Raw genomic sequence first — 55,226 nt, forward strand, 5'->3', positions numbered from 1 at the left:
GGCCGCGACGACGGGATCACCCCACAAGCCCGCAGCCGTAATTCGCTCGCGGACCGGCGCGCGAATCTTTACCGTTGATCTCGGCCGCAAGTCAAGGGGCGCACCGGAATCTCCGGACCGCGTTCCCCGCGTCGGTTGCGGCACGCCATTCAGGTTGGCGCGGACCTTATAAGTCTGCCGGGGTTCGATTCCCCTCCCAGTGGTGCGACCTGCCCGGTCGCATGCGGTGCCGCGGCTCTGCGGGCTCTCCGTCCGACGACGGAGGACGCCCCCGCCGCGCTGCCGTGACCGGGCAGGCCGCATCCGCGCCGACGATCAACCGGGGGAAGGAGTTCCACGATGCACACCACCGTGATGGAGTGGCAGCGCACGCTGCTGTACCGCGACGGCACGCTCGACAAGGTGCTCGAGCCGGGCCGGCACCGCTACGACCAGCGCCGGTGCACGCTGGTCCCGGTCGATATGCGACCGCGCCAGCTGCAGGTGACCGGCCAGGAACTCCTCACCCGCGACGGCCTGTCGCTGCGGGCCAGCTTCGCCGCGCGCTGGGTGGTCGTCGACCCGGTCGCCTACACCACCGGCGCCCAGTACCCGGAGTCGGTGCTGTACGCCGCCGTGCAGGAGGCCGCCCGCGACAAGGTCGCCGCGCACACCCTCGACGAGCTGATCGCCGACCGCGGCCTGCTCACGGGCGCCGAGGAGGTGGCCGCCGCGGTCGCGGAGATCGGCATCGAGGTCTCGAACCTGCGCGCCCGCGACCTGATGCTGCCGGGCGAGCTGCGCAAGGCCGCCCTGGAGACGGTGCTGGCCAAGGAACGTGGCCGCGCCGACCTGGAGCGGGCCCGCGCCGAGGCGGCCGCCCTCCGCTCGCTGGCCAACACCGCCCGCCTGCTCGACGAGCACCCGGCCCTGCTGCGCCTGCGCACCCTGCAGCTAGCGGCAACCCCGGGCACCCAGGTGATCCTGGACCCGCGCGACCGGGCGTGAGGTGCGCCCGGCGGCACTGGCGTGCCGCCGGGCGACCGGGTGATTGAAATGCGTTCGAGCATGGGAGCCGGCGAGCCCGATCCTGGAATCAGACGGTCTTCAACCCCCTTCGTGCCCTTCGGTGAGATGTGGACCCGCCCCGAGTCGGCGCCGTACTCGATCAGAACGGTGGTGTCGAGGTTCCTGCGGTGGACTGCACTGGTTCGTGGGTCCTTTCCGGGTCGCTCTTGGTCAGATCGCGCGGCCGCGCGGAATACCTGGTTGCTCGCGGCCATTACTGTTGATCGTTATGAAGGAGCAGGGGCGCAAGGTGATCGCCACGAACCGCAAGGCGCGGCACAACTACTCGATCGTGGAGACCTACGAGGCCGGGGTCGCGCTGGTCGGTACCGAGGTCAAGAGCCTGCGCGAGGGCAAGGCGTCGCTGGTCGACGCCTTCGCCACCATCGACGACGGCGAGGTCTGGCTGCGCGGGCTGCACATCCCGGAATACGGGCACGGCAGCTGGACCAACCACGCGCCGCGACGTAGCCGCAAACTGCTGCTGCACCGCCGCGAGATCGACAAGCTCGTCGGTAAGACGAAGGAGAGCTCGCTGACCCTGGTGCCGCTGTCGATGTACTTCGCCGACGGCAAGGTGAAGGTGGAACTGGCGCTGGCCAAGGGCAAGCAGGACTACGACAAGCGCCAGGACCTGGCCCGGCGCACCGCGGAGCGGGAGGTGACGCGCGAGCTCGGCAGGCGGATCAAGGGCATGCGGTGACATGGGCCTGACTCGCATCGGGCGGGACACCGATTGACGTCGGTCCTGCTGGCGTTGCTCGCTGCCCTCGGCTACGGGGTCAGCGACTTCGTCGGAGGGGTGGCCTCGCGCCGGGTCGCCGCCCTGCGCATCGTCGTCGTGTCCTATCCGCTGTCGGTGTTGCTGGTGCTGGGGCTGGCGCCGTTCGTCGGCGGGAACGTCGACACGGTGTCGATGGCGTGGGGCGCCGCCTCCGGGGTGGCCGCCGGACTGGCCGTGTGGTGGTTCTACGCCGCACTCGCGCAGGGGCCGATGGCGGTGGTCTCGCCGGTGACCGCGGTGCTGGTGGCCGGGATTCCGGTGCTTGTCGGGCTGGCCGGTGGCGAGCATCCCAGCCCGCCCGCGCTGGTCGGGATCGGCTGTGCGCTGGTGGCGGTCGTGCTGGTCAGCCGGGAATCCCCGGACAAGGTGACCGAGGAGATCACCGGCGGCCGCGCGCTGCGCTTCACCCGGCACGTGGCGCTGCTGACCGTCGGATCCGGTGTGGCGTTCGGGCTGACGTTCACGTTCCTGCACGAGACCGGTTCCGCCGCCGGGCTCTGGCCGCTGGTGGCCTCGCGGCTCGCGGCGACGCTCGTCGTATGGACGGCGGCCCTGGTCACCGGCCAGTTCCGGGCACCACACGGCGAACCGCTGCGGCTGGCCTGCTACGTCAGCGTGCTGGATGTGATCGCCAACGTCGCCATGCTGTACGCCTTCCACGGCTCGCTGCTGTCGCTGGTGAGCGTGATCGGCTCGCTGTATCCGGCGGCAACGGTGCTGCTGGCGATGGTGCTGCTGGGAGAGCGGGTGGGACCGCTGCAGCAGATCGGGATGGCATTGGCGCTGGGCTCGGTGGCGTTGATCGCCGTGGCCTGAATGCCGGTGCGCCGGAAAGAGTGTCGAGCGCGGGCGGCGCGCTGGTGCGGGTGGGGTGGGAATGAACGGGTGGGGGAGGGTGTTATTATGGACAGCCCGGCCGCCAGCCGGGGTCATCTGGATCGATGAGTACGGGGCTGAACGGTTTCGACTGCGTACGTCGATTCAGGGGAAGCGTGTCGGTGCAGGCAGGAGACCACCGTAAGCGTCGCTGTAACCAAATAAGCGCCGAGTCTAATCAGCGCGACTACGCTCTCGCTGCCTAAGCAGTAGAGCGTGTCTGTCAGCCCGGGTTCGCCCTCGACCCGGTCCCTGGCATCAGCTAGAGGGCTTTACCGTCCGCCTCGGTCGCGGAGTCGGACGGGACATCGAACAGCGACTGGGATCGTCATCTCGGCTTGTTCGCGTGACCGGGAGATCCGAGCAGAGGCACAGCGAACTGCACACGGAGAAGCCCTGAAGAAGCGGCGGAGGACCCGGGTTCGATTCCCGGCAGCTCCACTGAGAAGGCCCGGTCCCCAGGACCGGGCCTTCGTCGTTGGTTGGACAGCGAAACAGTCCGAATATCGGTCAGGCGGTGAGGCCGGGCAGCGGTGGTAGAGCGGGCAATTGGGGGACACCGCTGCCGCTCGGGGGGAGGAGCGGGATGCCCGGGCCCCGATTGTCGTAGTCGTCGTAATCGTTGTCGTAGTCGTGATAGTGACGGTGTTCTTCGTCGTGGTAGTGGTAGTGGTTTTCCTCGTGGGGGCGGTGGCGGTCGCGATCCGGTCGCCTGGGCGGTTTCGGCCGGTGCTGATCGAAGTCCGGTAGCCCGGGGAAGAGGGAGTCGGGTTTCTTCGGTTTCGAGGTCCCCGGGTTGGACCGTTCGGGGTGATTCTTGCGATCCGGCTTGGGGCGGCGATCGGCGGCATCGATACCGTCGGCCGGTTCGAGGACGGCCGGGGTGGCGGATGCCGGGGCGTCGAATGCTGTCAGCGGCAGGAGGGCCAGTGCGGATGCGACGACGGTACGCGTCAGTGTTCGCGGGGCGACACGTCGGTTCATTCGGTTCCTCACTCGGGTATGGCATCGGGCGAAGGTCCGAGATCGGCACGCCCGATTTATATCGCCAGACACCGTACCATTATATAACGGTACATAGAGTGTGGGTGTATCTTCGATCGGAGACATGCCACGGCCGGTGTTGTTGCGACCGGTTCGGTTCCGCTTCGTCGAGGACCGAGCTTTCGTCGTACGGCCGGGTTACTTGCCTGCGGACAGCGAGGGGTAGGGGTCGGAGCCGGGGAGGCAGGCGCCGGGGACGCCCTCGTGGCACGGGTGGGTGGAGAAGGTGATGAGGGCGGGGAGGAGGGTGCCGCCGGAGCCGGTGGCGCCGGTGTCGATCGGCATTGCCGCGGCATCGCTCGGTTGGGCCGCTTCCAAGGGGATACCCGCGTGGGCGAACGCGGAGCCCGTCGCGGCGGTGAGGGCGGCGGCGCAGGCCAGGGTGGCCATCGCGGAACGAACAGTGGACTTCATCTGAGTCTTCACTCCTCTGCAGGGCTGCGAAGGTCCGGAGTCGCGAATCCCCAACTCGCTCCGAACGATTCGGTGTCGAACGAATACTGTCGGGTGCGGCGAAGGATGGCGAGCCCATAGTTTCGGGGGAACCGGACTGCTTGGTCCGCCGGGGTCGAACCCGTCCCGGAGGTCTACCCGCGGATCGGGGCCTCCGGGGCGAAGACGTAGCGCCGGAACCACAGTGGGAGCTGGCGTTGCAGGGTGCGGTCGCCGTGGACGTGTACTTCCGGGTGGCGTAGGAGCCGGCCCCAGGAGAGGTCGCCGAGCCACCAGCGTGTCAGGGCCATGGTCGGTGCGGTCAGCCACAGGTCGACGGGGGCTCCGGTGTCGTCTCGGCAGAGGTCGACGCCGGTGCGGGACAGGTGTAGCCAGAAATTGCGGTCGTGCTCCGCGCGATCGGTGAATTCGATCGCGAGCACGACGATGCGTTCGGGCAGGGCCGCGGTGTCGACGCGGCGGCGGATGTCCCAGGTCAACGCGGCGGTATCGAGATCGTCTTCGGACAGGGACGCGCGGTCGGCGACGGCGGCCCACAGCGCCAGCTCCCGCATCACCGGGAACAGCGCGGCGCCGGATTCGGTGAGCCGGTATTCGCCGTCGGCGGACTCGACGATCCCGGCGGCGCGCAGACCGCGCAGGCGCGCCGACAGTGTCGCGCGGGGGATGCGCGGTATGCCGCGGCGGATGTCGGTGAAGGTGCTCGCGCCGAGCAGCAGTTCCCGGACCACGAGCAGAGTCCAGCGCTCGCCCAGTACCTGCAGTGCCCGCGCCACCGCGCAGAACTGGCCGTATCCGCTCATGGGCCGATGGTAGGCGGGGACGGGGTTCCCGATTGGTTCAAATTTCGAACTGGACCCGGCCCGGTCGCGGGCCGAGCATCGAGAAACCGAGACACGAAAGGGGACAACATGGATGGGGTGCGCCCGGACATCCTGGCCTGCATCGGCAACACCTCATTGGTGGCCCTGCGAAATATACTGCCGGAGAACGGTTCCCGTGTCCTGCTCAAGATGGAGAGCGAGAACCCCACCGGCAGCATGAAAGATCGGATGGCCCTTGCCATGATCCGGGCCGCGGAGGCCGACGGCCGACTCGAGCCGGGCGGCTCCGTCGTCGAATACACGGGCGGTAGCACCGGCGTATCGCTGGCGCTGATCTGTGCGGTGCAGGGGTACCGGCTCGATATCGTCACCTCGGATGCCTTCGCCCGGGACAAGCTCGAGCACATGCGCCGTCTCGGCGCCACGCTGCACATCGTGCCCAGCGATGCCGGACGCATGACCGAGCGGCTGACCCGCGACATGGTCGAGGCCACCCGCCTCATCGCGGCGCGGACCGGCGGCGTCTGGATCGATCAGTTGAACAACAGCGACCAGATCCAGGGCTATGGCACGCTGGGCGAAGAGATCTGGACACAGGCTGGAGGGCGGATCGACGGCTTCGTGCAGAGCGTCGGGACCGCCGGATGCCTCCGCGGTGTCGCGGCGGTACTCCGAGACCGCAGCCCCGGCGTCGAGATCGTTGCGGTGGAACCCGCCGAATCCCCGGTGCTGTCCGGCGGGCGGACCGGTGCGCACCGGATCGACGGAATCGGCGCGGGATTCGTGGTACCGCTGTGGCACAACGGCATTGCCGATCAGATCGATCACGTCTCCACGGACGAGGCCCGGGCCATGGTCGAGCGGCTGGCCCGAGAGGAAGGGCTGTTCGCTGGGACGTCCACGGGAGCCAATGTCATTGCCGCCCTTCGTCTTGCCGAACGACTGGGGCCCCGCGCGACCGTCGTCACTGTCCTGTGCGATACCGGCATGAAGTACCTCAGCAGGCCGTGAACACCGGGCCCCGTTGATTTCTCGGGCGCTGCGGGAGTCAGGTGGTGACGGTGGTGAGGCGTAGGTGGTGTTCGATGTCGGCGGGGGTGCCGGTGTAGTGGAGGGTGCGCAGGCCCAGGTGGGCGGCGGCTCGGCAGTTGTCGGCGCGGTCGTCGACGAACAGGACACGGCCGGGATCGCGAACTCCGGTGGCGGCGAGTGCGTTTCGGTACGTGTCGAGGTGGGGTTTGTTCATGCCCAGCCGGGCCGAGTAGAGGGCGTCGGTCATCAGGGGGCGCCAGTCGGAGGCGTCGAGGGCATCGCTGACCGGATGGGGTGCGTTGGACAGCAACACCATCGGGAGATCGGCTCGACGGGCCCGGTGCAGGAGTGCGACGACGCGGTCGTCGGTGCGGGTCCACAGCGTGGTGTCCACGGCGCGCAGCCGGGTGAGCAGTTCGGGGGTCGGGCGGCGGCCGAGTACCTCGGTCCAGAAGTCCGCGTCGCCGGACTCGCCGGAATCGTAGGATTCGCGGGCGCTCCAGAACGCGGTCTGGAAGCGCTCGAGCCGATGCGGATGCCATCGGGCGAGGTCGGCGAGCCCGATCCACTGTGGAAGGGTGGGCTGCAGCCCGATGACGCCGTTGTAGTCGAAAATGACCGCGTCGAGTTCCGCGGGCTGGTGCGAGAGTGCGATTACCACCGGTTCTCCAGTGCTCGAGAGGACAGGACGGCCACGCCCGCGGCGAGCAGGGCGGGCAGCATGAGGGCGACGGGCAGGGTCGTCACCGAGGCGACGGCGCCGATGAGCGCCGGGCCGGCGAGCAGACCGAGGTAGCCGGTCACGGCGACGGCGGCGACCGCGCGCGGACCACCCGCACCGGCCGCGCTGAACAGGGACGGAATCGTGACCGACAGGCCGAGGCCGAATACGGCCCAGCCGGTCAGCGCGAACGGCACATCGCCCGCCGACAGGCCCGCGAAAAGCCCGGCCGCGGCCGCAATCGCGCCTGTCCGAACGACTTTCGGCGCTCCGAAGCGTGCGATGAGCCGATCGCCGACGAGGCGGCCACCCGCCATAGCGGCGCTGTAGGCGGCGTAGGCCGCGGCGGCCGTCGCGACAGATGCGTGTAGTCCGGTGAGATGGACCGCGGCCCAATCGGCGGCGGCGCCCTCGCCGAGCAGGCATGCCGCAGCCAGCAAGCCCAACAGCCATACCCGAAATCGGGTGAGCCTCGGAACATGGCCTAGCGCAACCGTTTCCACCGGACCGACATCCCCGATCGACCCGACACAGCGGGTAGCCGGTGCCGCGGCGACCGCGGCCACGATCACCACTGCCGCGGTCACACCGAAAACAAAAGTGTGCGAGATATCCGCGGCGACAGCGGCAATCACCGCCCCACCCAGCGCGCCGAGACTGTAGGCCGCGTGCAGGCCGGACATGATCGGGCGGCCGTAGGCATCCTGGCACCGAACCGCCGCGGCGTTCAACCCGACGTCCAGCACGCCGTGCGCGGCACCGAACAGCAGCGCCGCGGCGGCGAGCGCGATCGGCATCCGGCAGGTACCGAGCAGCGCGAGGCTGGCGGCGAGGCTGACCGCGCCGCTGGTCAACAGGTGGGGAAACCGAGTGGGTTCGGCGAGCCGGCCACCCGCGTGGAGACCGGCGACCATGCCGACGGCGGCGGCGAGCAGAACCGCGGCGAGGCCCGCGGTGTCCAACCCGGCGGACTGCTGGACCGCCGGAATCCGGGTTCCCCAGACGGCCATCACGACGCCGAGTCCGGCGAAGTAGCCCGTCAGCAAACTGCGGCTCCGCACGACGGCGTCGGGTAGATTGCGCGCGCGTTCGGAGGGCGGCGCGATGGTGCGTGTCATGACAACTCCATCGGTGCCGCAGCCGATTTCGCCGTCGACAACGACGCGAAACAGGCTGCGATCAGGTATGACGATTCCCGCCCCTGTCCACGACGAAAGAGGCGCACAGACTTGTGGGATCGGAGGAATGTTCCGTGGGTCGAAGGCTGACGGTGCTGAGCGGCGCTGCACCAACAAGCCGGAAAGCTACCAGGCGGGCTACCCAGCTACCACCCGGGAACGGGGCTTGGTGATCCGCTCCACAAAGTGGGTTGCGCAGGTCTGACCGAAGACGCGGCCGGGCCGATCGCCGAGGTCGGGCGGCGGTCTTCGAGGACCACCAGCGTGGGCTAGGGGGTGAGCGGGATTTGGCTGCGCCGCTGCGCTACTCGTGCCGTCAGTCGAAGAACTGGAGGGCTCCGAGGACGATGATGGCGGTCAAGAGTGGCCAGAAGATCATCGACTGGATGGAGTACCAGACGACTCCCGGCAGCCGTTGTCGACGGTCAGGTCCGATTGCGCCGTTCACTCCGCCGCTGACCGATGCACGCGAATAGACCTGTGTTGTGCGGCCTGCGAACACCGGCACCATCGTGTCCGCGGGCCAAGGCGGTGTGGAGCCGGGGCGCATCGGCCATGGTGCCGGCCCCGCCGGTGGGCATACGCGCAGATGGTGTAGTCCGGGCGGTACAGGAATGAACGTGGTGCCCCAGCGGGTCTGCTGGCGTACCGTCAGCCCATTCAGCTTCATCTCGGGACGGGTGAACAGACCACGTAGCCACCGCGGCTGGCACGACGCCTTGACCAGGATTCCGGTTTCGCCCGGCTCGAGATCGAATCGCGGCATCGGGGAATTCTCTTCCACGCCATCCGGAATCAGAAAGTTGAACGGCAGCAACGTATCCCGGAACGGCGGCATCGGAGTCTGCGGAACGGACCAGTCCGGCTGCAGATAGTCGGTCATCTGCAATACGCGATACGGCATTCCGGCCTTCCAGCCTGGCTCTTTCTTCTGGAAGATCGACTTCGGTGGTTGTCTGTAGGGTCGGAATCCCACCGGGGGTGCAGGCTGTGGACCATTTTGTGGCCCAGGGTGATTCAGCGGATACGAATCGGCGGCCGTCATGCCATCGACGCCTGGTATTCGACCTCACCGGCGGCCCAGATCGTCTTGACCACGTCGTCGGCCAGTGCGCCGACACTGAGGATTTCCGATGCCAGCTGCGCAAGCACTGTAGACATCTTGGTGGCCGCCCCCGAGATTCCGAAGACCGCGCGAGCGATCAGAGCGGGAGACGCGGTACCCGCTGACGCTACGAGGATGGCGGCGATCTCGACGAGCATTCCGGCGAGGGTGTTCAGAATCTCGGTGATGATGCCGCGAACGCCATCGACCAGGTCACTGATCTTCTCGTTGATCTTGCCCAAGGATTCGGCAGTACCAGCATGTTGGACGATTGCGGCGTTGATCGAATCCGCTTTCGTGCGATAGGCATTGCCGGTCTTACCGACCCACTCAGCGGTTCCGGTGCCCACCTCACTCACCCAGCCCTCGGCCACCTTGCCGAGTTCCTTGGAGATGTTCTCCCAGGACTTGGAATACGCCTTCACCATGTCCGGGTTACCGGCCAGCGAGTCCAGCGTCTTGCGCAGGGGCTCGACGTGCTCGAGCATCCACCCCATCAGCAGTCCACCCACGAAGTTGAAGGGGTCGAGCTTGGCGAGGTGAATACCCTTCTGGATGTTCAACCCGATCTTCGCGACATCCACCATCGCGGACGTGGCAGCCCAGGCCTTCAACCCCGCCTGGTACATATCGTTGCCGGATTCGGCACCCGCGAAGCCGTCGACCGCCTCGAACCCGTCCCCGATCGGTGTGCCCTTGAAGACGCCCGCCTCGCCGTCCTGCCGCTCGCCGTTTTCCTCCTTGCCCATCTCCGGCAGGCCGAGGTTGCTGAGGACGGTGGCGTCCTCCTGGTAGTAGGTGTTGCGGTAGTCGGTGGCGTCATCGATCAGGTCGTTGTCCGGCCGGGCCTCGTCATCGAAGTTGGTCGGCAGCCCCGCGACGCCCAAACCGGCGTTGGCCACCGAGGATTCGTTCAGCCACTTGCCGACGTCGTTCTGCTCGGCCATCGGTTACGCCCCCTGTCCCTGTTGCGCGCCGATTCCGCTCAGGGCGTCGGCCGAGGCGGTTTCCTTCTGTTCGAACGCGTCGGCCGCCTGATTCAGCTTGGTCGGCATCGTGCCCGCCTGCTCGCCTACCTTCTGCAATCCGTCGACGATCCGGTCGTGCAGCCGGGTGAGGATCGAGGTCGCGTACGGCTGGATGAGCATGCCGTATCCGTCGTCCACGTGGGACAGGTAGGTCGCGGCCTCGAGGGCCTTGTTCAGGCTGTCCACCTGCGCGGACACCTTGCCCGAGTGGTCGCGCACCTGGTCCGGGTCAACGTTCAGCATCGTCCAGTCCCCATCCTCATCACTACATTGCGCGGGCGGTGGCGATCAACCGCGATCTCGCCCTACCGACTATGACGGCCTCGAAACCGAATCGGTTCCATCGGATTTCGGACCGCCTCCGAGACCGTCAGCTCACTCCAACCAGGACTTGCGCTGGTAGTACAGGTCGTCGTCGTTCGGCTCCTCCGGAATGAACACGTCGTCCCGATTGGGCTTGCGGCTGCCGGGCTGCGGAGCGGGAGGCGGCGGCGAGGCGGGTGGCGCGGCATCGTAGGCAGCGGCCGGGCTCGACGATCCGTCGTACGACGGAGGCGGTGGCGTGTCAGGCGGTGCATAGGCCGGCGGCGCGTCCTGCGAAGCGGGAGCGAAGCCCGGCTCCGGCCCGGCGTCCGGGAACCGCTCCGCGTACTGGCCGACGATGACCTCGGCCGCGCTGTCGCCGCCGACCATAGTGTGGACGAGATCGGTGACCTGGTTGCGCAACCTCGCCTGCGCTCGCCGCGTGCAGGCCATCAACTCGGCGGCGACCGCGGCCGGATCCATTCCACGGGTGCCGGCCGCGAGGTGGATGCCGGTGGTGACGCCGCTGGAGTCGACCGTGACGCTGATCCGATTGTCGGACGAGGTCTCGGTCACGCTGATCGCCGACATCTGTCCCTGCAGGCTCTGGAACTGCTGAGCCTTGCGTTCCAGGTTCTCCGCCCAGCGCGCCAGATCCTCGGCCGCGCCCTCCAGGCCACCACTCATTCTCGTCCTCGCCACCGACGCAATTCGACGGGGACGAAACCGGCCTCCGCCCCCCATTACCGCCGCCAAACCTAACTCATCGGCTGGATCAGAGCACAGTGCGGGCGACCGGAGTCGGGCTCGCCGCCCGCACGGCGCATACGATCAGCGGATGTCCATGGAGGAGAGTCGCCGGCTGAATCGGGAAGTCGTTGCCGAGTTCCGGGCCAACGGCGGAAAGCTCGGCGGCCCGTACGCGGATGTCGATGTGCTGCTGCTGACGACCACGTCGGCGGATACCGGCGAGCAGCGTGTACTGCCGCTCGGCTACGGCAGGGACGGCGAGCGGCTGATCGTCTTCGCGGCCGACGACGGGCGGGAGAACGGGCCGAACTGGTACCACGATCTGCTGGCTCATCCACGCGCCGAGGTGGAGGTGGGCAGCGAACGGTGGGCCGTGACCGCTTCGGTGGCTACCGGAGAGGAGCGGAACATGCTGTGGGACAAGCAGTTCGAGCGCTGGGCGTTTATGGCGGACCTGCAAGCCAAGGTAGCCTGGGAGATTCCGGTCGTGATTCTCACGGCGGTAACGCCCCTGCGGTGATGGGCACCGGTGATCATGGGTGGCGGGGGGTCGGGCATGTCCGCCCTGGTTTCATGGTGGTCTCCGGAGCGATCGGCAGCGCCGCGTTGCATGCGCACCACTCGGCACAGGTGCTGATCGCTCGGGGCGGCGTGATTGTGCTGCGCGACCGTTCTGGACGCGAAATCGCTTGTCGCGCTGCTATTGTGCCGCCGGACGTTCCGCATGCGGTGGTGTGCGGGACGGCCGATGGTGTGCTCGCGCATATCGATCCCGAATCGGTGGCGGGTGCTGCGCTCGCCGATTCGTCGGGACGCAGCGATGCGGTGGCGGATTGGGTGACGGCGGCGGCGCGGCTCCCCGGCGGCGCGACCGTGCCGGATCTGCTCGCACTCGCGACAACCGGCGGCGATCCCGTCGATCGGCACCCGGCGGTGTCGCAACTGCTTCGGATGCTGCCGGAACGGTTGCAGGCCGGGCGAATTCGCTTCGCCGATCTGGCTCGCGAGGTCCACCTCTCACCGAGTCGTCTGGCCCATGTGTTCTCGGCCGAGATCGGACTGCCGTTCCGGCCCTATCTGCGCTGGCTGCGGGTGCAGCGCGCCGCGGAGCTGCTGGCTGCCGGTTGCTCGCTCACCGACGTCGCCCACGGCGCCGGTTTCGCCGACAGCGCGCACCTGACCCGGGTGTGCCGCAGCATGTTCGGTGTGCCGCCCTCGGGCTACCGCGGCATTCGCTGGGTGTCGGAGCCCGAGCTGATCGATCTGCTGTTCCCCTGATCGCTGGTTCGGCGTGCGGTTCCAGGACAGCAGGTTTGTTCAAGGTCGGCGGTGCTCCCGGGTGCGAGGCTCGAGGCGAAGTACCGCCGAAGTCTTGGAGGAACCGTGGCTCCCATGCCGTCCACCGTCCGTGCCGCATTCGAGGACGAGCTGCAATTCGCCCGTGCCGCAACAGATACCGATCAGGCTTGGCATCACCTCGAGCGCGCCCACGTGCTGTCGCAGATGTGGGTCCGGCCGCACGTGTACTCCCATTGGCTCATGCTCCGGCTGGCCGTGCGCTGCCGGGACCGCACCGAAGCCGTCGGCCAGATCATCCGGGTGCTGGCGAGCACGCTCGGCTGGATTCGCCGGCCGCCGGAGGGCAACACCGGCCGCACCGCGGTAGGCCTCCTGACGGTCATGCCCATACCGGACGATCTGGCCCGCATCCTGCAGGCGGGGCGGGCGGAGGCCGTGCGCGCGTAATGCCCTGGGCGACTACAGATCCACGGCCACCGACCGCAGCTTGGTGAGGGTTTCCTCGTCCGGCCATTCCCGGGCCTCGTAGCGGGCCGGGGTCATGCCGGGCACCGGGGACAAGTCGGCGATGTCGACGGCCGCGTCGAACGGCACGGTGAACAGATGGACCGGTTCGTCGGCTTCGTCGACGCCGTAGATGCCGAGGTAATCCGCTTCGGGCAGGAGCCATTCCACGCCCTCGCCCCATACGGCGATCGTGCAGGGGCCGTCGCCGTTGTCGAGGTAGTTCAGCGTGCCCACGTAAGCGGGCTCGAGATCGTAAGGGCCGTAGTCGAAGTCGCGCTCGAAGGTCTCGTTGAGCCATTGGGTCTGCAGGTTGTATTCGCTCACCGCCAGGCCGCTGCGTGCCCGTGCCGCGGCGGCGCTCTGCGGATGCGATCCGGCCCGGTCGAACGGCACCACCCGGTCGTGGTCGTCGAGGGTGTATCCCTGCGGGGACAGCGAGCGTGTCGCGTCGCCGTAGTGCTCCTCCACCATTTCGTAGACCTGCCCGAGGATTTCCGGATCGTCGGGCGCCACGATCAGGGTGTCGAAGTCCGGCATGAAGGCGACCGGGCGCCGCTCGGCGGTGCGATGGGTGGCGAGCCACCCGGCCAGAAGCGGCCAGGACGCGACATAGCCGTCGCCGTCGTCGACGTAGCGGACGACGGCCCCGGGCTCGTCCGCGGGCGGGGCGATCGCGGCCAGATTCTCGTGAGCGGCCGCGAACACCTCCTCGGCCGTGACGCCCCACTCCCGCACCGTTTCCTCGAGAATGATCGAGCGCGAACGAGGCTGGTCGAAGGCGATCAGCTCGTGCACGAACGGAAAGACCGCCCGCGAGATCGGACGCATATCGGATGGGGTGTCGAGCCCGAATGTGGCCGGCCGCAACACCGGACGCAGCTGTGCCCGCGCCTCGGGCCAGGACGGGAGTTCGCCCCCGGACTCCTGCGCCGCGGCGACGAACCAGGCGATCGCATCGCCGAGTTCGGACTCCGGCAGCCCGCGCGTGTCCTGGAACAGGTTGCCCAGGTAGAGGTGGGTGCCGTCGCCGAGCTGGAGCGCGAATTCCTCCGGATCGTAGTGGGCGTTTCCATCACCGGAGTCGCGCACGTGCCGCAGCACGGCGTCGGCGAAGGCGGCGGGTTCGTCGTCGAGAGAATTCACGCGGCGAGCCTAGTCACGTGCGCTGCGACGGTGCAGTGCAAGACTTTTCGCCAGTGGCAAGACCACCGCGCCGCCCGAGGCGATGCCCTCCCGGCACCCCACCACAAACTGAAACGTGTTCCTGTTAGGGTGGGCACCGGCTGCCGTGGAGAGGGGAGTCTTGTCATGCCGTACGTGACATCGGCCGGGGCGAAGGTCCACTTCACCGATACCGGCGGGGACGGTCCCGCGGTCGTGCTGGGCCACGGCTTCTTCCTCGATCAGGAGATGTTCGCCGCGCAGGCCGCCGCTCTCGCTCCCCGGTATCGGGTCATCTCGATCGATGCCCGCGGGCACGGACTGACCGAAGACGCCGGTGAGCCGTTCAGCTATTGGGATCTCGCGCGCGACGCCTGGGCGGTGGTCGACGAGCTGGGCATCGAGCGCGCCGTGGTGGGCGGAATGTCGCAGGGCGGATTCATCGCGTTGCGGATGGCGCTGCTGTGTCCAGGTCGCGTCGACGGACTGATCCTGATCGGGACCTCCGCGGACGCCTACAGCCCGAAGCAGAAGGTCGGGTACCGCGAGATCATGGACACCTGGATGAGCGCGGCGCCGCTGGCGCCGATCGCGAAAACCATGGCATCGGTCATGATCGGCGGCACCACCGACGACAAGAAGCCCTGGCTGGACAAGTGGTTCGCGAGCGATCGCGGCCGGATCCGCCTGGCGGCCGACTGTCTCATCGATCGCGAGTCGATCACCGAGATGATCGGCCGAATCGACTGCCCGGCAACGCTCGTGCAGGGCGTCGGCGATCAAGCATTCAGCCATGAGGAGATGGTGGCGCTGGCCGATCAGCTCGGCGGCCCGGCCCGGCTGCACACCATCGCCGGTGCCACCCACGCCGTCAACATCACCCACCCGCGCGAGGTGAACGAGATCCTGTCCGGGTTCCTCTCCGAAATCTACTGACTTTCTGTCGTATTCGAGCCCGGCAGCAGCCCGATGAGCATCCGCGGCGCTCCGCCGTGTCCGGTTGCCACGAACTCTTCGATCCGGATGGTGTACACGGTGCCGGTTCGCGCGTCACGCAGCCGCATCGTGGGATTCGGGCGACGCGCGGCGACGCGCTCGGCGGTCCACAGGCGCCGGAAGTCCGGTCGGCTGCTCAGTCCATCTATCAACCGGCGCAACGGTTCTGGGTCGCGTATGTCGGCGGCGTAATGCCGCAGCTGAGCGACGGCCAGGCTCGCTTCCCGCTCCCACTCCTCGACCACGAGACGGGCAAACGGGTTGGTGAACAGCCAGTGCACCGTGTTTCCGGACGCGCGGGCCTCGGGGAAGGCGCGGTCGAAGGCGTCGTTGGCCGCCAAGATGTTTCCGCAGTGATCCACGGCGGCCGCCGGGTGCGGTGCGAGCGCATCGAGGGTCGGCTGCAGCACGGTGGGCTCGGTCGCGGTCTCCGGATTCGGCACGGATTGGCCCGCCAGCCGGAACAGATGAGCTCGCTCGTCATGGTCCAGGCCGAAGACGTTGCTCAGCGCATCCAGCACGCCCGCGCTCGGGCTGCGGGCATCGCCCTGCTCGATCTTGGCGATGTACCCGACGCTGGAATGAATCGCCGTGGCAAGGTGCTGTCGGCTCATCCCGGACGGTGCCGACTCGGTCGGTAGTGCGCGACGGCCACGGACGAATTCGGCCAGTGTGGGTAGTTGCAGGTCGCTCATCAATCCTCCGAATCGTCGCGCCCCGAGCGCTTCTCGCAGCGATGCGGACTGCTCAGTGGTACCACTCGCGAGTGGTACCACCGGCCAGGGGGTCGTTTCGGCTGGGTTCGCGGGAGCTCTTGTTCCGGCCGTGGCTCGCTGATGGAGTGTGGTCGCTGGTCGGAACCGAATCTGAGTCAGGAGGGGAGGATTCGGCTCCGCGCCGGCGAGTGCTGCACGTCACAGTAATTGCAGTTTCTGAAAAATTGCAGTTTGTGCTAAATTTTTTCCATGATCAAGGGGAAAGGGGCCGCGGAGCCGGGGCTGCGGGAGCAGAAGAAGCGGCGGACCCTGCTCGATCTCTGCATGGCGGCGCGGCGGCTCACCCTGGAGCGCGGGCTCGACGCCACCACCGCCGAGGACGTGGCGAAGGCGGTCGGGGTGTCGCCCCGCACCTTCTTCAACTACTACGAGACCAAGCTGGACGCGGTGGTCGGCCCGGTGGGGGAGATCGGTACCCCGGATTCGCGGGAGCGGTTCGTAGCCGGTGGTCCGACCGGCGTGCTGATCGACGATCTCACCTGGCTGTACTCCTCCGGGTACGAACCGGATGACGAAGTGCGGGAAAGTATTTCGCTGGTCGCGGAGATCATCAAACAGGAACCTCGGGTGCTGGCCGGCTTCTTCGCCGCCGGCGTGCGGCACGAGGCGGCCGTCGGGGAGTTGCTCTCGGCCCGGATGGGAGCGCAGGCATCCTCCGAATTCGCTGCCATCGCAGCACAGCTCATGTCCGCGTGCACGACTCGCGCGGCACTGTCACTGGCCGACAATCCCGGTCGTTCGCTGGCAGACGCCCTTCATGCCCAAATAGCCCTTGCCGCTCGCCTTTTCGACGCGGGAGACAGCAGAAGGAGAAGCACCGATGACCACGACGGCTGAAGCGCCGCCACCCCCCATCGTCCTCACCCAGAAGCGGATCTGGCTCATCTTCTCCGCGCTGATCGCGGGCATGTTCCTGGCCAGCCTGGACCAGACCATCGTGGGCACCGCCATGCCGACCATCGTCGGCCAGCTCGGCGGCGTCTCCGAAATGGCCTGGACCGTAACGGCATACCTGTTGGCCACCACCATCGTGATGCCGATCTACGGCAAATTCGGTGATCTGTTCGGGCGGCGCTGGCTGTTCCTGTTCGCGATCGGCGTGTTCACCGCCGCGTCGGTGGGCGCCGCGGTATCCACCGGGTTCTGGGAGTTCATCGTCTTCCGCGGGCTGCAGGGCGTCGGTGGCGGTGGTCTGATGATCCTCGCGCAGGCCATCATCGCCGACGTGGTCCCGGCGAAGGATCGCGGTAAGTTCATGGCCCCGATGGGTGCCGTCTTCGGTGTCACCTCGGTGGCCGGTCCGCTGCTCGGTGGGCTGTTCGCCGATCACCTCGGCTGGCGCTGGTGCTTCTGGATCAATGTCCCGATCGGGCTGGCGGCGATGGCAATCGCGTTCCGCTACTTGAACATTCCGAGTCATCGCCCGAAGACCCGGCCCGACTATCTCGGGGTCGTGCTGATGTCGGGGGCGACGGCGCTGCTCATCCTGATCACCGACTGGGGCGGCAAGCGCTACGACTGGGATTCGCCGACGATCCTGACCATGGTGGCGGCGCTGGCGCTGGTCGTGGCCGCGTTCGTCGCGGTGGAGGCGCGGGCGGAGGAGCCCATGCTGCCGCTGTGGCTGTTCCGCAACCGCAGCTTCGTGCTGACCTCGGCGATCGCCCTGGTGCTGGGCCTGGTCATGTTCGCGGCGCTCGCGTTCATCCCGACCTACCTGCAAATGGCCACGGGCACATCGGCTTCGGTCTCGGGCCTGCTGCTGATCCCGATGATGATCGGCATGATGGCCACCCTGATCACCTCCATGGCCGCGATCACCCGCACCGGCCGCTACCGGGTCTATCCGCCGCTGGGCGCGCTCATCATGGCGGGCGGCATGCTGTGGATGACCACGCTGAACGCGCACACCTCGGTGTGGGTGGTGTCGGCCATGCTGATGGTGATCGGCGCCGGGCTCGGCCTGATCATGCAGATCATCGTGCTGGTGGTGCAGAATGCCGTGGCACCGGACCAGATCGGCACCGCGACGAGCGCCAACAACTACTTCCGGGAAATGGGTGGTGCGATCGGCGTCGCGATCTTCGGCTCGATCTTCACCCACCGGCTCACCGACGGGCTGACCGATGTGTTCACCGAGCACGGGCCGGAGGCGGTCCAGGCGGGCCTGCAGCCGGGTGCGCTGGTGCCGTCGGTGGTCAAGAATCTGCCCGATGGCCTGCACGATGCGATCGTCGGGGCGTATTCCGACGCGCTCGTTCCCGGGTTCTGGTACCTGATTCCCGGTGCGGCACTTGCGTTCCTGCTCGCGCTGTTCATCCCGCACCTGACGCTCTCGGACGAGGCGGGCATGGTCGCCCGCGGCGAGGCGGTACTGGAGGAGGACGGCCAGGAGGTGCAGGCCGCCGAGCGCTGAGCGTCATGGACAACGCCGCCTACGGGTAGCGACATGATGGCCCGGTCCGTTGTGGACCGGGCCATCGACTTTTTTCTCGGCCGTCCCCGTCAAGCTGGCGGCGCATTTGCGTCATGGACTCTGTAGCCGAGTACGAAGACCGGCCGATTCGTGCCGGAAATCCTTGTAGGAAGCGCTTCTTCGGCTCTCGTTCACTTGACCGGATTTGATGGCTGTGCGTACGGTTCCCGCAGATCACGAATCGGAAACGACGTGGTCTGGAAGTAATTGCACAATTCCTGGGCGACATGCCGGCCCCTGCCGTCCGACAACCTCCGAGGAGCCTGCACAACGTGAGTATCCGGAAGCTGTCCGCAGCTGGGGCCGTGACGATTGCGCCGCTCGCGGCGCTGGCACTGTTCCCCGCGAGCGCGAGCGCGCACGGCTACGTGTCGTCGCCGCTGAGCCGTCAGGCGCAGTGCGCGAAGCACGAAGTCTCCTGTGGCGACATCACTTACGAGCCGCAGAGCGTGGAAGCGCCCAAGGGATCGCAGGACTGCAGCGGCGGCAATTCCAAGTATGCCGAACTCGACGACGACAACAAGGGCTGGAAGCCGCAGTCCGTCGGTAAGAGCGTCGATTTCACCTGGACCAACACCGCCCAGCACAAGACCGAGAACTGGGACTATTACATCGGCGGCACCAAAGTATCGACCGTCGACGGTAAGAACGAATTGCCCGGGGACACCGTGACCCACACGGTGGACCTGAGTAAATTCACCGGTAAGCAGAAATTGCTGGCCGTCTGGAATATCGCCGACACGGTCAACGCCTTCTATTCCTGCGTGGACCTGCAGATCGGCGGCGAGGGCGCGGCGGCCCCGTCTACATCTCCCTCGGCGCCCAGTGCCTCCAGTACTACATCGGCGCCTGCGCCCAGCGCCTCCGGTACGGCACCCGCGCCGAGCGCCTCGAGCACGGCTCCCGCGCCGAGTTCGTCGGCGACGACGTCGGCTCCGGCCTCGAGCGGTTCGCCCACGAAACCGGCTGCGGCGCCGATCGATTGGCAGATTCCGGCGGTTCCGGGCGGGTCTGCGACGGTTGCGCCCGCGCCGGGTGGCTCGACCACGACGTCGGCTCCCACTCCCGGTGGCTCGACCACCGCTGCACCGGGTGGTTCGTCCACGGCTGCTCCGGGTGGCTCGACGACCGCCGCTCCGGCTCCGAGTGCCTCGGGCACATCCGCCGCTCCGGCTCCGAGTAGCTCGGCAACGCCTGCTGCTCCGGCACCGGGTGGTTCGGGGACGTCTGCTGCTCCGGCTCCCGGTGGTTCGGGGACGTCTGCTGCTCCGGCTCCCGGTGGTTCGGGGACGTCTGCTGCTCCGGCACCGGGTGGTTCGGCAACGTCTGCTGCTCCAGCTCCCGGCGGGTCGACAACGCCAGCCGCCCCGGCTCCTGGCGGTTCGATGACAGCCGAATGGCACCTCGGTGCTCGGTTCGAAGCCGGGGACACGGTGACGTTCAACGGCATTCAGTACCAATGCCTGCAGGCGCACACCGTGGACGACGCAGCTTGGACTCCGGAGGCTGCGTCGGCCCTGTGGGCGAAGCGCTGATCCTGCGCCCGGCGAGATCGCGGTAACCGCCGGTCTCCAGGACGTACGAAGGCCCGGTCCGAACGGACCGGGCCTTCGCTGTGCCTCACGTTCAGGGGCCTTGCCCCATACGTCGTGCGCTCAGCGCGGGGCCATGCGGATGGCGCCGTCGAGGCGGATGGTTTCGCCGTTGAGCATGGGGTTTTCGACGATGTGGCGGGCCAGCGCCGCGTATTCGGTGGGGTGGCCCAGCCGCGACGGATGCGGGACCTGGGCGCCCAGCGAGTCGATGGCCTCCTCGGGGAGGGTGGCGAACAGCGGGGTGTGGAACAGGCCCGGGGCGATGGTGTTCACGCGGATCTTCAGGCCGGACAGATCGCGGGCGATCGGCAGCGTCATGCCGACGATGCCGCCCTTGGAGGCGGAGTAGGCGGCCTGGCCGATCTGGCCGTCGTAGGCGGCGACGGAGGCGGTGTTGATGATGACGCCGCGCTCCTCGCCGACCGGCTCGGTGGCCGAGATGCGTTCGGCGGCAAGGCGGATCACGTTGAACGTGCCGATCAGGTTGACGTTCACCACCTTGGTGAAGTCGGCGAGCGGGAAGGCGCCCTTCTTGCTCACGGTCTTGATCGCATTGCCGATGCCGGCGCAGTTCACCGCGATCCGCAGGTCGCCCAGGGACTGGGCGGCATCGAGGGCGGCCGTGACCTGCGCCTCGTCGGTGACGTCGGCGGGTGCGAACACCGCGCCCTCGCCGAGTTCCTTGGCGACGGATTCGCCGTTGGAGGACGGCAGGTCGACGATGACCACCTTGGCGCCCTGGGCGTGCAGTTCCTGCACGGTCGCCAGGCCCAGCCCGGAGGCGCCGCCGGTCACCACGGCCACGGTGTTGCTGATCTGCATGAGACCTTCCCTTCTTGTTCTGCGGCTGTGCTGTGCCACCGCGTTGCGGCTGCCGTGCTGTGTGATCGGCTGCACTGTTCCGCGTTGCGGGTGCTGTTCCGCGTTGCGTCAGACTAGCGGCGAGGCTTGCGCTAAGTAAATAGCGGTTCGCCCAAGGCTCGACTCCGGCAGCACGAGCGATCCTGCCGGTGATACTTCGTTTGCACAGCTCAACCCCGTTGTCGCATGGCAGACCTCAGCGCTTGCGCTCCATCATGTTCTGCCAAGTTCGCCGAAGTTGTCGATCTGGCGAAAACAAGAACATGTTACAGTTCCGCTCGTGTCGGCGCCAAACCGCGCGATGTCGGGGCGCCGCGACACAGCAAGGGGCGGCCCGGAAGACCGGACCGCCCCACATACACACTCCGCTCAGGCGTACAGCTCCACGAACCGATCCAGCGAACGGTCGATATCGCCCTTCAGCGCCCTGGCCACGCCCGAGCCGATCGGCCCGAACAGCGGGCGCCCGCCCAGATCGATATCGACGGTGACCTCCGATCCGTCGCCCTTCGGCGCGATCAGCAGCTCCAGTCCGAACTTGGTGCCGCCCTTGCCGGAGCCGCTGAGCGCCAGGCGTTTCGGCGGCTCGGCCGCGCGCACGGTCCACCGCACGCGGTTGCGCAGGCCCTTCACCGACGCGATACCGACCAGTTCGGTGCCGACCGTCAGGTCCTCCGGAACGCTGCCGCGCCAGGCCTCGTGCATGAGCAGCCATTGGTGCAGTTCGCGCAGATCGGCCGCGTGCGACCATGCCTCGTCGGGAGAGATCGGCACGTCGACCGATACCTTCAGTTTTGCCACGCGTGCATGCTAACGAGGAGTGCCGGACACCGCCGATGTCGTCCCCGGGCGCGGCCGTCGTCGGTCGATAGGTAACAAGGGGCTACCGAATCGGCGCGGGCGGAATATCCTCATCAGTAACTGGTCGAAGGTTGTATCGAGGTCGTCGTGGCGTATACCGATCCGCTCTCCACGCAACGCGCGCAGATCTCGGGTTTCGCGGCGGAGCTGGACGCCGCCGGATTCACCGGCGCCGCGGAGATCGGCAGCGGCGGCTTCGGAGTCGTCTACCGGTGTTTCCAGCCGACGCTGGAGCGCACCGTGGCGATCAAGGTGCTGACCGCCGACCTGGAGTCGGAGAACCTCGAGCGGTTCGTGCGCGAACAGCTCGCGATGGGCAAGCTGTCCGGCCACCCGAACATCGTCAGCGTTTTCGAGGTGGGGTCCACCGCGACCGGTCGCCCGTTCATCGTCATGCCCTACCACGCGCACGGGTCACTGGACGGCCGCATCCAGGACTACGGCCCGCTGAGCTGGCAGGACGCCGTGCACGTCGGGGTGAAGATCGCCGGGGCGCTGGAGACCGCGCATCGGCGCGGCATGCTGCACCGGGATGTGAAGCCGGGCAATATCCTGCTCGACGAGTACGGCGAACCCCAGCTGGCCGATTTCGGAATCGCCCGGCTGGCAGGCGGATTCGTGACGACCGCGGGCACGATCACCGGATCCCCGGCCTTCACCGCTCCGGAGGTGCTGCAGGGTCACGCGCCCGACGCGACCGCCGACGTCTACGGCCTGGCCTCGACGCTGTTCTGCGCCGCCACCGGTCACGCGGTGTTCGAGCGGCGCAGCGGCGAACAGCTGGTCGCGCAGTTCCTGCGCATCACCAAGCAGCCGGTGCCGGATCTGGGCGAGGCGGGGCTGCCCCCGGACGTGACCGCGGCGATCGAACTCGCGATGTCCCGCGATCGCAACGAAAGACCCGCCACCGCGGCGGAATTCGGTGCGGTGCTGCGCGATGTCCAACAGCGGCACGGGCTGGCGGCCGACGATATCCCGATTCCCCTGCCCGCCGCCGAACCGCCCGCGTATCGCTCCACCGCGACGCCCACCGGCTCAGGCGCCCGGCGCACGTCGGGGTCGCGGGTGTGCACGCCTACCCCGCCGGTCGCGGCCACCCGGCTGCGGCCCCCGGAGCCGACCCGGGAACTGGTCGCGCGTGATCGCCTGATCGAGGCGCTGCGCGACGGCCGCGGGCGGCGCCTGGCCGTCATCCACGGCCCGGCCGGATTCGGTAAGACGACGCTGGCCGCGCAGTGGTTTGCGCTGCTGAGCGCCGAGCCGACCGCGGTGGCCTGGCTGACCGTCGACCACGACGACAACAATGTCGTCTGGTTCCTGTCGCACCTGATCGAGGCGATCCGCGTGGTGCGCCCGGCGCTGGCACGCGAGCTGGGAGAGCTGCTCGAGGAACACTGCGACGAGGCCGAACGATACGTGCTGACCTCGCTGATCAACGATATCGACGGCCGCGCCGAGGATCTGGTGGTCGTGATCGACGACTGGCACCGCGTCACCGATCCGGACACCACCAATGCGTTGCGCTTTCTCGTCGAAAGCTGCAGTCCCACCCTGCATCTCGTGGTGACCAGCAGGCACCGCACCGGCCTCCCGATGAGCTCCATGCGCGCTCGCGACGAGCTCGTCGAAATCGACACCGCCGCCCTGCGTTTCGGGATCGATGAGGCCCAGACCTTCCTGGTGGAGCTGGGCGGGCTGGACCTGGACCGCGGCGACGTCGAGGATCTCACCGAGTCGACCGAGGGATGGGTCGCGGCGCTGCAGCTGGCCGCGCTGTCGCTGCGCGGCAGCGACGATCCCGGCGCGCTGGTCGGGCACCTGACCGGCCGACACCACGCCATCAGCGAATTTCTCGCCGAGAACGTCCTGGACACACTGGAACCCGGGACGCTGGGGTTCATGGTGTCGACCTCGATCACCGAACGCACCTGCGGCGAGCTCGCCACCGCGCTGACCGGGGTGGCCGACGGGCAGGCGCTGCTGGAGCAGATCGAGCAGCAGGATCTGTTCCTGCGCAGGCTCGACGACGGCCAGTGGTTCCGATATCACCACCTGTTCCAGGATTTCCTGCGGCAGCGGCTGGAACACGGTCCGCCCGAACGGATCACCGACCTGCATCGGGCCGCCTCGGCCTGGTTCGCCGAGCGTCGGTATGTCAGCGAGGCGGTGGATCACGCACTGCTGGCGGGTGACGATCAGCGGGCCGTGGAGATCGTCGAGCAGGACGGCATGACGCTGCTCGAGTACGGCCAGATGGCCAGCCTCATCGGCCTGGTCGGCAAGCTTCCGGCCACGATCATCGAGACGCATCCGCGGCTGCAGCTGGATCTGGCGTGGGCCAATATCCTGCTGCATCGCGCCGATCCGGCCGAGCGGGCGCTGCGACTGGCCGAGGAGCACCTCGACCGCGGCGGGCTCGACGAGACGAGCACCGCGAACCTGCGCGCCGAGGCGGGCGTGGTGCATGCGGTGGTGACAGTGCGGGCCGATGTGCTGGGCGGGGTCGAGGACATGCTGGCGCCGTGCTTCCGCCGCGCCGACCAGTTGTCGCCGTACGTGGTCGCGATCGCCGCGAACGTCGCGACCTTCGCCGCCGGATACCGCTGCGACTTCGACGAGGCCGTGCGCATCCAGGAGTGGTCCGCACCGTACATGCGGCGAAACAAGGGCAATTACAACAACATTCACGGCCAGTGCTTCCTCGGGCTGGCGGCCGGGCTGCGCCTGGATATCGTGCGGGCCGAGCAGCATTTCCGCGCGGCGCTGAAGGCCGCGAAGCAGACCGGCGGCACGCACTCCTACGGGGCGCGGCTGGCCGGATCGCTGCTGGGTGAGCTGCTCTACGAGCGCGGCGAACTCGCCGAGGCCGAGCGGCTGCTCGACGAGGGGTACAAGCTGGGCCCGGAGGCGGGCGTGGTGGACTTCAAGCTGGCCCGCTACGTGGTGGGGGCGCGGATCAAGGCGCTGCGCGGCGACCGCGCCGCCGCGATCCGGCGGCTCAACGAGGGGGCACGCGTCGCGCGCTCGATGGCGTTGCCGCGCTTGGGCGCCGAGGTCGAGAACGAACGGCTGCGCCTCGGGCTGCCACCGCATCCGGAGTTCGGGCTGCTCCCGGTGGTGGATTACGGGCGCCGCCGCACGCCGGTCGACGCGATCGACGAATTCACCGTGCTGTACGAGGAATTCACCGCGATCCGCCTGCTGCTCGCCCGCGCCGAACCCGAGCAGACCGAGCTGGCCTGCGGCTGGGCGGGGGAGTGGGTCGACCGGCTCGAACGACTCGACCGCCCGCGCGAACTGCTGAAGGCTCGCCGCCTGCTGATCGCCTGCCTGGCCGCCGCCGGGCGCACGGATGCCGCAAAGGCATTGCTGGCCAGGGTCTGCGCGCAGTGCGCGGAACTCGGCTCGGTGCGCTACGTCCTCGACGGCGGACCGTACGTGGTGCAGACACTGGCGGCGCTGCGCGAGGACCAGCTGTCCGGTCGCTGGAACCCACAGTGGCCGGACGTCCCCGCCGCGTTCCTCACCGCCCTGGTCGAAGCCGAAGCAGCCCAGACAATCTGAGCACCACACCCAGGCGCGCAATCCCCCCGACCTTCCCGCACCCCTTGCGTGTTCCCGCACCCCTTGCAGGTCCATGCAAGGGGTGCGGGAACACGCAAGAGGTGCGGGGATTGTTCCGGGCTCGGCGACGGTGGGTGTGAGTGGCTGGGCGGTGTCGGCGCCGTGACTTCGCGCTCGCGCTGCGGTATCGGGGGAGGTGCGGCATGGTGGGGCCGTGCAGAGCATTGTCCTGGAGCAAGTCGGGGTGTCCCATGGCGGGCGCACGTTGTTCGCCGGTATCGACCTGACGGTCTCGAGCGGCGGCTGCACGGCGGTGGTGGGGCCGAGCGGGGTCGGGAAGACCACGCTGTTGCGGCTGTTCAACCGGCTCGCCGAACCGTCCAGCGGCCGCATACTTCTCGACGGCGTGCCCATTGCCGAGCTCGACGTGCTCGCGCTGCGGCGGCGGGTGGGCCTGGTGCCACAGCATCCGGTGCTGCTGGCCGAGGTCGTCGTCGACGAGGTGCGGGTGGGGCGGCCGACGCTGTGGGAGGAGCAGGTGGGCGCGCTGCTGAACCGCGTCGGCCTGCCGGAGACCTTCGTGCACCGGCGGTGCGCCGAGCTGTCCGGCGGTGAGGCGCAACGGGTCTGCCTGGCCCGCGCCCTCGCCGTCGCCCCCGAGGTCCTGCTGCTCGACGAGCCGACCTCCGCCCTGGACGAGGCCGCGGCCGCCGTGATCGGCGACGTGGTCCGCGCGCACTGCCGAGCCGGCGGCAGCGCCGTACTGGTCAGCCACGACAGCGATTTCACCGGTGCCGTGGCCGACGACATCCTGCTGCTCGAGGAAGGGCGACTGGCGCCGCTGGGCGCATTGAGCGGCATGCCACCGGTCACGCCGCGCGAACCCGGCTCCTCTGAACAGGGCGGACGCGCACCGGATAGGCCAGGTGGGCAGACATCGGGCACCTCGGAAGGACCTCGGGCCGAGCCGGGTGGCCGATCGCCGGGCGCGACCGCCTCGGGCGCTCAGGTCCCGGGCGCGCCCGTTCCGAATCCGGCGGGCGGACCGGCCCCGACCACGCCCGGCGAAGGCGTCCCGAGTGCGCGCGGCGGGCGGGCTCCTTGGTGGAGGGACGGCCCGTCACCGGAAGCGCCGGACCCTGTCGCCTCGGAACCGGCCGGGCCGCAGCCGGATAGCCGGACCTCCGAGGCGGCGCGCTCACAGGAGCGGCCACAACAATGATGCGAAACGAGACGGTAGTGGTTCGTGACCCGGTGCTGGCGGACGGGCGAATCGGTGGGGCTCGGTTACCGCGGACGCAGGGAGACCCGAGCGGCGTAGCCGCTTCGATCGAGGGGACAGCGCAGTGACAGAGGGGCTTTCGGTGCCGGACTGGCCGGGGGTGGCGGCATCGCTGCTGCTGGTGGGTGTGGCGGCGCTCATCGCCTACCGGCAGCAGTTGCAGCTCACCCGCGAGTTGCTGATCGCCGCCGCGCGGGCCGCGGTGCAGCTGATCGCGGTGGGAGCCGTGCTGCTGATCCTGTTCCGGCACACCGGGTTGCCCGGGGCGCTGGGCTGGGTGGCGCTGATGGTGATCATCGCCGGACAGGTCGCCGGTCGGCGCGGAGCTGGTGTGCCGCATGCGATTCGGGCCGCAACCCTGGGTGTCGCGTTCGGCACGGTGATCACATTGGGCGCGCTGATCCTGCTCGGCGTGATCTCGACCGAGGCCCGCGTGGTGGTTCCGGTGGGTGGCATGATCGTCTCGGGTGCCATGCAGGCCACCGGAATCGCGCTGCGCCGCGTGCACGAGGACGGCCGCACGGCGCGGGCCGCGGTCGAGGCGCGGCTGTGTCTCGGATTGCCTGCGCGCCAGGCATTTCTGCCGTACCGGCGTTCGGCGTTGCGCACCGCCCTGCTCCCGGGTATCGACGCGACCAAGGTGGTGGGCCTGATCAGCCTGCCCGGCGCGATGACCGGGCTCATTCTCGCGGGGGTCGAACCGCTGACCGCCATTCGCTACCAGATCGTCGTGATGTACATGCTGCTGGCCGCCGCGGCCCTGGCCGCACTGGCCGCCGCGCGCATCGCCGAACGAGGGCTGTTCGACGACGCCCAGCGCCTGATCCCACTGGCCGGCTGATCGATTCGCTCGCTCAGCGCGGCAGCGCGGTCGTCACCGCCAGCTGCTCGCCGGTCTCCACGCGCGGCCCCCAGAAGTTCAGGTGGTTGGCCGAGTGCCGCAACGCCGTTGTCCCGGGCAGGATCTCGCGCACGGCGTACTTGTCGTGCGGGAACTGCTGGAGAAACGTCGCCAGCGTGGCCGCGGTGATGCCCGCCTTGCCCACCACCAGCGCCGGATGTTCACCCAGCTCCGCGATGACGTCGCGCAGCCGTCCGCGCAACAGGCTGTCGGTGCAGCCCGCGATCATCGCGAACGGATCCACCAGCGGCAGCTCGAGGGCCAGCTCGTAGGCCAGCGGCAGATAGGTGTCGACGAGATCGGCATCGCCGTACAGGTCGCCGGGCAGGCAGTAGTCGAACCAGTCGATGCTGCCGGTATCGGTGCTCGGATCCGCCGAAATCCCCTGGCCCGCCAGCTGATTGCCGAGCGGGAAGGTGTGCCCGGGCGCTCGATGCGGCGAGGCGAAGGTGTGCAGCCAGTGACAATCCGGCATGCGGTTCCGCAGCGACCCCGACACCAGCTCGCGCCCGACCAGCGACGCCACCGCGGCGCCCTGACCGTAGCCGAGAATGCCGAAGCCGCCGGGGTGTTCGCGGATCAGCCGGAGCAGTTCGGCCACACCCATATCGCGGACCTCCCGGTGCGAGGGCCGGCCGAGCGCCTCGAGCAGCCCGTCGCCGCCGCCGGACACCGGCCCCGCGCTGCTCGGATAGTTGAGGTAGACGACGTCGAACACGCGGCGGTCGAGCAGATCGGTGACACCGGTGAGCATGCCGATCTCGGTGCGCGGTTCGATCCGCCCGAATTCCTCGGCCGCCGTGACGGCCTCCCAGGTGCCCGGAATGCAGAAGAGTTTGTGCTGTGCCACCTTTCGAGGGTGCGCCGCGGGCGGCGCCGCGACGCGAGTAGCGCGGTACTCGAATCCCGCGGGCCGCGCGCCCCGGTGGTGTTCAGTCCAGGACGGTCTTCATCGCCGTATCGAGCTTCGCGGTGCTCTTGGACGGATTGTCCGCGGCCTGGGCAGCCAGCAGATCGCGGATCTCGGTCAGCAGCTCGGTCTGGGTGGGCTCGGCCTTCTTCTTGCCGCCGAAGCGCTTCTGCAGATGCTTCATCGGCAGGATGAGCACGAAGTACAGCACCGCCGCCACCATGACGAAGTTGACGGCGGCGCTGATGATCGGGCCGAGCGCGATGAAGGTGGCGGGCTTGCCGGGGACCAGCTGTACGCCCAGGCCCAGCTGGCCGTTGTCGCCGAGCACCGCCAGCAGCGGTTCCAGAATTCCCTTGGTGACCGAGGTGACCACCGCGGTGAACGCGGTACCCATCACCACCGCGACGGCCAGGTCGATCACATTCCCGCGCATCAGGAAGTCTTTGAAACCCTTGAGCATGGCGCCCCGCCACTCCAATCTGAACTGTTGATGTTTACCTTCGCGAAGTTTAGCGACCGTCAGCGAATGATCAGCAATCGGCCGCGACGGTTCGCCCGCCGGATTCTCCCAGGAGTCGCGGCGCCGCGCTCGGTCAGTCGAGGTGCAGGGTGATGGTCGCCGCGATCGCGTCGGTGTGCCGGTCCAGTGCCTCGGCGATGATCGGGGCGCGCTGGTTGTGCAGGATGCGGTAGCGGCGCCGCCGCGGTTCGAGCCGTGGCAGCAGCACCAGCACCTGGCGCTCGGTCGAGGTGAGGGTGCGGGCGTACTCGACGATCGGTTCGACCATGCCGCAGTGCGGGCTCGGCAGCACGCGCAACTCGAGGCCCGGATCCCAGTCCTCCCAGTGCTCGACCAGTCGTCGCGTGATCTCCGCATCGATGTCCACCGCGATCGGATGCACCTGCTCGCCCAGGCTCAGCGCGGCGTCCAGGGCCCGCCGGGTGAGGTCGCTGACCGCCACCACCGGCACCACGACCACCGTGTGCCTCGTCGGGTCGCGCCGGGGCGCCGGGATCTTCGTTCCCATGCCGAGTTCGGCGGCGACCTGCCGGTAGTAGTGCTCGGTGCGGTCGAACAGCAGCATCAGGCCCGGCACCAGGAACAGCAGCAGCCACGCGCCCTCGGCGAACCGGTCGAACAGGAACACCACGGCCGCCCCCGCGCTGAGCAGCGCGCCGAATCCGTTGAGCCACAGCTTCGCTCGCCACCACCGGCCGTGGCTGTCGCGCCAGTGCCGCACCAGGCCCACCTGACTGATGGTGAACCCGATGAATACGCCGATGGCGTACAGCGGCAGCAGGCGGTCGACGCGCGCGTCGACGAGCAGCAGCACCAGGGCCGCCAGCACACCGAGGGTCGCCACGCCGAACCGGTACACGGGACGCTCGGCGCGCAGCGCGAACAGGTGCGGCATCCGATGGTCGTGGGCGAGGCGGCTCAGCAGCACCGGCAGTCCGCCGAAGCTGGTGTTGGCCGCCAGTCCCAGCGCCCCCGCGATCGCGAGATTGGCCACGTAGAACAGCACCCCGGTGCCGAAGGCGGCCGCCGCCAGCTGCGCCAGCAGCGTGACCCCCTCGCGTGGCACCACCCGATGGGTGGCCACGACCGCCGCGATCCCCAGCAGCATCGCGCCGAGCAGCAGGCCCAGCGCCATCTCGGTGTGCTGTGCGCGGCGCACGGCGGGCGTGCGGAATTCGGGCACGCCGTTCGCGGTGGCCTCCACACCGGTCAGCGACGAACCACCCGCCGCGAACGCCTTCAGTAGAAGCAGCGGCCCGATCACGCCGGGCAGCTCGTGAAACGTGAGCGAGGTGCCGATGGTGGCGACCGGTGCGTCGCGCAGCAGTCCGACCACGATGATCGCGCCGACCACCACGAGAAACAGCACGGCCGGTCCCAGCAGCGCCTTCGCCGATTCGGCGATACCGGCCAGGTTCAGCGCCGTGAGCACCGCCAGCGCGATCAGCGCCGTCACCAGCAGGTGGTCGGCGATCAGCGGGAACATGCTGCCCAGCGCGGCCGCACCCGCCGCGAGGCTGACCGCCACCGTCAGCACGTAGTCGACCACCAGCGCGGCCGCCGCCAGCAGGCTCGCGGGCCGTCCGAGCTCGCGCCGCGCCACCGCGTAGCTGCCGCCGCCGTCCGGGAATACCGCGATGACCTGCCGGTACGAGGTCACCAGCACCAGCAGCAGAATGGTCAGCGCGATCGTCACCGGCACCGTGTAACCGACCGCGTCGGCGCCCGCGGTGACCAGCACGGCGACGATCGCCTCGGGACCGTAGGCGACGCTCGACAGCGCGTCCAGCGCCAGCGCGGCCAGCCCGCCGACCGCCGTGAGCCGGTAGGCGTCGCCGCGGTGGTGGCGGCGCAGGCGGCGATCCCGGATGACGCCGGTCGGCGGGGCGTGCACCCGGCCGCGCGAGCGCCGAGACCTCTGGATCACGGGGGTTCAGGTTACGGTGCCGGTCGCGCGCGAGGCTGCTTCCTGTCGGCGTGGCGCGCTAGTCTCGGGCGAGTGGAGACCCCAGGCCCGCCCGGCTACCGGGAGCGCCCTTCGGCCGTCGTCGACGGTGCGGTGGTGTGGTCGCGCACCATCCCCGACGGCGCCGTCGCGCCGGTGCTGCCGGACGGGTGTATGGATGTGCTGTGGACCGGGGAACGGCTGCTGGTCGCCGGTCCGGATACGCGCGGCTACGTGCCCGCGGCCGCCGCCGGTTCCCGGGTGTCGGGCATCCGCTTCTTCCCGGGCACCGCACCGGCACTGCTGGGCGTCCCGGCGCACGAGCTGCTCGACAGCCGCCCGGCCCTGGCCGACCTGTGGTCCGCCGCGCGCGTACGGGTGCTGGCCGCGGCGGTCGCCGCCGCGCCGGATCCCATGACCGGCCTGGACGAACTGGCTCGCCGCATCGCCGTCGACAACGACACCGCCGACCCGCTGCTGCGCCGCCTCGTGGGCCGCCTCGACGGCGGTGCCTCGGTGGCGGCCACCGCCGACGAATTCGGCATCGGCGCCCGGAGGCTGCATCGAATGTCGCTGTCGGCGTTCGGGTACGGGCCCAAGATGCTGGCGCGGGTGCTGCGCATGCAGCGGGCGTTGGCGCTGGCGCGCGGCGGAATCCCGTTCGCGGACACCGCCTTCCGCGCCGGGTACGCCGACCAGGCACACCTGGCCCGCGACATCCGCGAACTGGCCGGGCGGCCGCTGGGGCAGCTGGTGGCCGATCAGTCCAGCGGCGCGTAGAGGTCGACGCCATTGCCGTCCGGATCCTGCACCGAGGCATAGCGCTGGCCCCAGAACGCGTCGAACGGCTTCAGCTCACCGTGATATCCGGCGCCGACGAGATCCTCGAACATCGAATCCACCTCCGCCGCGGACTCGCAGCGGAACGCCAGGCCGATCCGTCCGGTCTTTCCGTTCAGCTGCTTCGGGAAGTCCGGGTGGAACGAGTGGATATTGGCCTCGGAGTCCAGCGTCAGCCGGAACCCGCCGGGCAGTTCGGCCTCCACGTGGCCACCGAAATCCTCCCCGAACTCCAGGCCGAGGCGGCGGTAGAAGGCGAGGGCGGCCGCCATATCGGAGACGACCACGCCGATTACATCCAATCGAACAGTCATGGCTGAAACGCTAGCCCCGGCCCGCGGCGCGGTCTTGAACGAATCGGACACCGGTATCGTCGACCGGGAGGATCACCGCCGCACCGGTTCCGGATGGAAGTGTCGATGACCACATGTCGTTCGATTCCACCGGTCGAACGAACTGTGCGGTATAGCGTTCTGCACAAACCGTGCTAGGGGAGCCATCGGGCAGGAGGGGCGTTGGGGACCGATCAGACACTGTTGCATCGTTTCGTGTTGTCGCAGCTCACCGCGGCAGGCGCGGATCAGACGCGGGTGCTGCGCGAATGCGGCGTGCCGGAATGGACGATGACCGGCGAGGGTGTGCACGTGCCCAGTGCGACGTTCTCCCGATTATGGGAGGTCGGTGAGCGATTACTCGACGATCCCGATATCGCCCTGCACGTCGCGAGCCGATACCGGCTGACCGCGCTGCGGCTCTACGACTACCTGTTCACCAGCGCGCCCACCGTCGGCGCCGGATTGGCGACCTGCGGCCCGTACGTCACCGCCGTCACCACCAACCACCGCTTCGACCTGGTGGCCGAGAACGACGGGGAAACCACGCTCTATCTCGACATCATCGATGGCGAGGGCCGCGGCCGCGACCTCACCCAGCTGTGGGGGCTGGTGGCGGTGCTGACCCGGGCCCGGCAGGTCCTCGATGCGCCGCTGGATCCGATACGGGTGTCGCTGCGGCAGCGGGCGCCGCGCAACCACGCCACCTTCACCGAGGTATTCGGCACCGCGGCCATCGAATTCGGTGCCCCGGTGGACGCCATGACATTCCGGGCGGCCGATATGGAATTGCCGCTGACCACAGCCGATCCCGTGCTGGCCGATGTGCTGCAGCCGCTGGCCGCCGCGCTGCCCCCGCCCCCGCCGCTGGCGACGGCCTGGCCCGAGCGGGTCGCCGCCGCCCTGGCCGAGGCCTTCGAACAGGGCGAGGTCTCGCTGGACCGAGTCTCGCGGCGGCTGGCGACGAGCCCGCGCACGCTGCAGCGCCGGCTGGCCGAGTCGGGGACCACGTGGCGGCGGGAACTGGATCGCGCCAGGCTGATCCGCGCCGCGGCGGCGGGGCCGGTGAGCCGCGAGCGGCAGGCGGAACTGCTGGGCTACTCCGACGCGGGGTCCATGCGGCGGGCGGCGCGTCGCTGGTCGGTGGTCGCGCATGCCCGCCTCGGCGACGAAGTGGACCGCCGCGTCTAGCACGTCAGACCTTCAGATTGCTGGCGGCGATATTCCAGAACGTGCTGCGGTCCATCATCCGCAGATCCCAGCTCTCGGCGATGGCGTGCGACGCCGTCACGATGGCCGCGACGTCGAAGTCCTCGCGCGTGGCGGTGCCCTTGGCTTCGAGTTCTGCGATCACGTACGCGGTCGCGGATTCGAAGGTGTTCAACACGGCGTTCTCCAATCGGTCGTAGGTACACATACGGTCGATCACGGATCGTGTTGCCGCGCAGAGGTGTGCGCGGCAGACACCGAACCGACACCGCGCGGGCGGTCCCCGTCGTCCCGGGTTCGACGTCCCGGTTCGGCGCAAGGCCCGGTGCCCGAATGCGCCGGGCCGAGGCCTCGGGGACGGCGAACGCCGTCCGGGAGGGCGGATCGCGTCCGATGGAGGGGTGGAGCGATCCGTGGACGACAGGCACCGGTGCCGCGCGGCGGGCACGGTGCCAGTCTTGCGCCCTGTCGCAGAGTGAACCAGCGCCGAACACGCCACACTCGGGCAAACGCGCCAATTTCGTGGCGTGGCGGGATCGGCTCTCTGTGCGCCCATTATCCGGAGGTCGGAGGTAGCAGGTCCTCGTAGCGGTACTCGGTATCGATCGAGGTACCGGCCGCGTGCGCCTGCTCCTCGCGCTGCCGCAGTTCGACCCGGCGGATCTTTCCGGAGATGGTCTTGGGCAGATCGGCGAATTCGATCCGGCGGATCCGCAGGTACGGGGCGAGGTGGTCGCGGGCGTACTCGAGGATGGCGTGGGCGGTCTCGGGGCCGGGCTCCCAGCCGGTGGCCAGCGCGACATACGCCTTGGGGACCGCCAGGCGGGTGTCGTCGGGTTGCGGCACCACCGCGGCCTCCACCACGGCCGGATGCTCGATGAGCACGCTTTCCAGCTCGAACGGCGACACCTTGTAATCGGAGGACTTGAACACGTCGTCGGTGCGCCCGATATAGGTGATGTAGCCGTCGCTGTCGCGCGCGGCGACATCACCGGTGTGGTAGTAGCCGCCCGCCATGACCGCCGAATTCCGTTCCGGGTCTTGCAGATATCCGGTCATGAGATTCACCGGCTCGGCGCCGAGATCCAGGCAGATCTCGCCCTCCTCGCCCGCCCGGCCGGAGACCGGATCGACCAGCACCACCGGGACGCCGGGCGCGGGGCGGCCCATCGAACCGGGCTTGACCGGCTGGCCCGGGGTGTTGCCCACCTGCAGGGTGGTCTCGGTCTGGCCGAAACCGTCCCGGATAGTCAGCCCCCAGGCCTTGTCGACCCGCGCGATGACATCCGGGTTGAGCGGCTCACCGGCGCCGAGGATCTCGCGCAGACCCTCCGGCCGCGCCCCCAGATCGGATTGAATCAGCATGCGCCACACCGTCGGTGGCGCGCAGAACGTATTCACCCGGGCCCTGCGCAACTGTCCGAGCAGGGCGGCGGCGTCGAATCGGCCGTAGTTGTAGACGAAGATGGTCGCCTCGGCGATCCAGGGTGCGAAGAAACAACTCCACGCGTGCTTCGCCCAGCCGGGTGCACTGATGGCCAGGTGCACGTCGCCGGGGCGGACGCCGATCCAGTACATGGTGCTGAGGTGGCCGACCGGGTAGCTGACCTGGTTGTGTCGCACCATCTTCGGCCTGCTGGTGGTGCCGGAGGTGAAGTAGACCAGCAGTTCGTCGGTGACGTCGGTGCCGGTCTCGAACGGGCCCGCCGACTCCACCGCGGCGGCCTCGGCGTAGTCCCGCCAGCCGGGCACCCCGGCACCCACGACGATACCGGTGTAGTCGCCGTCCACCTGCTCGAACTTGGCGGTGTCGGCGGCATTGGCGATGACGAAACGTACGGCGCCGCGGGCGATCCGGTCGCTCAGGTCGGCCGGTCCGAGGGCCGCGGTGGTCGGCATCACGACCGCGCCGAGCTTGGCGATCGCCAGCATCGACTCCCACAGCTCGACCTGATTGCCGAGCATCACGATCACCCGATCACCCTGGCGCACACCGAGTCCGGCGAGCCAGGTCGCGACCCGATCGGAGCGCCGCGCCATATCGTCGAAGCTCACCCGCTGCTCGCGGCCGTCCTCCTCGACGATCCACAGGGCGGTGCGGTCGTTGCCGCGGGCGATCACATCGAACCAGTCGATGGCCCAGTTGAATCGGCCCTCCAGTCGCGGCCACGCGAACTGCTGTACCGCGGTCGCGTAATCCGTAGTCCACTCGACGAGCTGGTCGCGCGCCGCACGGTACCGCTCGGTGTTCGAGGTCATGGCGCAATCTCCTGTCTCTGTGCCCCATCCCGCATACGGCCGTCTGTCATTCCGCCGTCCGGTCGTCCGTATTTCCGGCATGCTTCTGGCCGGAATTCCTCTCGACACCTCGGCCGAACAACTGCGCCGACACCTCGCGCATCTCGACCTTGCGGACCTTGCCGGTCACCGTCATCGGGAACTCCTCGACGACGTGCACGTAGCGGGGGATCTTGAAATGCGCGAGCTTGCCGGTGCAGAACTCCCGCAGCGCCGCGGCGTCGATCGGCGGCGCGCCCTCGCGCATCCGGACCCACGCCACCAGCTCCTCGCCGTATTTCGGATCGGGCACGCCGACCACCTGGGCATCGAGGATGTCGGGATGGGTGTAGAGGAACTCCTCGATCTCGCGCGGGTAGACGTTCTCGCCGCCGCGAATCACCATGTCCTTGATGCGCCCGGTGATCGCGAGATAGCCGTCGTCGTCCATGGTGGCCAGGTCGCCGGTGTGCATCCAGCGTCCGGAATCTATTGCCGCGGCGGTCTTCTCGGGTTCGTTCCAATAACCGAGCATCACCGAGTAGCCGCGCGTGCACAGTTCGCCGGGCTCGCCGCGTGGCACGGTCAGCCCGGTGGCCGGGTCGACGACCTTCACCTCCAGATGTGGTCCCACCCGGCCGACGGTCGCGGTGCGCTGGGCGAGCGTGTCGTCGCGGCGGGTCTGGGTGGACACCGGCGAGGTCTCGGTCATGCCGTAGCAGATGCAGACCTCGCGCATGCCCATCCGCTCGATGACCTGCTTCATCACCTCGACCGGGCACGGCGACCCGGCCATGATTCCGGTGCGCAGTGTGGACAGGTCGTAGGATGCGAAATCCGGCTCGGCCAGCTCGGCGATGAACATGGTCGGCACGCCGTACAGCGACGTACAGCCCTCGGCCGCAACCGTTTCCAGTGTGGCGCGCGGATCGAACGCGGGCGCCGGGATCACCATGGCCGCGCCGTGGCTGGTGGCGGCGAGATTGCCCATCACCATGCCGAAGCAGTGGTAGAACGGTACCGGCAGGCAGATCAGGTCGGTCTCGGTATAGCCGCACAGCTCGCCGACGAAGTAGCCGTTGTTCAGGATGTTGTGGTGCGACAGCGTCGCGCCCTTGGGGAATCCCGTTGTGCCCGAGGTGTATTGGATATTGATCGGATCGTCGGGGGACAGCGCGGCCTGTGCCGCGGCCACTGCCGTCGGATCTCCCGCGCGGCCGGTGTCCAGCAGCGCGGCCCAGTCGTCACCGTCGAGCAGGACCACGCGCGTCAGCTCCGGGCACTCGGGCCGCACCTCGTCGATCATCGCCGCGTAGTCCGAGCCCTTGAACTCCCGCGCCGCGACGAGCAGCCGAATCCCGGCCTGCCCCAGCACATATCGCAGCTCGTGTGCGCGATAGGCGGGATTGATGTTCACCAGGATCGCGCCGATCTTCGCGGTCGCGTACTGCACCAGCGTCCACTCCGCGCGATTGGGCGCCCAGATCCCGACCCGGTCGCCCTTGCCGATCCCGGCGGCGAGCAGTCCGAGCGCGACCGCATTCACCTGCGCGGCGAACTCGCGGTAGGTCCACCGCACCCCGGCGGCGCGGTCCACGAGCGCGAGACGATCCGCGTGCGCGGCGACCGTGCGATCGAGGTTGGCGCCGATCGTGTCGCCGAGCAACGGCGCGTCCCACGCCCCGTGCGAATAGGCGGCCGGTCGGATCCGGCCCATCTGCGAACTCACACCGATTAGGATCCAGGTCACATTCCCCCGCCCGCCACCCCCGGAAAGGGGTACCGAGATGGATCTCCTGCGCCCCCGCGACGCCGACGCGCTGCGTGCCGAGATGCGGCAGGTCGCGGCCGTATCCGGGATGCCGGTGGTCTTCGGCGGCCAGGTCCACGCGGAGACGTTGATCCTGAGCGAATTCCTCGGTACCCGCACCAGCGCCATGCGGGGTCTGGCGGTGTCGCCGTCCTCCGGTGTCGGGGGTGCGGCAGTGGCGAGCAAGCGGCCCACCTCCGTCGCCGACTACCGCGTGGCCTCGACGATCACCCACCACTACGACGCGCCGGTGCTCACGGAGGGGCTGCGGGCAGTGGTGGGGGTGCCGGTCGTGGTGCGCGGCGAGTCGCGCGCGGTGCTGTACATCGCGAGCCGCGATGCGGGGCCGATCGGCGGCCGGGCCGCGGACCTGGCGGTACAGGCCGGGCGGCGGCTGGCCGTCGAACTGGCCATTCGCGACGAGGTGGACCGCCGCCTGCGCCTGCGCGAGGCGGCCTCGAGCGCACGGTCGCCCACCGATGGCGGGGTCTTGGATACCATTGCCGCCGAACAGCTTCGCGATATCCACGCCGAGATGCGTGGCATCGCCCAGACTGTCACGGACACGGTGGCCCGTGCCCGCCTGCGAGACCTGTCGGATCGGCTCACTCAGCTGCTGTCCGGGCCCGACATCCCCGACGACGCACCGCCATTGGCGCCTCGCGAACTCGACGTGCTCGCCCACGTCGCCCTCGGCTGCACCAATGCCGAAGCGGCGCAGCGACTCTCACTGCGCCCGGAAACGGTGAAGAGCTACCTGCGCAGCGCGATGACGAAATTGGGGGCGCACACCCGCCACGAGGCCGTCGTGCGGGCACGTAGGTCGGGGCTGCTGCCGTAGCGCTCCGGCCTGAGCGGACACAGGCCGCAGTGGCGCAGCAGTTCTCGCCGTGTCACTGCGATTCGTGTCCGCTCGGGCCGGATCCGCGTCGCTGGTGAATGTTAGGCGCGGTGAAGGGCCAGCACCGGGATAGTCCGTATGCCCGCGGTCTTCTCCTCGTATTCGGCGAAGCCGGGGTAGAGCCGCGCCTGTTCGGCGTAGATTCGGTCGCGCTCGTCGCCGGTCACCTCGGAAACCGCCACCGGGTACTGCTCGGTGCCGATCTCCACCTCCGCCTTACCGGCGGCGGTCAGGTTGTAGTACCAGTCCGGGTTGGTCGGGGCACCGGCCTTGGAGGCGAAGACGTAGATGGTGCCCGGGTCCTGCTCGGCGGGCAGGTACATCATCGGGGTGACGAACTCTCGCCCGCTCTTGCGGCCGCGATGGTGCAGCAGCGCCATCGGCGCGCCCTCGAACGGGCCGCCGACCCTGCCCTCGTTGGAGCGGAATTCCTCGATGATCCCGGTGTTCCAGTCGTTCGAGCTGCTCATCGGGCCTCCTGTCGCGGATCGGGTACCGGCGCAGGACCCGGTCCGGGCATCGGTCCGGACCGGTGATCACTGCTGCCGCGAGCGTAGCCCGGTGTCTGCTAGTCCTGCGGCTCGATGAGCTGGATGTCGAGCTCGATCGCGATCTTGTCGCTGAGCATCGCCGCGGGGATGCCGGGCGCGACCTCGAACTCGCTGCGCTTCAGCGTGCCCGTGGCGCTGAATCCGGCGTGGCGCTTCCCGTCGCCCTGGAACTCCTGGACGCCGCCCCACTCCACGTCGAGGGTGATCGGCTTGGTCACACCGCCGAGGGTGACATCGCCGGTGACCTCGAAGTCCTCGGCGACCCGGATCGGCTCCACGGCCTTGAAGTGCAGGGTGGGGCGCTTCTCGACGTCGAGCAGGTCGGCGCTGCGGACATGCTCGTCGCGCCCGGAATTGCCGGTGTCGAAGGAGTCGAGGTACACGGTCGCCTCGATCGCGGCGGCGCCGGACGCGTCCACCACGAAGCCCGCCTCGAACTTGTTGAAACGGCCGCGGACCTTGGAGATCCCCAGGTGCTTGACGGTGAAGTTGACCGCGGAGTGGTTGGTGTCCAGCTCCCAGGAGCCGGTCTTCAGGTTGGTCTGTTCGGAAGTCGTCATGGCAACCAGATTTCCGGACTGCGGTCCGTTTAGCCACACCGCCGCTATCCTGGCACTGGCGGGGCGAGGATAACGGCCCCGGGATCGGACAGGATGGTGATGTGGCACGTTCCGAATTCGGCGAGTTTCTCATAGCCCGGCGCGCCCGGCTGCAGCCCGAGGAGGTCGGCCTGCCCGCCGGTCGCCGGCGGCGCACGCCAGGGCTGCGCCGCGAGGAGGTCGCCGCGCTCGCCGGGGTGAGCGTCGACTACCTGGCCCGGCTCGAGCAGGGCCGGGATACCAATCCCTCCATGGCGGTGCTGGGCGCGCTCTCCGACGCGCTGCGGTTGAACGACGTCGAGCGACATCATTTCGGCAAGCTGGCGCTCGGCCTGGACACCGGCTGTCCGTCGGCGGGCCAGGCGCGCGAACAGGTGACCGACACCGTGCAGGCGGTGCTCGACGCCATGCACCCGACTCCCGCGTTCGTGCTCGGCCGCTGGCTCGACATCCTCGCCGGGAACGCCGCCTGGCGTGATATCGCGGGGCCCCTGGGCATGTTCGGCGACGAGTCCGAGGGCAATCTGGCCACGTACGTCTTCGCGCACCCGGACGCCGCCCGGCTCTGGCACGACTGGCCCACGGTGGCGGACATGATGGTCTCGGCGCTGCGCACCGCCCGGTCGCGGTGGCCGGAGGAGGCGCGACTCGCTCAGGTCATCGAGGGACTGCAGCGGTTCCCGGAATTCGCCTGCCGCTGGCGCGAGCATCGGGTCACCGATTTCCGTTCGGGCACAGTGCATATCGCGCATCCGCAGCGGGGAGAGGTCGAGGTCGAGATCGAGACGCTCAATCCCGCCGAGGACCAGACCGTGCAGGTCTGGCTGGTCGACCGGCGCCGCGACCGCAGCCCCGCGCTGCGGCTGGTGAACGAGTAGGTCGGCTAAAATACCCGGCATGATGTTCTTCTTCCACCTGCGCTGAGGTCCGCCGGAGCAGCGAGGATTCCCCTGTCCGGCGATGCGGGGCGACGCGGCGTCGTCCCGGGCCTCGTCGTGGGAGAAGAACATTCATGGACATCCGCCTGGTGGCGCGGTGTATTCGCGGTGTGGAAACCGTTGTGGCAGCAGAGATTCTGCGTCTCGGGATCGGGCCGGTGGTCGAGATGGGGCATCGGGAGGTGCATTTCCGGCCCGGCCGCCCGGTTCGGGCGGCGCTGGAACTGCGAACCGCCGACGATGTGCTGCTGCTGGCCGCGAGCGGTCCGGATATCGGGTCGGCACGCAAATCTGTTGCGGCCCTTGACGATCTGTGCGATACGGTCGATGTGACCGCGCTGCTGGAGTGGCGGCGGCGCTGTGGTGGCCGCACGGATCTCGGTGGTGGCGTCGATGTCTCGGCGTCGTTCCTCGGCGGCCGCAACTTCACTCGGTACGACGCGGAGGATGCGGTGGGCCGTGCGCTGGCCCGCCGGTTGGGCCTCGGCTACCGGTCGCGGCGGGACGGCGCGCCGCCGACGGATTACAGCGGCTGGCGGTTGACGCTGGACGGGACCCGGGCTCGCCTGCTGCTCCGCGTCGCCGACCGGCCGCTGCATCGACGGCCTTACAAGCGGCGGTCGGTCCCCGGCACGCTGCATCCGCCGCTGGCGGCGGCAATGGCTCAGCTGGCCGAAATCCGAAGCGGCGACCGGGTTCTCGACCCGTGCTGCGGTGCGGGCACCCTGCTGATAGAGGCGGCCCAGCTACACCCGGACGCGTCCTACCGCGGGATCGACCGCGACGCGGCGGCGGTGCGGGCCGCGCGGGCGAATGCCGCGGGAACGATTGAGGTGCGCCGGGGCGATGCGGGGGACCTGCCCGTCGCCGACGGCACCGTCGACCGCATCGTCTGCAACCCGCCGTGGGGCGGACAGGTGGCGCCGCAGGGCTTGCTCGCCGGCGAGCCGATGCGGCTGTGGTCGGAGCTGCGTCGCGTGCTCGTCCCCGCAGGCACGGCCGTCGTGCTGATCCCGGACACCACACTGCTGGCCGCGGCCATCGCGGCGGACTTCGTTCCCACGCACGTCCAGCAGGTCCGGATATCCGGCAAACGGGCGCACATCGTGCGGCTCACGCGCGAGATGACCGCCGGGGTGCGCCGGGAGCGGGTGGCCGCCGTTCCGACGCGGCGTCGGTGAGCCGTCCGAAGTGTCCGAGGTCGCTGCTCGGCGTGCCCGCGATCGATGGATCTCGCCCGCAGCCCGCAGCGGTTTGGCGAACTGCGGGCGAATCCATTGACTACATGCCGAACTTGTCCTTCAACTTGCCCACGGCGTCGCCGACGCCGTCCTTGACATCCTCGACCGCCTTCTTCGCCCCGGCCTGCACCTGGTCCAACTTGCCCTCGTCTCGCAGCTTGTCATCGCCGGTGACCTGGCCCGCGGCCTCCTTGGCTCGGCCGCCCAGATCGTCGGCGGCATTACCGATCTTGTCGTTCAGAGACATCGTGAACCTCCGTTGTCGAAAGAAACCAGCGCCGTTGCGGCGTACTGCAGGGACCCGCCGACACGGGAAAATCTCACGCAGCTACCGATGAGACAACGATCACGGATAATCGGCCGTGACGGTTCCGGCTTCCCGGTGTCGACACCACGAGCGGCGGAGGAGGTGCTGTGTGACAACGACGGCGACGGCACCCGAGGCAGCGCTGGACGACGCCACCCTGGCCGGGCGGGCGCGTGACGGCGATGTCCGGGCATACGAGCAGCTGGTGCTGCGCTATCAGGGGCCGATGTTCCGGCTCTCCGCGAAGATGCTGGCCGACCGGGCCGAGGCCGAGGACATCACCCAGGAGGTCTTTCTGACGGCATGGCGCAGAATCGGTCAGCTGCAGGACGATTCGGCATTCGCCGGGTGGTTGTATCGAATGACCACCAACCGCTGCCTGAACGTGATCAGGTCGCGGCGCCTGCCCGCCGATGTCGACCCCGACACCACCGCGTCGCCGCGGACCGACCTCCACCCGGAGCATGCGGCGCAGGTCAACGGCCAGATGGCCGCCCTCGTCGCGGCGCTGCAGCAGCTGACGCCCGAACAGCGCGCGTGCTGGCTGCTGCGGGAGGTGCACGGCCGGTCCTACGAGGAAATCGCCGAGATCGTCGGCACCAACACCACGGCGGTCCGCGGACGGATCGCACGGGCCCGAGCGCAACTGGCGGAGGTGATGAAGCCATGGCGGTGAGCCAGAGCACCGAGAGCGACTATCTACTCCCCTGTGGACGCGGTCTGGAACGGGTGTGGGATCGGCTGGACGCGATGGACGCCGGACTGTCCGATGAGCACGAACGCACCTGCCCGCACTGTGCGGCCGCACGGGACAGCCTGCTCACGCTGCGCGGAGCGACTCGCGAGCTCATCGATGAACCGGATCCGCCGCCGCCGGATCTGTTCGGCCGCATCATGTCCGCGGTGCGCGCGGAGGGACGGCGCGGCCGCACCCTCACCCTGCCGACGCCGCATCCCGGATCGGTCGAGGTCAGCGAGCAGGCCGTCGCGGTGGTACTGCGATACGCCGCCGACACCGTGGATGGCGTGCGGGCCCGCGGCTGCCTGGTGCGGAGCACCGAGCCAGGACCCGACGGCGAACATATCGTCGATGTCGAGATGACGATCGCGGTGCGGCTGGGCGGCCGGGGTGTCGAGGAACTGGTGCCTCGGGTGCGGAATCGAGTGCGAACGGCGGCCTCGGCGCGGATCGGCCTGATGCTGGGACGCCTGGATATCACGGTCGTCGACATCTACGAGGAGCAGCGGTGAGCGCCGCGGCCCCCGCCACCGAGATCGTGATCGGCGACGCCGTGATCGCGGGCGTCGCGGCTCGCGCCGCCGCCGCCGTGGCGGGGGTGCGCCGACTCGAGCCCGGCGTGCTCGGGCTGGTCGGTCAGCTCGCGCGCACGGGGCGGCAGTTGTGGACCGGTCAGGAGCCCGCGCCCGCGGGCGGGGTGCGGGTCCGGCGAGCCGGGCAGTGGCTGAAGATCCACGTCGATCTCACGATGTCGGGCGGTGCACGGGTGGGTGAGGTCGGGCGGATGGTGCAGCGCGAGGTCGCCCGTATGGTGGCCGAGCAGACCGGGGTGGCCGTGGACGAGGTCGTGGTGACCGTTCTCGATATCGAACCGGGGCAGCCGTGAGAGCCGAGGAGGATCTGATCGATGCCATCGTGGACGCGATCGAATCGGTGGACGGCCTGCGACCGGCGGCGCCGCTCGGGCTGCCGAACGCGAAGTGGTTGCCGCTCAGCGGAAATCGGTATGCCGTCGACATCGGCGAGCAGTCTGTCGAGATTCGCGTCGCGGCCACCGCGCTGCCGCTGCAGCCGCTGCTGGACAAGCTCGCCATCGCGATCCGGGGGTTGCTGGCCGAGACGGCCCAGGCGTCGACGACGCTGCGGATAGTCGTCACCGAACTCGACGCCGAGGCATTCGGCGAATCGATAGTTACCTAGATCACGCCGTGTGGCCGTGACGATTCGCCCGGGATCGTGTCGAACCCGTACGGAGTTGTTATCCGCTGTACCGCAAGGGAATCGGAAGGAATTGTGATGAGCACAGCGACGGAGAAGTCGGCCGGAAGCACGAAGTCCCCGGAGCAGGCCGGGGCGAGCGAGACTGCGCAGCAGTCCAGCCGCAACGGCGCCGTTCGACCCGGCGCGCTGGTGACCGACGAGGGCACCACCACCATCGCCGACGCCGTGGTGCAGAAGATCGCCGGGCTGGCCGCACGCGAGGTGCGCGGCGTGCACGAGCTCGGCGGCGGCGCGGCCCGGGCGTTCGGCGCCTTGCGCGATCGCATCCCGGGGGCGTCCGCCAGTGTCGGACAGGGGGTTTCGGTCGAGGTCGGCGAGCGGCAGGCCGCGGTCGACCTGGACATCGTCGTCGAATACGGCGTCGCCATCGCGGAGTTGGCACGCGCGGTGCGGCGCAACGTCATCACCGCGATCGAGCAGATGACGGGACTCGAGGTCGTCGAGGTGAACATCAACGTCAACGACGTGTACATCGAGGGCGAGGACGATGACCAGCAGCCGCCGAGCCGGGACCGGGTGCAGTGAGATGAGCGCCACCACGATCTGCCTGATGACGGGCCTGGCCCTGGGATTCGCCGCCGCCTTCGGCGGATTCGGGGCGTTCTTCGTCGTCCTGGTCTTCGGCGGGCTCGGCCTGCTGATCGGCCGCTGGCTCGACGGCGACGTCGACCTGTCGGGACTGGTGCGGTCGGTGCAGGATCGGGGTGGGCGATGACGGCCGTGATCACCGAACCGCCCGGGGCGACCGTGGTGAGCGAGCGCGCGGTGCGCCGGATCGCCGCCCAGGCCGCGCGGGAGGTACCCGGGGTCGAGCCGGATGTGCAGGTCACGGCCCGGGTCGCCGGGGGGTCGGCGGCGCTGCGGGTCCGGCTGCCGGTCGGGTATCCGCAGCCGGTGGCCCGGGTGACCGACGCCTGCCGGGAGCACCTCATACTGCGCACCGGGGAGCTGGCGGGTCTGTCGGTGTCGCGGGTGGATATCGAGGTGTCGGCGCTGGAGTCGGGCGCCGTGGCGGGGAGGGTTCGATGAGGCGGCGTCCGCGCCGCGTCGCCCCGGCGATCGTGGTGGCGCTGGCGCTGCTGGCCAGCAGTGTCGTGGTCGCCGTCTCGGCAGTTCAGAAACTCAGTGGCACAAGGGAATTGGTGTCATACGAGGATCTGGCGACCATGCTGCACGACACCCGCTGGGGGAGCGGCTGGGTACTCGGCGCCGGTATCGCGGCGGCGCTGGCGGGCGTGCTGCTGCTCGTGCTGGCACTGGCGCCGGGCCGCTCGGTCGTGGTTCCGGTCGAATCCGACGACCAGGTCGAGGCGGGTATCGCGCGGCGCAGCCTGCGTGCCGCCGTACGGGATGCGGCGGGTTCGGTCGATGAGGTGGATTCGGTGCGAGTGCGGCTGGGGCGCAAAAAGATTCGAATCGGTGCGCGTACCGGACGGGTGCCGGAGGAGTCGGTCGCCGCGATCCGGGCAGCGGTCGACGAACGACTGAGCCGGGTGGCTCCCGGGGTGCGGCGCGAGGTGGCCGCCCGCGCGCGTCCGGCCAAGACGGGAGGAACCCAGTGAGTACGGCCAACCGCCCGGCGCGGCTGAATCGAACGTTGCTGGCGGTGATCGGGCTGGCGCTGGCGGTCGCGGGCGGCTGCGTGATCGCGGCCTGGTCCGGCCGGTTGCGCTGGGCAGATCCGGACGCCGCGCTGGTCCCCGGCACCGCGGCGCCGCCCGGCTGGGTGCTGGTCGCGATCGCGGTGGGTGCCGTGCTGATCGGCCTGGCCGCGCTGCGGTGGCTGGCCGCGCAGGCCACCCGCCTGCCGCGGCGGACCTCGTGGCGGATCGGCGCGCCCGGCGCCGCGGGCATCACGGTTCTCGATTCCCGTACCGCCGCCGCACCGCTGGTGACCGATATCGAGTCCGATCCGCAGGTCCGCTCGGCCACGGCCCGATTGTCGGGTCCGGCCGGAGCGCCCGAACTGCATCTGGTGGTGACCGCCGAGCCCGATGCCGACCTGACCGCGCTGCGCGGACGAATTCTCAGCCATGCCGTGGCCCGGCTGCGGACGGCGCTGGAGGTCGACATCATCCCGGTGACAATGGAATTGCGATTGGCGGACCGAGGGCGGCTCGCACGAGCCCGGTGACCCGGGCCTGATCACGCATCGGCTCGCGGCAGCGGGTGCCGCGAGCCGACGTGCGGCATTACTTGGCGAGCTTGTCCTTCATCTTTTCTCCGGACTCCTCGATAGCGTCCTTGGCCGCGCGGGCCTCGCGCTTCATGCCGGAGCCCATCCGGTCCATATCGCGCTTCACCTCGTCGGCCATCCGGTCCACGCCGCGCTCCATGCGCCGGGCCTGGTCCTTCATGCCCTGTTTGGTCTTGTCGGCCATCTGGCCGGGTTTGCGGCCGCTCGAGCGGTCAGACATGCGAACCTCCGTGTCGGTAGGTCACTCGCGTCCGAACTGCGATCGGGACTGGATCTCGTCCCTCGTGTCGTACAGCGCTGCCGGGCCGTATGCGGCGGCTCATCGGCAACCTGAATCAGCTGGCAACCATGTGGTCAACGGTTGCGCGTCCCTCATCGTGACCACTGCCGTTCGTCGATGTCAATCGAAGATGCCGTACTGATGCGCGACTACCAGGGACAAACTCGCGACACCGCCGCCGCGGCGGAAAGGCCCGGCGCGTACACCGGCCCACGACGGATGCACCAGCTAGTGTTGCGCTATCCCGGGGGAGTCGAGCCGATCCACACCGAATCGGGAGGAAAGCATGACGAGCACGATGACCGCGATCGCGCCCGCCACGGCGTCGCCCGGACCCGTGCAGGCGGACGACGCCGACGCCGTGCGGGAGGTGGTGACGGCGGCCGCGCGGGAGATCACCGGCGTCGCGCGCGACGTCCAGGCGCAGGTCAAGCTTTCCCGCGGCACGGCGGTGGTGTCGCTGTGGCTGCCGATCCACTATCCGATGCCGATCTGGCAGGTCACCACGGTGTGCCGCGAGCACGTCCTGCGCCGGATGCGCGAACGGGTCGGGGTGCCGGTGCGGCGGCTCGATATCGACGTGGCGGAACTGCCGGGGAGAGCACGGTGAGGCGGCGGCCGTCCCGGGCGGTGCCCGCGGCGACGGTGGCCCTGGCGCTGCTGGCGGTATGTGCGATCGTGGTGCTGTCGCTGGTCCAACGGCTCACCGGCGCAAAGGAATTCGTCTCCTACGACAGCATCGTGAACCGATTGCGCGACATCGCCTGGGAGGGGCCGTGGGTCGCCGTCGCGGGTGTCGGCGCCGTGCTGGCCGGGCTGCTGTTGCTGGCGCTGGCGGTGCTGCCCGGACGCCCGGTCGTCGTGCCGCTGGCCGCCGATGACGAGATCACGGCCGGAGTTCTCCGCCGCGGCCTGCACGGCGCGCTGCGCGAGGCGGCGCAGTCGGTGGAGGGCGTGCAATCGGCACGAGTCCGGCTGCACCGCAGGACTGTTCGCATTACGGCCCGCACCCGCCACGCCCACCCGGCTGATCTGCCGGAGGCCGTGTGTGCGGCGGTGGACGAGCGGGTCGCGCGCATCGGGCCGCACCCTGCCCCACGGGTCTCGACCCGGCTACGCCGCGCCGGGAGCTTGCGATGAGCGCGGCGAGGCAGGCGCGACGGCTGCCGATCGGCAGTGATACGCGACGGAATTCGGTGACGTCCGCGCAGTTGGATCGGGGCCTGCGGTGAGCGCCGCGAGGCAGGCCGCGGTCGCGGAGAACGGACGTTCGTCGGCTTTCGGCGATGCTCGCCGAAATGCGCCGGCGCCGGTCCGGGGCGTGCGGGGGGATCGTCACGGCACGCGGCCGGTGATTCGGCGTCGGCCGCCCGTTCGGCTGAACCGGATTCTGCTCGGGGTGATCGGCGCCGCGCTGCTCGCGGTCGGCGGGTATGCGCTCGCGGCGCATTTCGGGCAATTGAGCTGGGTGGACGCCGATTCTCCGGTGATCGCGCCGCGCCCCGCGCCGCCGGCCTGGCTGCTGTGGGTGGTCGTGCTGGCGGCCGGTGTCGCGGGCCTGGCCTGCCTGCGCTGGGCCACCGCGCAGGTGACCCGGACGCCGCTTCCGGTGCGCTGGCGGGCCCGCATCCCGGACGCCGCGGACCGCACGACACTGACGTCGGTGACGGTCGCCGCCCCGGTGGCCACGGATCTCGAGACCTACGACGGCGTGCGGTCGGCCGCGGCGTGGTTGTCGGGGCCGGGCCGGGCGCCCGCGCTGCACCTCGTGGTGGTCGCCGACTCCGACGCGGATATCGGTGCGCTGCGCACCCGCATCCTCGACCACGCCGTGGCCCGCCTGCGCCAGGCCCTGGAGGTCGAAACCATCCCGGTCACAATGGAATTGCGCCTCCAAGGCAAGGACTCGGCGTAAACAGGCCGCCGCCGAACGGCGTGTGCGCGCCGTATCGGCGGGCTCCGGATCGCGTGGTGACTTCGGGTACGCGGGGGAGGTGCGAGGCGCAGATCAGCCGACTGGGCCCAGCACCCTCTCGACGTATGCGTTGGTGAAGCGGCCTTTCGGGTCCAAGCGGTGGCGGACCTCCTGGAACCTGTCCCACTCCGGATAGCGCGAACTCAGCGTTTGCGCCGTCTGGAAGTGGCGCTTGCCCCAGTGCGGGCGGCCGCCGTAGTTGTCGAAGATCGCTTCGCACGCACGGAAATACGGCTCGTACTCCATGCCGCGATACTGGTGTACGGCGATGTAGCAGGTGTCGCGGCCGCCGGCGGGGGACAGGAAGGCATCGTCGGGCGCCACCCAGCGCACCTCGATCGGCATCGGGGTGTCGAAGCGCTGGGACAGCTGCTTGATCTCGCGGACGGCGTCGGCCGAATGTTCGCGTGGGACGGCGTATTCCATCTCGGTGAACCGAATCAGCCTGGGGGAGGCGAACACTCGATACGACCGGTCCACCTGGCGGCGGTAGCTGCCCGCGTAGGCGGCGCCGCGCTGCACCCACGGAATCAGCTGCGGGAACCGGCGGCACAGGCGGGCCAGCGCGTCGAAGGTGTGATTGGACACCAGAATATCGGCGAACCAGTCCACGGCCTTGCCGCGCGGCTGCTCCGGCACCTCGATTCGGTTGTTGCGCTTGGTCATCGCGAGCGGGCTGTGGGCGAACATGTAGAACTCGAAGTGCTCGTTGCCGTCGATATGGCCGTCGAGATCGGCCAGGATCTCCTCCACCGGCACCGGCCGCTCGATGCCCTCCAGCACGAACGACGGCACCAATTGCAGTGTGGCGGCGGTGACTACGCCGAGCGCGCCCACATTCACTCGCGCCGCGCGCCAGCCGTCGGGGTCGGTCTGCTCGTTCAGCTCCACCCGGCTGCCGTCGGCGAGCATCAGCTCCACCGAATGCAGTGCGGCCGAGATGTTCTGCAGCGCCGCGCCGGTGCCGTGCGTGGCGGTGGCGGTGGCGCCCGCGATGGTCTGCACGTCGATATCGCCCAGGTTCGGGAAGGCCAGGCCCAGCGGGTGCAGCGCGTTGCTCAACTCGTTCAGGGTGGCGCCCGCCTCCACCCGCACCTGTCCGGCGGCGCGGTCGACCTGCAGGATACGGTTCAGCTTCGACATCGTGAGCAGCATGCCGTCGGTGAGTACCGCATCGGTGAAGGAGTGTCCGGCGCCCGCGACCCGCACGGTCTGCCCGCTGCCCGCGGCACTCGCCAGCAGATCGGCCAGGTCCTCGGGGGAACCGGGTGCGGCGATCTCGGCCGGCGTGCACTGCTGATCCCCGGCCCAGTTCACCCACGAATTGGTCATGTGACCAACTTTAGGCCATGAAGTGTGACGCGCGCTACCTATCGCAAAGTCGTGTCCCGGGTGTGTGGTGTCGGGCGCGCTACTGATTGGGAAATCGTGTCCCGGGCGTAGGTGTGTGTCGGCCGCTGTGTATTGCCTCTACGCAGCCGAGGCGTGCGGTGTGTCGACAGGCGCAGATTGCCCGTTGCGTTCAGGGGCATGCGGTGTGTCGGGTGATGCGGAACGCTTATTCGCAGCTGTGGCATAGCGGACGTCGGCCGATACCGGCTGCTTATTCGCTCGTGGGAGTGGCCGGGCCTACCGGCGGCGGCAGGCGAAGGTCTCGGCCTTGGCCTGGTCCACCTCGTCGTCGCTCAGTGGGGGTACCGACAGCGGCAGGCGCGGCGCGCCGTCGGCGCGGATCCCGTCGAGCGCGATCTCCAGGTAGCGCCGCCACACCTGGTCGTTGATCGGCTTGGCGAAGGTGGCGATCGACTCGACCATATTGATGATCGCGAAGAAGTCCGAGCCCTCGATGCCCTCTCGCAGCACCCCGGCGGTATGGGCGCGGTCGACCAGCCGCGAGACCGAGGGCTTGATCCGGTCGCGCACCGACGCGAAACGCTCCATCGCGTCGGGTAGTTCGAGCATCACCTCGCTGAAACCGCGATTGTCGGCGAAGTGCTGGCAGGACCACTCGAACAGCTCCACCACCCCCGCCCAGGGATCGGGGTTGCGATTGGCCCGCTCGGTGGCCTCGGCCATGGCCGCGACGGTCTGCTCGAAGACCTCGAGGATCAGCTCCTGCTTGTTCGAGAAGCGCCGGTACACCGTGCCCACGCCGACACCCGCCGCCTCGGCGACGTCGTCCAGGGTGACCTCCAGCCCGCGGTCGGCGAACAATCTGCGCGCGGCCTCGACGATCCGCTGTTGGTTGCGGGCGGCGTCGGCGCGCAGACGCCGAGGTGGGGGCATGGTGGTGGCGCGATTCACACCCTCATGTTAGCAAGCATCGGGATTAAGCGGAGGCATTCTCTCCGTTATGGTGGTAGCTTTCATAGGAAGCGGAGGGGAGTCCTCCGCATAAAGTCACCGGACAAGGGGACCCATGACTACCGCGATCGACCTGGAAAAGGAAGCGGCGACCTCGTCGCCGAATGCGGGCCGTCGCGGCTCGCATGCCATGCGCTGGTGGGTGCTCGCCGTGCTCGGCGTGGCCCAGCTGATGGTCGTGCTCGATGCGACCGTCGTGAATATCGCGCTGCCCGCGGCGCAGGCCGACCTCGGCTTCTCCAACGGCGACCGGCAGTGGGTCGTCACCGGATATGCCCTGGCCTTCGGCAGCCTGCTGCTGCTCGGCGGGCGACTCAGTGACCTGTTCGGACGTCGCAACACCTTCATCGTCGGATTGATCGGCTTCGCCGTGGCCTCCGCGATCGGCGGCGCGGCCACCGGGTTCGAGATGTTGGTCGCCGCGCGCGTCGCACAGGGCGTGTTCGGTGCGCTGCTGGCGCCGGCCGCACTGTCGCTGCTGACGGTGACCTTCACCCAGCCGTCGGAGCGCGCCAAGGCCTTCGGCATCTTCGGTGCCGTCGCGGGTACCGGCGGTGCGTTGGGCCTGCTGCTCGGCGGCGTGCTCACCGAGTGGGCGTCGTGGCGCTGGGTGATGTTCGTGAACCTGATCTTCGCGGCGGTCGCGCTGATCGGCGCGGTGCTGCTGCTGGCCAAGCACGTGACGACGAACCGGCCCAAGCTGGATATCCCCGGCACCGTCGTGGTGACCGCCGCCCTGTTCGGCATCGTGTACGGCTTCTCGCACGCCGAATCGCACGGTTGGACCAACGGGGTCACGCTGCTGTTCCTGATCGGCGGCGTGGTGCTGCTGGGCGTGTTCGGATGGCTGGAGACCCGGGTCGCGCATCCGCTCCTGCCGCTGCGCATCGTCCTGGACCGCACCCGCGGCGGCTCCTATATGACCGTGTTCGTCATGGGCATCGGGATGTTCGCGATCTTCCTGTTCCTGACCTACTACATGCAGCTGACCCTCGGGTACTCGCCGATCATGACCGGCGTGGCGTTCCTGCCGATGATCGCGGGCATGGTCGCCTCGTCGACCACGGTGCCCTCGCTGCTGCTACCGAAGGTCGGCCCGAAGGTGACGGTGGCCGTCGGCTTCCTGATCGCGGCGGGCGGCATGGCCTGGCTGACGCAGATCGGCCTGGACACCGGATATGCCACGCACATCCTGCCCGCGCTGATCCTGCTGGGCCTGGGCCTGGGTGGTTCGATGTCGACCGCCTTCCAGGGTTCGACCGCCGGTGTGCAGCACGAGGATGCGGGCGTGGCCTCGGCGATGGTCAACACCAGTCAGCAGGTCGGTGGCTCGATCGGCACCGCGCTGCTGAGCACGATCGCCTCGTCGGCGGCGTCGAGCTACATGTCCGGCCGCGAGCCGAACCCGATGAACGCCGCGCAGTCGATGATCGAGAGCTACACCACCAGCTTCTGGTGGGCCACGGCGATCTTCGTGGTCGGTGCCGTGCTGGCGGCGGTGCTCATGCCGAATACCGTCCCGGCCCCGGCCGAGGGCGAGCCGGTCATGGCGCACTGAGCGCATAACCCGAGAGAAACCGTGCCCCCGCCCGAACGAATCGGGCGGGGGCACAGCGCTTTCGGGCGGAGATGTTTCGCAAGGCCGTCTATTCGTGGTACCGACCTGCTCACAGACTCTCGACGAGCGCAGCCACCTCGCGCGCGCAGCCGTAGCCGATAGTGACGCCGGAGCCGCCGTGGCCGTAGTTGTGGATCACGGGGATCGGCGCTGAACCGGTGTCGTCGAGTTCGAGGCGGACTTCGGCGCGACCCGGCCGGAGACCGACCAGTGTCTCGAGCACCGTGCTGTCGGCCAGTCGCGGTACGAGGTCGCGGCAGCGGCGCAGGATCGACTGTGTCAGTTGCGGATCGGGGGTGCGATCCCACGCGCCGACCTCCAGCGAGCCGCCGAGAATGCAGTCGTCGGCACGGGGATGGACGTAGGCGCGGCCGAGAGGGTGCGCCTCATCGCGTACCGACATCGAGATGCCCGGATTGGCGACGCGCACGATCTGACCGCGAATCGGGTGGACGTTCGCGTCATCCGCCAGCAGTCCGGCGCGCAGGCCCGCGCAGTTGACTATGACATCGGGTGCCAGGTCGTCGAGTTCGTCCAGTTTCCGGATGGTGCGCCGCACCCACCGCGCGCCGCCCCGGCGGACCTGAGACTCCAGCCACGGCAGGAAGACCGGCATCTCGATCAGGGGGACGGTGAACCGGAACCCGGACCGGTAGTGCGGCGGGAGTTCGTCCGCCCGGGCGCGCCGGAACTCTCCGACGGTTCCGGCCCAGGCCGGGATCTCCGGTTCGTCCCGATATACCGTGAGCGACTTACACATCCGAGCGCCCGGCACCTCGTCCCGGGCGAGCCGTTCCAGCTGGGTGAAGGTCTCGGCGCTCCAGGCGGATACGCGATCGGCGGGCCCGGCCGCGGTCGGGAACCACACCGCCGCGGCGAGAAACGATGTCGTCGACCGCACCTCGTCCGCGCTCACGACCACGACCTCGCAGCCGCGGCGTAGCAGCTCGAATGCCGTTGACAGGCCGACGATTCCGGACCCGATCACCACCGCGCGCACGGGGCACACGATACCAGGATGGAACGTACCGACATTCAGCGGCGCGTTACACAACGATAAGATAGGCGGCGTGGGAGGCTTCCGGTCGATTCGGCAGTGGCTCGTCGCGGCGCCGACGTACCGGCCCGCCGGGACTCGCGGGAAGCCCGCCCTCAGCAGTTGTTCGGAGGCGCGAGCCCCGCGAAGCGGTCGCCGAGGTATCCGAAGGCGTTGGCGGATCCCGGTGCGATGGCGGCACCGTGATCCGCCCCCGGGATGATCTCGAACAGCACCGGCGTGCCCGAGGCGCAGTAGCGGCCCGCGACATCGCGTGCGAGCCAAGGGTTCACAACGTCCGCACCGCCGTGCCACTGGTACACGGGAACGCGGGGCGCCCCGGCGAACGTCTCCAGGCTGTTCTCGTGCAGGACGCGGATCTGCGCGCCGCTGACGTCGTCGACCCCGCCGGTGAAGTACTCGGCGAAGCTGCGGTTGGCGGCGGCCCCGATGATCTCGTCGGTGCAGGCGTTGGCGATCCGGCCGCGCAGGTCGTGGCCCGCCGGGGTCATCCGGGCGTCCAGCGACATCACGTCCGGGTACTCGCGTTCGAGCCCGACCGCGGCGGCGAATCCCAAGCCGAACAACGGATTCGGCGTCGCCCCCACGTCCAGGGCCAGCTTGCCGATATTCACCGGCACCCCGCCCATGGCGGCGCCGACGATAGGCAGCTCCGGTGCGTATTCGGGGGCGAGCGCGGCCGCGAATCCGGTGGCCATGCCGCCGCCGGAGTATCCGGCCAATCCCACCGGACTGTCGGCCAGCCCCGTGGGGGCGAACCGTTTCGCCGCACGGACGCCGTCCAGGGTGAGCCGTCCGCCGAGCCGCGCCGCGCCGTAGGAACTGGCGGGGCCGAGATGGTCGGGCACGGCCACCGCCCAGCCGCGGGCCAGCAGCAGATTCAGCGCCGCCGACTCCCGCAGCCCGCCGTCGAACAGGCTGTGCGACGGCGCGCAGTGCAGGCCGAGCGAGTTCACGAACGGCTGGTACGACACCAGCGGCCGGTTACCGACCCCGCCGGGCACCAGCACCGTCGTCACGGCGGCGATGGGCGCGTCGGCGGAGTTCGACGAGCGGTAGACCAGCTGCCACGCGGTGGCGCCCGGGAATCCGGGTGCGGCCACGGTGCGGCTGCGCACCACATCGCCCGGCCGATAGTCCGCGATATTCGGCGGGGCCCAGTAGAAGGCGTCCGGGTCGGGGATCGGGAACACCGCCGCCTGGGCCGGGGGAGCGAGCGATCCGGTCGTCAGTATCGAAATCATCGCCGCCACAGCCATTGCGGGGCGGCCGAGCAAGGACGGGTGCCTGTTCCGGCCCGGCAGGCCCATGTCGACACGCGGACGCCGCAAGGGGTCGCGGACCGCCTCGCGCGCCGTGCGGAGCCACGTTCGCGCGGCCGGGTGCCAAGGCCCATCGGCGGAGGTCCGGCGTGGTCCGCGAACCGGCCGCTGCCACGCCGTCGGCTCGGAACTTCCGCCGGGGGACGGTGCCGTCACGCGCAGTCCCGGCCGACTCTGCCGCGAAACCCGCACTACCGCCATTTTCGCTCCTGATATCCCGGCGCTGGATCGGCGGGCGAGTGGCCGGTGCCGACCCGGCGGCGCTGATCGAGTGCAGCCGGATGTCGTGCTCGGCCATCGTGTTCGTCGGCGACAGCGAGCCGGTACGCCGGAGGTGTGCGATGGCCGCCCGGTGACGACTGGCAAATGATTGGCTAGCGCACCGGGCAGGGTTATTACAGCAGCCGACGGGGCATCCTTCAGGGTGCCGCGCCGGTTCGCCGGTCTCGATCTGTTGCGCCGGACCGATGCGGTCCCCGCATCGCCGCCGGATGCCGATGCCGTTGGTCGGCTCGCGGCCGCACGGCCCGATGCTCGACGGCCCGCGCCGGTCCCCGAGGGGATATCCGGTGGTGACCGGTACGGC

The 55,226-nt window shown here is 69.2% G+C and carries 61 protein-coding genes, 1 other RNA gene and 1 pseudogene; 34 read left to right on the top strand and 29 right to left on the bottom strand.

The features are described from left to right. Positions 1-339 precede the first annotated feature (339 nt). The 4 genes from NM1_RS30055 (at position 340) to ssrA (ending at position 3,151) form a co-directional block, all read left to right on the top strand. Positions 340-987, top strand: a complete 648-nt coding sequence (locus NM1_RS30055; protein WP_068027485.1) for a slipin family protein — start codon at positions 340-342, stop codon at positions 985-987. Between the two features lie 289 nt (positions 988-1,276). Next, positions 1,277-1,750 (top strand): SsrA-binding protein SmpB, encoded by a 474-nt coding sequence (smpB, locus tag NM1_RS30060; RefSeq protein WP_068027488.1) that lies wholly within the window; start codon positions 1,277-1,279, stop codon positions 1,748-1,750. 33 nt (positions 1,751-1,783) lie between these two features. Beyond that, positions 1,784-2,647: an EamA family transporter gene (locus NM1_RS30065; protein ID WP_174556932.1), complete on the top strand. Its 864-nt coding sequence runs from the start codon at positions 1,784-1,786 to the stop codon at positions 2,645-2,647. Positions 2,648-2,780: 133 nt separating this feature from the next. Beyond that, positions 2,781-3,151: a transfer-messenger RNA gene (ssrA, locus tag NM1_RS30070) on the top strand. Between the two features lie 66 nt (positions 3,152-3,217). Here ssrA and NM1_RS30075 read toward each other — a convergent pair. From NM1_RS30075 to NM1_RS30085, 3 genes are all read right to left on the bottom strand, one after another. Further along, on the bottom strand, positions 3,218-3,691 hold the full coding sequence (locus NM1_RS30075) for a hypothetical protein (protein ID WP_068027491.1): 474 nt from the start codon (positions 3,689-3,691) through the stop codon (positions 3,218-3,220). 198 nt (positions 3,692-3,889) lie between these two features. Next, positions 3,890-4,165 (bottom strand): hypothetical protein, encoded by a 276-nt coding sequence (locus NM1_RS43385; protein WP_174556933.1) that lies wholly within the window; start codon positions 4,163-4,165, stop codon positions 3,890-3,892. 173 nt (positions 4,166-4,338) lie between these two features. After that, positions 4,339-5,007: a winged helix-turn-helix transcriptional regulator gene (locus NM1_RS30085; protein WP_068027495.1), complete on the bottom strand. Its 669-nt coding sequence runs from the start codon at positions 5,005-5,007 to the stop codon at positions 4,339-4,341. Between the two features lie 108 nt (positions 5,008-5,115). Here NM1_RS30085 and NM1_RS30090 point away from each other — a divergent pair, with 108 nt between their 5' ends. After that, positions 5,116-6,039: a PLP-dependent cysteine synthase family protein gene (locus NM1_RS30090; protein ID WP_068027497.1), complete on the top strand. Its 924-nt coding sequence runs from the start codon at positions 5,116-5,118 to the stop codon at positions 6,037-6,039. A gap of 37 nt (positions 6,040-6,076) precedes the next feature. On the opposite strand, the gene NM1_RS30095 is transcribed toward NM1_RS30090, so the two are convergent. The 6 genes from NM1_RS30095 to NM1_RS30120 all read right to left on the bottom strand — a co-directional run bounded on the left by NM1_RS30095 (position 6,077) and on the right by NM1_RS30120 (position 11,082). Continuing rightward, entirely contained in the window at positions 6,077-6,721 is a 645-nt protein-coding gene (locus tag NM1_RS30095) for an HAD-IA family hydrolase (RefSeq protein ID WP_068027500.1), read from the bottom strand. Further along, the gene (locus tag NM1_RS30100; RefSeq protein ID WP_068027503.1) at positions 6,715-7,899 is read right to left on the bottom strand and encodes an MFS transporter; all 1,185 of its coding nucleotides are present in this window, start codon (positions 7,897-7,899) and stop codon (positions 6,715-6,717) included. The genes NM1_RS30095 and NM1_RS30100 overlap by 7 nt, the downstream gene beginning before the upstream one ends. A 376-nt stretch (positions 7,900-8,275) precedes the next feature. After that, positions 8,276-8,842, bottom strand: coding sequence for a hypothetical protein (locus NM1_RS30105; protein WP_147289154.1), 567 nt, complete (start codon positions 8,840-8,842; stop codon positions 8,276-8,278). Between the two features lie 158 nt (positions 8,843-9,000). After that, positions 9,001-10,011, bottom strand: coding sequence for a hypothetical protein (locus NM1_RS30110; protein ID WP_068027510.1), 1,011 nt, complete (start codon positions 10,009-10,011; stop codon positions 9,001-9,003). 3 nt (positions 10,012-10,014) lie between these two features. Beyond that, a complete protein-coding gene (locus NM1_RS30115; RefSeq protein ID WP_068027512.1) occupies positions 10,015-10,335 on the bottom strand; it encodes a type VII secretion target in 321 nt (106 codons plus the stop codon). A gap of 132 nt (positions 10,336-10,467) precedes the next feature. Beyond that, complete coding sequence (locus NM1_RS30120) at positions 10,468-11,082, bottom strand: YbaB/EbfC family nucleoid-associated protein (RefSeq protein ID WP_068027515.1); 615 nt, start codon at positions 11,080-11,082, stop codon at positions 10,468-10,470. A gap of 151 nt (positions 11,083-11,233) precedes the next feature. Between NM1_RS30120 and NM1_RS30125 the strand changes: the two genes are divergently transcribed. From NM1_RS30125 to NM1_RS30135, 3 genes are all read left to right on the top strand, one after another. Beyond that, complete coding sequence (locus NM1_RS30125) at positions 11,234-11,665, top strand: nitroreductase/quinone reductase family protein (protein ID WP_068027517.1); 432 nt, start codon at positions 11,234-11,236, stop codon at positions 11,663-11,665. Between the two features lie 53 nt (positions 11,666-11,718). Further along, positions 11,719-12,423 (top strand): helix-turn-helix transcriptional regulator, encoded by a 705-nt coding sequence (locus NM1_RS30130; protein ID WP_246011725.1) that lies wholly within the window; start codon positions 11,719-11,721, stop codon positions 12,421-12,423. Positions 12,424-12,537: 114 nt separating this feature from the next. Next, positions 12,538-12,891 carry a DUF3703 domain-containing protein gene (locus NM1_RS30135; protein WP_068027521.1) on the top strand — a complete coding sequence of 118 codons (354 nt, stop codon included), beginning with the start codon at positions 12,538-12,540 and terminating at the stop codon, positions 12,889-12,891. Positions 12,892-12,903: 12 nt separating this feature from the next. On the opposite strand, the gene NM1_RS42615 is transcribed toward NM1_RS30135, so the two are convergent. Continuing rightward, a complete protein-coding gene (locus NM1_RS42615; RefSeq protein WP_068027524.1) occupies positions 12,904-14,094 on the bottom strand; it encodes a DUF1444 domain-containing protein in 1,191 nt (396 codons plus the stop codon). A gap of 165 nt (positions 14,095-14,259) precedes the next feature. On the opposite strand from NM1_RS42615, the gene NM1_RS42620 reads away from it, so the two are divergent. Further along, a complete protein-coding gene (locus NM1_RS42620; RefSeq protein WP_068027526.1) occupies positions 14,260-15,048 on the top strand; it encodes an alpha/beta fold hydrolase in 789 nt (262 codons plus the stop codon). Here the strand turns inward: NM1_RS42620 and NM1_RS30150 are convergent. After that, a complete protein-coding gene (locus NM1_RS30150) occupies positions 15,042-15,803 on the bottom strand; it encodes a helix-turn-helix domain-containing protein (protein WP_068027528.1) in 762 nt (253 codons plus the stop codon). The two genes, NM1_RS42620 and NM1_RS30150, sit on opposite strands and share 7 nt — an antisense overlap. Before the next feature lie 270 nt (positions 15,804-16,073). Between NM1_RS30150 and NM1_RS30155 the strand changes: the two genes are divergently transcribed. The 3 genes and pseudogenes from NM1_RS30155 to NM1_RS44235 all read left to right on the top strand — a co-directional run. Then, positions 16,074-16,721, top strand: coding sequence for a TetR/AcrR family transcriptional regulator (locus tag NM1_RS30155; protein ID WP_068027530.1), 648 nt, complete (start codon positions 16,074-16,076; stop codon positions 16,719-16,721). Next, on the top strand, positions 16,705-18,300 hold the full coding sequence (locus tag NM1_RS30160; protein WP_068027532.1) for an MDR family MFS transporter: 1,596 nt from the start codon (positions 16,705-16,707) through the stop codon (positions 18,298-18,300). The genes NM1_RS30155 and NM1_RS30160 overlap by 17 nt, the downstream gene beginning before the upstream one ends. A gap of 287 nt (positions 18,301-18,587) precedes the next feature. After that, positions 18,588-19,073: pseudogene (locus tag NM1_RS44235) on the top strand (lytic polysaccharide monooxygenase auxiliary activity family 9 protein); the annotation flags it as partial. Between the two features lie 41 nt (positions 19,074-19,114). Here the strand turns inward: NM1_RS44235 and NM1_RS44240 are convergent. Then, positions 19,115-19,465, bottom strand: coding sequence for a hypothetical protein (locus NM1_RS44240; RefSeq protein ID WP_068027535.1), 351 nt, complete (start codon positions 19,463-19,465; stop codon positions 19,115-19,117). Positions 19,466-19,745: 280 nt separating this feature from the next. Here NM1_RS44240 and NM1_RS44705 point away from each other — a divergent pair, with 280 nt between their 5' ends. Further along, entirely contained in the window at positions 19,746-19,895 is a 150-nt protein-coding gene (locus NM1_RS44705; RefSeq protein ID WP_373864077.1) for a carbohydrate-binding protein, read from the top strand. Positions 19,896-20,015: 120 nt separating this feature from the next. Here the strand turns inward: NM1_RS44705 and NM1_RS30170 are convergent, their stop codons facing one another. Next, entirely contained in the window at positions 20,016-20,777 is a 762-nt protein-coding gene (locus tag NM1_RS30170) for a 3-hydroxyacyl-CoA dehydrogenase (protein WP_068027538.1), read from the bottom strand. Between the two features lie 408 nt (positions 20,778-21,185). Next, entirely contained in the window at positions 21,186-21,617 is a 432-nt protein-coding gene (locus tag NM1_RS30175) for a type II toxin-antitoxin system Rv0910 family toxin (RefSeq protein ID WP_068027539.1), read from the bottom strand. A gap of 147 nt (positions 21,618-21,764) precedes the next feature. Here NM1_RS30175 and NM1_RS30180 point away from each other — a divergent pair, with 147 nt between their 5' ends. The 3 genes from NM1_RS30180 (at position 21,765) to NM1_RS30190 (ending at position 27,364) form a co-directional block, all read left to right on the top strand. Continuing rightward, the gene (locus NM1_RS30180; RefSeq protein WP_068027541.1) at positions 21,765-25,241 is read left to right on the top strand and encodes a serine/threonine-protein kinase; all 3,477 of its coding nucleotides are present in this window, start codon (positions 21,765-21,767) and stop codon (positions 25,239-25,241) included. Between the two features lie 214 nt (positions 25,242-25,455). Further along, the gene (locus NM1_RS42630) at positions 25,456-26,463 is read left to right on the top strand and encodes an ABC transporter ATP-binding protein (RefSeq protein WP_246011727.1); all 1,008 of its coding nucleotides are present in this window, start codon (positions 25,456-25,458) and stop codon (positions 26,461-26,463) included. A gap of 124 nt (positions 26,464-26,587) precedes the next feature. Then, the gene (locus NM1_RS30190) at positions 26,588-27,364 is read left to right on the top strand and encodes an ABC transporter permease (protein ID WP_068027544.1); all 777 of its coding nucleotides are present in this window, start codon (positions 26,588-26,590) and stop codon (positions 27,362-27,364) included. 13 nt (positions 27,365-27,377) lie between these two features. Here the strand turns inward: NM1_RS30190 and NM1_RS30195 are convergent, their stop codons facing one another. The 3 genes from NM1_RS30195 to NM1_RS30205 form a co-directional block, all read right to left on the bottom strand. Next, the gene (locus NM1_RS30195; protein WP_068027547.1) at positions 27,378-28,274 is read right to left on the bottom strand and encodes a hypothetical protein; all 897 of its coding nucleotides are present in this window, start codon (positions 28,272-28,274) and stop codon (positions 27,378-27,380) included. Between the two features lie 82 nt (positions 28,275-28,356). Continuing rightward, on the bottom strand, positions 28,357-28,797 hold the full coding sequence (mscL, locus tag NM1_RS30200; protein ID WP_068027549.1) for a large conductance mechanosensitive channel protein MscL: 441 nt from the start codon (positions 28,795-28,797) through the stop codon (positions 28,357-28,359). A 133-nt stretch (positions 28,798-28,930) separates the two neighbouring features. Beyond that, positions 28,931-30,784, bottom strand: a complete 1,854-nt coding sequence (locus NM1_RS30205; RefSeq protein ID WP_211339576.1) for an amino acid permease — start codon at positions 30,782-30,784, stop codon at positions 28,931-28,933. Positions 30,785-30,856: 72 nt separating this feature from the next. On the opposite strand from NM1_RS30205, the gene NM1_RS30210 reads away from it, so the two are divergent. Next, the gene (locus tag NM1_RS30210; RefSeq protein WP_068027555.1) at positions 30,857-31,582 is read left to right on the top strand and encodes a helix-turn-helix transcriptional regulator; all 726 of its coding nucleotides are present in this window, start codon (positions 30,857-30,859) and stop codon (positions 31,580-31,582) included. Here the strand turns inward: NM1_RS30210 and NM1_RS30215 are convergent. Then, a complete protein-coding gene (locus tag NM1_RS30215; protein WP_068027558.1) occupies positions 31,564-31,956 on the bottom strand; it encodes a VOC family protein in 393 nt (130 codons plus the stop codon). The two genes, NM1_RS30210 and NM1_RS30215, sit on opposite strands and share 19 nt — an antisense overlap. Positions 31,957-32,157: 201 nt before the next feature. Here NM1_RS30215 and NM1_RS30220 point away from each other — a divergent pair, with 201 nt between their 5' ends. After that, a complete protein-coding gene (locus NM1_RS30220; protein ID WP_068027561.1) occupies positions 32,158-33,165 on the top strand; it encodes an AraC family transcriptional regulator ligand-binding domain-containing protein in 1,008 nt (335 codons plus the stop codon). Between the two features lie 4 nt (positions 33,166-33,169). Here the strand turns inward: NM1_RS30220 and NM1_RS30225 are convergent, their stop codons facing one another. The 3 genes from NM1_RS30225 to NM1_RS30235 all read right to left on the bottom strand — a co-directional run bounded on the left by NM1_RS30225 (position 33,170) and on the right by NM1_RS30235 (position 37,177). After that, positions 33,170-33,361 carry a hypothetical protein gene (locus tag NM1_RS30225; RefSeq protein WP_084520192.1) on the bottom strand — a complete coding sequence of 64 codons (192 nt, stop codon included), beginning with the start codon at positions 33,359-33,361 and terminating at the stop codon, positions 33,170-33,172. Between the two features lie 377 nt (positions 33,362-33,738). Then, complete coding sequence (locus tag NM1_RS30230) at positions 33,739-35,442, bottom strand: AMP-binding protein (RefSeq protein ID WP_068027567.1); 1,704 nt, start codon at positions 35,440-35,442, stop codon at positions 33,739-33,741. Between the two features lie 46 nt (positions 35,443-35,488). Next, on the bottom strand, positions 35,489-37,177 hold the full coding sequence (locus tag NM1_RS30235) for an AMP-binding protein (RefSeq protein WP_068027570.1): 1,689 nt from the start codon (positions 37,175-37,177) through the stop codon (positions 35,489-35,491). A 70-nt stretch (positions 37,178-37,247) separates the two neighbouring features. Here NM1_RS30235 and NM1_RS30240 point away from each other — a divergent pair, with 70 nt between their 5' ends. Further along, positions 37,248-38,111 carry a helix-turn-helix transcriptional regulator gene (locus NM1_RS30240; RefSeq protein ID WP_068027573.1) on the top strand — a complete coding sequence of 288 codons (864 nt, stop codon included), beginning with the start codon at positions 37,248-37,250 and terminating at the stop codon, positions 38,109-38,111. A 101-nt stretch (positions 38,112-38,212) separates the two neighbouring features. On the opposite strand, the gene NM1_RS30245 is transcribed toward NM1_RS30240, so the two are convergent. Together NM1_RS30245 and NM1_RS30250 are read right to left on the bottom strand one after the other, a co-directional pair. Beyond that, positions 38,213-38,641: a nitroreductase family deazaflavin-dependent oxidoreductase gene (locus NM1_RS30245; protein ID WP_068027575.1), complete on the bottom strand. Its 429-nt coding sequence runs from the start codon at positions 38,639-38,641 to the stop codon at positions 38,213-38,215. A gap of 98 nt (positions 38,642-38,739) precedes the next feature. After that, positions 38,740-39,282 carry a YceI family protein gene (locus NM1_RS30250; protein WP_068027578.1) on the bottom strand — a complete coding sequence of 181 codons (543 nt, stop codon included), beginning with the start codon at positions 39,280-39,282 and terminating at the stop codon, positions 38,740-38,742. A 101-nt stretch (positions 39,283-39,383) separates the two neighbouring features. On the opposite strand from NM1_RS30250, the gene NM1_RS30255 reads away from it, so the two are divergent. Beyond that, positions 39,384-40,199 (top strand): helix-turn-helix domain-containing protein, encoded by an 816-nt coding sequence (locus tag NM1_RS30255; protein ID WP_068027580.1) that lies wholly within the window; start codon positions 39,384-39,386, stop codon positions 40,197-40,199. A gap of 134 nt (positions 40,200-40,333) precedes the next feature. Next, positions 40,334-41,440 carry a methyltransferase domain-containing protein gene (locus tag NM1_RS30260; protein ID WP_068027583.1) on the top strand — a complete coding sequence of 369 codons (1,107 nt, stop codon included), beginning with the start codon at positions 40,334-40,336 and terminating at the stop codon, positions 41,438-41,440. Positions 41,441-41,540: 100 nt separating this feature from the next. On the opposite strand, the gene NM1_RS30265 is transcribed toward NM1_RS30260, so the two are convergent. Continuing rightward, entirely contained in the window at positions 41,541-41,747 is a 207-nt protein-coding gene (locus NM1_RS30265) for a CsbD family protein (protein WP_068027586.1), read from the bottom strand. 169 nt (positions 41,748-41,916) lie between these two features. Here NM1_RS30265 and NM1_RS30270 point away from each other — a divergent pair, with 169 nt between their 5' ends. From NM1_RS30270 to NM1_RS30310, 9 genes are all read left to right on the top strand, one after another. Then, complete coding sequence (locus tag NM1_RS30270) at positions 41,917-42,483, top strand: RNA polymerase sigma factor (protein WP_068027589.1); 567 nt, start codon at positions 41,917-41,919, stop codon at positions 42,481-42,483. Next, positions 42,474-43,058 carry an Asp23/Gls24 family envelope stress response protein gene (locus NM1_RS30275; protein ID WP_068027592.1) on the top strand — a complete coding sequence of 195 codons (585 nt, stop codon included), beginning with the start codon at positions 42,474-42,476 and terminating at the stop codon, positions 43,056-43,058. Before NM1_RS30270 ends, NM1_RS30275 begins: the two co-directional genes overlap by 10 nt. After that, entirely contained in the window at positions 43,055-43,432 is a 378-nt protein-coding gene (locus tag NM1_RS30280; RefSeq protein WP_068027595.1) for an Asp23/Gls24 family envelope stress response protein, read from the top strand. The genes NM1_RS30275 and NM1_RS30280 overlap by 4 nt, the downstream gene beginning before the upstream one ends. After that, positions 43,429-43,746: a hypothetical protein gene (locus tag NM1_RS30285; protein ID WP_068027598.1), complete on the top strand. Its 318-nt coding sequence runs from the start codon at positions 43,429-43,431 to the stop codon at positions 43,744-43,746. Before NM1_RS30280 ends, NM1_RS30285 begins: the two co-directional genes overlap by 4 nt. A 96-nt stretch (positions 43,747-43,842) precedes the next feature. Beyond that, complete coding sequence (locus tag NM1_RS30290; protein WP_068027600.1) at positions 43,843-44,352, top strand: Asp23/Gls24 family envelope stress response protein; 510 nt, start codon at positions 43,843-43,845, stop codon at positions 44,350-44,352. A gap of 1 nt (position 44,353) precedes the next feature. Beyond that, positions 44,354-44,542 (top strand): hypothetical protein, encoded by a 189-nt coding sequence (locus tag NM1_RS30295; RefSeq protein ID WP_068027602.1) that lies wholly within the window; start codon positions 44,354-44,356, stop codon positions 44,540-44,542. After that, positions 44,539-44,856, top strand: a complete 318-nt coding sequence (locus tag NM1_RS30300) for an Asp23/Gls24 family envelope stress response protein (RefSeq protein ID WP_068027605.1) — start codon at positions 44,539-44,541, stop codon at positions 44,854-44,856. The genes NM1_RS30295 and NM1_RS30300 overlap by 4 nt, the downstream gene beginning before the upstream one ends. Continuing rightward, positions 44,853-45,389 carry a DUF6286 domain-containing protein gene (locus NM1_RS30305; protein WP_068027608.1) on the top strand — a complete coding sequence of 179 codons (537 nt, stop codon included), beginning with the start codon at positions 44,853-44,855 and terminating at the stop codon, positions 45,387-45,389. Before NM1_RS30300 ends, NM1_RS30305 begins: the two co-directional genes overlap by 4 nt. Beyond that, positions 45,386-45,961 carry an Asp23/Gls24 family envelope stress response protein gene (locus tag NM1_RS30310; protein ID WP_068027611.1) on the top strand — a complete coding sequence of 192 codons (576 nt, stop codon included), beginning with the start codon at positions 45,386-45,388 and terminating at the stop codon, positions 45,959-45,961. The genes NM1_RS30305 and NM1_RS30310 overlap by 4 nt, the downstream gene beginning before the upstream one ends. Before the next feature lie 58 nt (positions 45,962-46,019). On the opposite strand, the gene NM1_RS30315 is transcribed toward NM1_RS30310, so the two are convergent. Next, entirely contained in the window at positions 46,020-46,244 is a 225-nt protein-coding gene (locus NM1_RS30315) for a hypothetical protein (RefSeq protein ID WP_068027613.1), read from the bottom strand. Between the two features lie 346 nt (positions 46,245-46,590). Between NM1_RS30315 and NM1_RS30320 the strand changes: the two genes are divergently transcribed. The 3 genes from NM1_RS30320 to NM1_RS30330 all read left to right on the top strand — a co-directional run bounded on the left by NM1_RS30320 (position 46,591) and on the right by NM1_RS30330 (position 48,219). Further along, complete coding sequence (locus NM1_RS30320) at positions 46,591-46,914, top strand: hypothetical protein (protein WP_068027616.1); 324 nt, start codon at positions 46,591-46,593, stop codon at positions 46,912-46,914. Continuing rightward, positions 46,911-47,444: a DUF6286 domain-containing protein gene (locus NM1_RS30325; RefSeq protein ID WP_068027619.1), complete on the top strand. Its 534-nt coding sequence runs from the start codon at positions 46,911-46,913 to the stop codon at positions 47,442-47,444. The genes NM1_RS30320 and NM1_RS30325 overlap by 4 nt, the downstream gene beginning before the upstream one ends. 211 nt (positions 47,445-47,655) lie before the next feature. Then, entirely contained in the window at positions 47,656-48,219 is a 564-nt protein-coding gene (locus NM1_RS30330; protein WP_068027743.1) for a hypothetical protein, read from the top strand. A 93-nt stretch (positions 48,220-48,312) separates the two neighbouring features. Here the strand turns inward: NM1_RS30330 and NM1_RS30335 are convergent, their stop codons facing one another. Both NM1_RS30335 and NM1_RS30340 read right to left on the bottom strand, forming a co-directional pair. Beyond that, positions 48,313-49,611, bottom strand: a complete 1,299-nt coding sequence (locus NM1_RS30335; protein WP_068027623.1) for a D-arabinono-1,4-lactone oxidase — start codon at positions 49,609-49,611, stop codon at positions 48,313-48,315. 297 nt (positions 49,612-49,908) lie between these two features. Beyond that, positions 49,909-50,583 (bottom strand): TetR/AcrR family transcriptional regulator, encoded by a 675-nt coding sequence (locus NM1_RS30340; protein WP_246011729.1) that lies wholly within the window; start codon positions 50,581-50,583, stop codon positions 49,909-49,911. Between the two features lie 115 nt (positions 50,584-50,698). On the opposite strand from NM1_RS30340, the gene NM1_RS30345 reads away from it, so the two are divergent. Then, a complete protein-coding gene (locus tag NM1_RS30345) occupies positions 50,699-52,201 on the top strand; it encodes an MFS transporter (protein WP_084520183.1) in 1,503 nt (500 codons plus the stop codon). A 109-nt stretch (positions 52,202-52,310) separates the two neighbouring features. On the opposite strand, the gene NM1_RS30350 is transcribed toward NM1_RS30345, so the two are convergent. Further along, positions 52,311-53,261 carry an FAD-dependent oxidoreductase gene (locus tag NM1_RS30350; RefSeq protein WP_068027626.1) on the bottom strand — a complete coding sequence of 317 codons (951 nt, stop codon included), beginning with the start codon at positions 53,259-53,261 and terminating at the stop codon, positions 52,311-52,313. 152 nt (positions 53,262-53,413) lie between these two features. Further along, complete coding sequence (locus NM1_RS30355; protein ID WP_246011731.1) at positions 53,414-54,562, bottom strand: lipase family protein; 1,149 nt, start codon at positions 54,560-54,562, stop codon at positions 53,414-53,416. Positions 54,563-55,226: the final 664 nt, after the last annotated feature.

The sequence above is a fragment of the Nocardia mexicana NBRC 108244 genome, assembly GCF_001613165.1.
GTDB classification, from domain to species: domain Bacteria; phylum Actinomycetota; class Actinomycetes; order Mycobacteriales; family Mycobacteriaceae; genus Nocardia; species Nocardia mexicana.

Coding starts and splice junctions, on each gene's coding strand:
- NM1_RS30055 (WP_068027485.1), top strand. CDS start 340: ATGCACACCACCGTGATGGAGTGGCAGCGCACGCTGCTGTACCGCGAC.
- smpB (WP_068027488.1), top strand. CDS start 1,277: ATGAAGGAGCAGGGGCGCAAGGTGATCGCCACGAACCGCAAGGCGCGG.
- NM1_RS30075 (WP_068027491.1), bottom strand. CDS start 3,691: ATGAACCGACGTGTCGCCCCGCGAACACTGACGCGTACCGTCGTCGCA.
- NM1_RS43385 (WP_174556933.1), bottom strand. CDS start 4,165: ATGAAGTCCACTGTTCGTTCCGCGATGGCCACCCTGGCCTGCGCCGCC.
- NM1_RS30085 (WP_068027495.1), bottom strand. CDS start 5,007: ATGAGCGGATACGGCCAGTTCTGCGCGGTGGCGCGGGCACTGCAGGTA.
- NM1_RS30090 (WP_068027497.1), top strand. CDS start 5,116: ATGGATGGGGTGCGCCCGGACATCCTGGCCTGCATCGGCAACACCTCA.
- NM1_RS30100 (WP_068027503.1), bottom strand. CDS start 7,899: ATGACACGCACCATCGCGCCGCCCTCCGAACGCGCGCGCAATCTACCC.
- NM1_RS30105 (WP_147289154.1), bottom strand. CDS start 8,842: ATGACCGACTATCTGCAGCCGGACTGGTCCGTTCCGCAGACTCCGATG.
- NM1_RS30110 (WP_068027510.1), bottom strand. CDS start 10,011: ATGGCCGAGCAGAACGACGTCGGCAAGTGGCTGAACGAATCCTCGGTG.
- NM1_RS30115 (WP_068027512.1), bottom strand. CDS start 10,335: ATGCTGAACGTTGACCCGGACCAGGTGCGCGACCACTCGGGCAAGGTG.
- NM1_RS30120 (WP_068027515.1), bottom strand. CDS start 11,082: ATGAGTGGTGGCCTGGAGGGCGCGGCCGAGGATCTGGCGCGCTGGGCG.
- NM1_RS30125 (WP_068027517.1), top strand. CDS start 11,234: ATGTCCATGGAGGAGAGTCGCCGGCTGAATCGGGAAGTCGTTGCCGAG.
- NM1_RS30130 (WP_246011725.1), top strand. CDS start 11,719: ATGGTGGTCTCCGGAGCGATCGGCAGCGCCGCGTTGCATGCGCACCAC.
- NM1_RS30135 (WP_068027521.1), top strand. CDS start 12,538: ATGCCGTCCACCGTCCGTGCCGCATTCGAGGACGAGCTGCAATTCGCC.
- NM1_RS42620 (WP_068027526.1), top strand. CDS start 14,260: ATGCCGTACGTGACATCGGCCGGGGCGAAGGTCCACTTCACCGATACC.
- NM1_RS30150 (WP_068027528.1), bottom strand. CDS start 15,803: ATGAGCGACCTGCAACTACCCACACTGGCCGAATTCGTCCGTGGCCGT.
- NM1_RS30155 (WP_068027530.1), top strand. CDS start 16,074: ATGATCAAGGGGAAAGGGGCCGCGGAGCCGGGGCTGCGGGAGCAGAAG.
- NM1_RS30160 (WP_068027532.1), top strand. CDS start 16,705: ATGACCACGACGGCTGAAGCGCCGCCACCCCCCATCGTCCTCACCCAG.
- NM1_RS44705 (WP_373864077.1), top strand. CDS start 19,746: ATGACAGCCGAATGGCACCTCGGTGCTCGGTTCGAAGCCGGGGACACG.
- NM1_RS30170 (WP_068027538.1), bottom strand. CDS start 20,777: ATGCAGATCAGCAACACCGTGGCCGTGGTGACCGGCGGCGCCTCCGGG.
- mscL (WP_068027549.1), bottom strand. CDS start 28,797: ATGCTCAAGGGTTTCAAAGACTTCCTGATGCGCGGGAATGTGATCGAC.
- NM1_RS30215 (WP_068027558.1), bottom strand. CDS start 31,956: ATGACTGTTCGATTGGATGTAATCGGCGTGGTCGTCTCCGATATGGCG.
- NM1_RS30230 (WP_068027567.1), bottom strand. CDS start 35,442: ATGACCTCGAACACCGAGCGGTACCGTGCGGCGCGCGACCAGCTCGTC.
- NM1_RS30235 (WP_068027570.1), bottom strand. CDS start 37,177: ATGGGCCGGATCCGACCGGCCGCCTATTCGCACGGGGCGTGGGACGCG.
- NM1_RS30240 (WP_068027573.1), top strand. CDS start 37,248: ATGGATCTCCTGCGCCCCCGCGACGCCGACGCGCTGCGTGCCGAGATG.
- NM1_RS30245 (WP_068027575.1), bottom strand. CDS start 38,641: ATGAGCAGCTCGAACGACTGGAACACCGGGATCATCGAGGAATTCCGC.
- NM1_RS30250 (WP_068027578.1), bottom strand. CDS start 39,282: ATGACGACTTCCGAACAGACCAACCTGAAGACCGGCTCCTGGGAGCTG.
- NM1_RS30260 (WP_068027583.1), top strand. CDS start 40,334: ATGGACATCCGCCTGGTGGCGCGGTGTATTCGCGGTGTGGAAACCGTT.
- NM1_RS30265 (WP_068027586.1), bottom strand. CDS start 41,747: ATGTCTCTGAACGACAAGATCGGTAATGCCGCCGACGATCTGGGCGGC.
- NM1_RS30275 (WP_068027592.1), top strand. CDS start 42,474: ATGGCGGTGAGCCAGAGCACCGAGAGCGACTATCTACTCCCCTGTGGA.
- NM1_RS30290 (WP_068027600.1), top strand. CDS start 43,843: ATGAGCACAGCGACGGAGAAGTCGGCCGGAAGCACGAAGTCCCCGGAG.
- NM1_RS30295 (WP_068027602.1), top strand. CDS start 44,354: ATGAGCGCCACCACGATCTGCCTGATGACGGGCCTGGCCCTGGGATTC.
- NM1_RS30300 (WP_068027605.1), top strand. CDS start 44,539: ATGACGGCCGTGATCACCGAACCGCCCGGGGCGACCGTGGTGAGCGAG.
- NM1_RS30305 (WP_068027608.1), top strand. CDS start 44,853: ATGAGGCGGCGTCCGCGCCGCGTCGCCCCGGCGATCGTGGTGGCGCTG.
- NM1_RS30315 (WP_068027613.1), bottom strand. CDS start 46,244: ATGTCTGACCGCTCGAGCGGCCGCAAACCCGGCCAGATGGCCGACAAG.
- NM1_RS30320 (WP_068027616.1), top strand. CDS start 46,591: ATGACGAGCACGATGACCGCGATCGCGCCCGCCACGGCGTCGCCCGGA.
- NM1_RS30335 (WP_068027623.1), bottom strand. CDS start 49,611: ATGACCAATTCGTGGGTGAACTGGGCCGGGGATCAGCAGTGCACGCCG.
- NM1_RS30345 (WP_084520183.1), top strand. CDS start 50,699: ATGACTACCGCGATCGACCTGGAAAAGGAAGCGGCGACCTCGTCGCCG.
- NM1_RS30355 (WP_246011731.1), bottom strand. CDS start 54,562: ATGATTTCGATACTGACGACCGGATCGCTCGCTCCCCCGGCCCAGGCG.